At 42.4% G+C, this 57,671-nt stretch carries 46 protein-coding genes, 1 other RNA gene and 1 pseudogene (1 of these 48 running past the window's edge); 17 read left to right on the plus strand and 31 right to left on the minus strand.

Annotated elements, in window-relative coordinates; translation table 11 throughout:
* From dnaX to JMX82_RS04405, 5 genes are all read right to left on the minus strand, one after another.
* A partial coding sequence (dnaX, locus tag JMX82_RS04385) for a DNA polymerase III subunit gamma/tau (RefSeq protein ID WP_201539626.1) occupies positions 1-1,495 on the minus strand: 1,495 nt, incomplete at its 3' end.
* A 69-nt stretch (positions 1,496-1,564) separates the two neighbouring features.
* Complete coding sequence (locus JMX82_RS04390; protein WP_201539627.1) at positions 1,565-2,827, minus strand: hypothetical protein; 1,263 nt, start codon at positions 2,825-2,827, stop codon at positions 1,565-1,567.
* 114 nt (positions 2,828-2,941) lie between these two features.
* Positions 2,942-4,480 (minus strand): lysine--tRNA ligase, encoded by a 1,539-nt coding sequence (gene lysS / locus JMX82_RS04395; RefSeq protein ID WP_055125441.1) that lies wholly within the window; start codon positions 4,478-4,480, stop codon positions 2,942-2,944.
* A 201-nt stretch (positions 4,481-4,681) separates the two neighbouring features.
* Positions 4,682-5,773 (minus strand): peptide chain release factor 1, encoded by a 1,092-nt coding sequence (gene prfA / locus JMX82_RS04400; protein ID WP_055125440.1) that lies wholly within the window; start codon positions 5,771-5,773, stop codon positions 4,682-4,684.
* Positions 5,774-6,005: 232 nt separating this feature from the next.
* Positions 6,006-7,151 carry a beta-ketoacyl-ACP synthase III gene (locus JMX82_RS04405; RefSeq protein ID WP_060491083.1) on the minus strand — a complete coding sequence of 382 codons (1,146 nt, stop codon included), beginning with the start codon at positions 7,149-7,151 and terminating at the stop codon, positions 6,006-6,008.
* Positions 7,152-7,449: 298 nt separating this feature from the next.
* Between JMX82_RS04405 and pnuC the strand changes: the two genes are divergently transcribed.
* The 4 genes from pnuC (at position 7,450) to creD (ending at position 11,074) form a co-directional block, all read left to right on the plus strand.
* A complete protein-coding gene (gene pnuC, locus JMX82_RS04410; protein WP_201539628.1) occupies positions 7,450-8,211 on the plus strand; it encodes a nicotinamide riboside transporter PnuC in 762 nt (253 codons plus the stop codon).
* On the plus strand, positions 8,162-8,743 hold the full coding sequence (locus JMX82_RS04415; protein WP_201539629.1) for an AAA family ATPase: 582 nt from the start codon (positions 8,162-8,164) through the stop codon (positions 8,741-8,743). The genes pnuC and JMX82_RS04415 overlap by 50 nt, the downstream gene beginning before the upstream one ends.
* A 68-nt stretch (positions 8,744-8,811) precedes the next feature.
* Positions 8,812-9,336: a TIGR00645 family protein gene (locus JMX82_RS04420; RefSeq protein WP_045447433.1), complete on the plus strand. Its 525-nt coding sequence runs from the start codon at positions 8,812-8,814 to the stop codon at positions 9,334-9,336.
* A gap of 145 nt (positions 9,337-9,481) precedes the next feature.
* On the plus strand, positions 9,482-11,074 hold the full coding sequence (creD, locus tag JMX82_RS04425) for a cell envelope integrity protein CreD (RefSeq protein ID WP_201539630.1): 1,593 nt from the start codon (positions 9,482-9,484) through the stop codon (positions 11,072-11,074).
* A gap of 136 nt (positions 11,075-11,210) precedes the next feature.
* On the opposite strand, the gene JMX82_RS04430 is transcribed toward creD, so the two are convergent.
* Positions 11,211-11,894, minus strand: coding sequence for a DUF421 domain-containing protein (locus JMX82_RS04430; RefSeq protein ID WP_201539631.1), 684 nt, complete (start codon positions 11,892-11,894; stop codon positions 11,211-11,213).
* 329 nt (positions 11,895-12,223) lie between these two features.
* On the opposite strand from JMX82_RS04430, the gene JMX82_RS04435 reads away from it, so the two are divergent.
* Both JMX82_RS04435 and JMX82_RS04440 read left to right on the plus strand, forming a co-directional pair.
* The gene (locus JMX82_RS04435; protein WP_201539632.1) at positions 12,224-13,144 is read left to right on the plus strand and encodes a DMT family transporter; all 921 of its coding nucleotides are present in this window, start codon (positions 12,224-12,226) and stop codon (positions 13,142-13,144) included.
* Between the two features lie 177 nt (positions 13,145-13,321).
* Positions 13,322-13,693, plus strand: coding sequence for an MliC family protein (locus JMX82_RS04440; protein ID WP_201539633.1), 372 nt, complete (start codon positions 13,322-13,324; stop codon positions 13,691-13,693).
* A gap of 293 nt (positions 13,694-13,986) precedes the next feature.
* Here the strand turns inward: JMX82_RS04440 and JMX82_RS04445 are convergent, their stop codons facing one another.
* Positions 13,987-14,400 (minus strand): organic hydroperoxide resistance protein, encoded by a 414-nt coding sequence (locus JMX82_RS04445; RefSeq protein ID WP_201539634.1) that lies wholly within the window; start codon positions 14,398-14,400, stop codon positions 13,987-13,989.
* 185 nt (positions 14,401-14,585) lie between these two features.
* Here JMX82_RS04445 and JMX82_RS04450 point away from each other — a divergent pair, with 185 nt between their 5' ends.
* Positions 14,586-15,443: an AraC family transcriptional regulator gene (locus JMX82_RS04450; protein ID WP_201539635.1), complete on the plus strand. Its 858-nt coding sequence runs from the start codon at positions 14,586-14,588 to the stop codon at positions 15,441-15,443.
* 292 nt (positions 15,444-15,735) lie between these two features.
* Positions 15,736-16,065: a hypothetical protein gene (locus JMX82_RS04455; protein ID WP_201539636.1), complete on the plus strand. Its 330-nt coding sequence runs from the start codon at positions 15,736-15,738 to the stop codon at positions 16,063-16,065.
* Positions 16,066-16,277: 212 nt separating this feature from the next.
* On the opposite strand, the gene JMX82_RS04460 is transcribed toward JMX82_RS04455, so the two are convergent.
* From JMX82_RS04460 to JMX82_RS04490, 7 genes are all read right to left on the minus strand, one after another.
* A complete protein-coding gene (locus tag JMX82_RS04460) occupies positions 16,278-16,646 on the minus strand; it encodes a hypothetical protein (RefSeq protein WP_201539637.1) in 369 nt (122 codons plus the stop codon).
* Positions 16,647-16,820: 174 nt separating this feature from the next.
* A complete protein-coding gene (gene hrpA, locus JMX82_RS04465) occupies positions 16,821-20,969 on the minus strand; it encodes an ATP-dependent RNA helicase HrpA (RefSeq protein WP_201539743.1) in 4,149 nt (1,382 codons plus the stop codon).
* A gap of 252 nt (positions 20,970-21,221) precedes the next feature.
* The gene (locus JMX82_RS04470; protein WP_201539638.1) at positions 21,222-21,635 is read right to left on the minus strand and encodes a hypothetical protein; all 414 of its coding nucleotides are present in this window, start codon (positions 21,633-21,635) and stop codon (positions 21,222-21,224) included.
* A gap of 97 nt (positions 21,636-21,732) precedes the next feature.
* A complete protein-coding gene (locus tag JMX82_RS04475; protein WP_201539639.1) occupies positions 21,733-22,050 on the minus strand; it encodes a hypothetical protein in 318 nt (105 codons plus the stop codon).
* A 48-nt stretch (positions 22,051-22,098) separates the two neighbouring features.
* On the minus strand, positions 22,099-22,692 hold the full coding sequence (locus JMX82_RS04480) for a DUF1543 domain-containing protein (protein WP_201539640.1): 594 nt from the start codon (positions 22,690-22,692) through the stop codon (positions 22,099-22,101).
* Positions 22,693-22,783: 91 nt separating this feature from the next.
* Complete coding sequence (locus JMX82_RS04485) at positions 22,784-23,584, minus strand: metallophosphoesterase family protein (protein WP_201539641.1); 801 nt, start codon at positions 23,582-23,584, stop codon at positions 22,784-22,786.
* Between the two features lie 141 nt (positions 23,585-23,725).
* Positions 23,726-25,147 carry an SLC13 family permease gene (locus JMX82_RS04490; protein WP_201539642.1) on the minus strand — a complete coding sequence of 474 codons (1,422 nt, stop codon included), beginning with the start codon at positions 25,145-25,147 and terminating at the stop codon, positions 23,726-23,728.
* Positions 25,148-25,678: 531 nt separating this feature from the next.
* Here JMX82_RS04490 and JMX82_RS04495 point away from each other — a divergent pair.
* The gene (locus JMX82_RS04495) at positions 25,679-25,843 is read left to right on the plus strand and encodes a hypothetical protein (protein ID WP_201539643.1); all 165 of its coding nucleotides are present in this window, start codon (positions 25,679-25,681) and stop codon (positions 25,841-25,843) included.
* Positions 25,844-25,892: 49 nt separating this feature from the next.
* On the opposite strand, the gene JMX82_RS04500 is transcribed toward JMX82_RS04495, so the two are convergent.
* Together JMX82_RS04500 and JMX82_RS04505 are read right to left on the minus strand one after the other, a co-directional pair.
* Positions 25,893-26,588 carry a YoaK family protein gene (locus JMX82_RS04500; protein WP_087814274.1) on the minus strand — a complete coding sequence of 232 codons (696 nt, stop codon included), beginning with the start codon at positions 26,586-26,588 and terminating at the stop codon, positions 25,893-25,895.
* A gap of 110 nt (positions 26,589-26,698) precedes the next feature.
* Positions 26,699-27,505 carry an enoyl-ACP reductase gene (locus JMX82_RS04505; RefSeq protein ID WP_201539644.1) on the minus strand — a complete coding sequence of 269 codons (807 nt, stop codon included), beginning with the start codon at positions 27,503-27,505 and terminating at the stop codon, positions 26,699-26,701.
* Between the two features lie 353 nt (positions 27,506-27,858).
* On the opposite strand from JMX82_RS04505, the gene folE reads away from it, so the two are divergent.
* Positions 27,859-28,455 carry a GTP cyclohydrolase I FolE gene (gene folE / locus JMX82_RS04510; RefSeq protein WP_193008042.1) on the plus strand — a complete coding sequence of 199 codons (597 nt, stop codon included), beginning with the start codon at positions 27,859-27,861 and terminating at the stop codon, positions 28,453-28,455.
* A 130-nt stretch (positions 28,456-28,585) separates the two neighbouring features.
* Here folE and msrB read toward each other — a convergent pair whose 3' ends face one another.
* The 12 genes and pseudogenes from msrB to ffs all read right to left on the minus strand — a co-directional run bounded on the left by msrB (position 28,586) and on the right by ffs (position 44,740).
* On the minus strand, positions 28,586-29,791 hold the full coding sequence (gene msrB, locus JMX82_RS04515) for a peptide-methionine (R)-S-oxide reductase MsrB (RefSeq protein ID WP_201539645.1): 1,206 nt from the start codon (positions 29,789-29,791) through the stop codon (positions 28,586-28,588).
* A 249-nt stretch (positions 29,792-30,040) separates the two neighbouring features.
* Positions 30,041-31,345, minus strand: a complete 1,305-nt coding sequence (locus JMX82_RS04520) for an iron-containing alcohol dehydrogenase (RefSeq protein WP_201539646.1) — start codon at positions 31,343-31,345, stop codon at positions 30,041-30,043.
* Between the two features lie 222 nt (positions 31,346-31,567).
* Positions 31,568-33,250, minus strand: coding sequence for an ABC transporter ATP-binding protein (locus JMX82_RS04525; protein WP_227676351.1), 1,683 nt, complete (start codon positions 33,248-33,250; stop codon positions 31,568-31,570).
* A 7-nt stretch (positions 33,251-33,257) separates the two neighbouring features.
* The gene (locus JMX82_RS04530) at positions 33,258-34,289 is read right to left on the minus strand and encodes an ABC transporter permease (RefSeq protein WP_201539744.1); all 1,032 of its coding nucleotides are present in this window, start codon (positions 34,287-34,289) and stop codon (positions 33,258-33,260) included.
* Positions 34,290-34,339: 50 nt separating this feature from the next.
* Positions 34,340-35,407 (minus strand): microcin C ABC transporter permease YejB, encoded by a 1,068-nt coding sequence (locus tag JMX82_RS04535; protein ID WP_201539648.1) that lies wholly within the window; start codon positions 35,405-35,407, stop codon positions 34,340-34,342.
* 90 nt (positions 35,408-35,497) lie between these two features.
* The gene (gene gloB / locus JMX82_RS04540) at positions 35,498-36,277 is read right to left on the minus strand and encodes a hydroxyacylglutathione hydrolase (RefSeq protein WP_201539649.1); all 780 of its coding nucleotides are present in this window, start codon (positions 36,275-36,277) and stop codon (positions 35,498-35,500) included.
* A gap of 105 nt (positions 36,278-36,382) precedes the next feature.
* Positions 36,383-38,227 (minus strand): extracellular solute-binding protein, encoded by a 1,845-nt coding sequence (locus JMX82_RS04545; protein WP_201539650.1) that lies wholly within the window; start codon positions 38,225-38,227, stop codon positions 36,383-36,385.
* 240 nt (positions 38,228-38,467) lie between these two features.
* Positions 38,468-39,577, minus strand: coding sequence for a 3-phosphoserine/phosphohydroxythreonine transaminase (gene serC / locus JMX82_RS04550; RefSeq protein WP_201539651.1), 1,110 nt, complete (start codon positions 39,575-39,577; stop codon positions 38,468-38,470).
* A 107-nt stretch (positions 39,578-39,684) separates the two neighbouring features.
* The gene (locus tag JMX82_RS04555) at positions 39,685-40,569 is read right to left on the minus strand and encodes a hypothetical protein (protein WP_201539652.1); all 885 of its coding nucleotides are present in this window, start codon (positions 40,567-40,569) and stop codon (positions 39,685-39,687) included.
* Positions 40,570-40,714: 145 nt separating this feature from the next.
* Positions 40,715-43,792 (minus strand): annotated as a pseudogene (locus JMX82_RS14445) (M48 family metalloprotease).
* A gap of 58 nt (positions 43,793-43,850) precedes the next feature.
* Positions 43,851-44,447 carry a LemA family protein gene (locus JMX82_RS04565; protein WP_083475715.1) on the minus strand — a complete coding sequence of 199 codons (597 nt, stop codon included), beginning with the start codon at positions 44,445-44,447 and terminating at the stop codon, positions 43,851-43,853.
* 196 nt (positions 44,448-44,643) lie between these two features.
* An RNA gene (ffs, locus tag JMX82_RS04570) (signal recognition particle sRNA small type) lies at positions 44,644-44,740 on the minus strand.
* Between the two features lie 328 nt (positions 44,741-45,068).
* Between ffs and JMX82_RS04575 the strand changes: the two genes are divergently transcribed.
* Complete coding sequence (locus tag JMX82_RS04575; RefSeq protein ID WP_372862538.1) at positions 45,069-45,722, plus strand: SIMPL domain-containing protein; 654 nt, start codon at positions 45,069-45,071, stop codon at positions 45,720-45,722.
* Between the two features lie 160 nt (positions 45,723-45,882).
* On the opposite strand, the gene JMX82_RS04580 is transcribed toward JMX82_RS04575, so the two are convergent.
* Together JMX82_RS04580 and glnA are read right to left on the minus strand one after the other, a co-directional pair.
* Entirely contained in the window at positions 45,883-46,680 is a 798-nt protein-coding gene (locus JMX82_RS04580) for a DUF4124 domain-containing protein (protein ID WP_201539653.1), read from the minus strand.
* 193 nt (positions 46,681-46,873) lie between these two features.
* Positions 46,874-48,283, minus strand: a complete 1,410-nt coding sequence (gene glnA, locus JMX82_RS04585) for a type I glutamate--ammonia ligase (RefSeq protein WP_055124883.1) — start codon at positions 48,281-48,283, stop codon at positions 46,874-46,876.
* Positions 48,284-48,988: 705 nt separating this feature from the next.
* Here glnA and JMX82_RS04590 point away from each other — a divergent pair.
* From JMX82_RS04590 to JMX82_RS04610, 5 genes are all read left to right on the plus strand, one after another.
* Positions 48,989-49,612: an anthranilate synthase component II gene (locus JMX82_RS04590; protein WP_201539654.1), complete on the plus strand. Its 624-nt coding sequence runs from the start codon at positions 48,989-48,991 to the stop codon at positions 49,610-49,612.
* Positions 49,613-49,720: 108 nt separating this feature from the next.
* Positions 49,721-50,842 (plus strand): anthranilate phosphoribosyltransferase, encoded by a 1,122-nt coding sequence (trpD, locus tag JMX82_RS04595; protein ID WP_201539655.1) that lies wholly within the window; start codon positions 49,721-49,723, stop codon positions 50,840-50,842.
* A 70-nt stretch (positions 50,843-50,912) separates the two neighbouring features.
* Entirely contained in the window at positions 50,913-51,791 is an 879-nt protein-coding gene (gene trpC, locus JMX82_RS04600) for an indole-3-glycerol phosphate synthase TrpC (RefSeq protein ID WP_201539656.1), read from the plus strand.
* 92 nt (positions 51,792-51,883) lie between these two features.
* Positions 51,884-52,615: a Smr/MutS family protein gene (locus tag JMX82_RS04605; protein WP_055124887.1), complete on the plus strand. Its 732-nt coding sequence runs from the start codon at positions 51,884-51,886 to the stop codon at positions 52,613-52,615.
* Positions 52,616-52,771: 156 nt separating this feature from the next.
* On the plus strand, positions 52,772-53,404 hold the full coding sequence (locus tag JMX82_RS04610) for a DNA-3-methyladenine glycosylase family protein (RefSeq protein WP_201539657.1): 633 nt from the start codon (positions 52,772-52,774) through the stop codon (positions 53,402-53,404).
* 159 nt (positions 53,405-53,563) lie between these two features.
* On the opposite strand, the gene JMX82_RS04615 is transcribed toward JMX82_RS04610, so the two are convergent.
* Positions 53,564-55,537, minus strand: a complete 1,974-nt coding sequence (locus tag JMX82_RS04615; RefSeq protein WP_201539745.1) for a mechanosensitive ion channel domain-containing protein — start codon at positions 55,535-55,537, stop codon at positions 53,564-53,566.
* Positions 55,538-55,984: 447 nt separating this feature from the next.
* On the opposite strand from JMX82_RS04615, the gene JMX82_RS04620 reads away from it, so the two are divergent.
* Positions 55,985-57,671, plus strand: partial view of a TonB-dependent receptor domain-containing protein gene (locus JMX82_RS04620; RefSeq protein ID WP_201539658.1) — the 5' portion only. 218 nt of this gene lie beyond the right edge of the window; only the first 1,687 of its 1,905 coding nucleotides appear in the window; the start codon lies at positions 55,985-55,987; its stop codon lies off the right edge, out of view.

Below are 57,671 nucleotides of genomic sequence, written 5' to 3' on the forward strand. Positions count from 1 at the left end.
CAACGGGTTCAGGCTCAACAACGGGTTCAGGCTCAACAACGGGTTCAGGCTCAACAACGGGTTCAGGCTCAACAACGGGTTCAGGCTCAACAACGGGTTCAGGCTCAACAACGGGTTCAGGCTCAACAATGGGTTCAGGGCTAGTCACTAATACATCATGATTTTGCTCAGAATTTTTAGCCAAACTTGGCTCAAAATTGTTATAGGTTTCGACTTGCAAATCATCATTATCTCGTGCTTGATAATCAACGCCATAAGACTGTAATGGCGGTGCAGAAGCCGATTGGCTATTTGATGACTTATTCGATGACTGTGTAGAAGGTGTAGATGTCCCATCTTCTATAGCTGGTACTTCAGGTGCTACAGAGTCAGCATAAGTATGATTTAATATCTCATCGACTGGCAACGGACGAAATGCCAGCAGACGTAAAATACACATTTCCAGCGCTTGCATCGGTGTGCTCGCAAGCTTAACACCTTCACGTGCTTGCACGACAATCTCATAATACAGTTGCAGAACGTCTGGACTCATATGCTGCGCAAGCGTGTTAATATCTTGCGCCTGTGCCTCATTTACATTTAATGCCACTTCAGGCAACAGCTGAGTCAGCGCTAATTGATGCAGTAACTCAGTAAGACCATCAAACATACTCGTCGCATCAACCATTTGCGCACGCATTTGTTCTATATGAGCCGCGACAGCAGATTTGTCATGGTTATAGATATCAGTAATTAAACTGACCAGATCAGCCGCATCAATTAAGCCAAGCATGGCGTTTACAGTGACATCATCGAGCGCACCTTGACCAAAAGCAATGGCCTGATCGGTCAATGACAACGCATCACGTACCGAGCCTTTGGCGGCACTGGCCAATTGCCAGAGCGCAGGCTGCGTATAACCTACCTGCTCTTGGGTAAGAACATTTGCCAAATGCTCGCTGAGTAACGTTTGCGGTAGCGGACGTAGTACAAACTGCAAACAACGCGAAATAATGGTAATCGGCAATTTTTGCGGATCAGTCGTGGCAAGTAAGAATTTTACATGCTCAGGGGGTTCTTCCAAAGTTTTAAGAAGCGCATTAAAACTGTGTGTCGACAACATATGCACTTCATCAATCAGGTATACTTTATAACGTCCCTGACTTGGCGCATACGGCACATTATCCAGCAACTCACGTGTGTCTTCTACTTTGGTACGGGATGCCGCATCAATCTCGATAAGATCGATAAATCGCCCTTGATCGATTGCCACGCAGTTATCACACACACCGCAAGGCGTACTAGTGATACCTGTATCGCAGTTCAAACATTTAGATAAGATACGCGCAATCGTGGTCTTACCCACACCACGTGTGCCGGTAAAGAGATAAGCATGATGCAAACGGTTATAATCAATCGCATTAATCAGTGCTTGAGAAACATGCGTTTGCCCAATCAACTCGTGAAAGTTTTTGGGACGGTATTTGCGCGCTAAAACTTGATATTGCTGCGTCATAATAAATGCCAATGTGAATAATACAAATATAGATGGGGTGTCAAACCAGTAGGCTATATTAGGTTTAGATTATAACTGCGCTTGAAGTTGTGCCAAACGTTCATATAAGCGCTGAGTATTGGCGTCAATCACTGAGCCTTTTTGATAAAAGGCATCCAAATGCACCTCTGTATTGACGCTATCATCACAAGGTCTAAACTCTACGCCAATTAAAAACAAATCATCCATCACTGGATCCTGCATTTGAGCATTGAGCTCCAACAACAAGTCTTGTTGAGACGTGCGCACCTTGTCAGCACTTAGCGAACTATTATCATCTTGCGCATAGAAAACCATCAGATAATGGCGTCCAAACACCTGATAAGAGTGCTCATGACAAACATAACCATTCCAGCGAGAGTCTTGATCCATCGTTTTGTAAGCTAAGATTTTTTCAACCAAACAAGCGTAAGTATACATTGACTCATCGACCAAAATATCAACCGGCTCTTTTGGTAGTGGTTGACCTGCCTCATAATAATTTTTGATCAAACTATTAAACAGCTTGTACCACATTCGAGTATTTTTCTGAATCTCAGCCATGAGTGCTTTGGCAAAGACTGCCTGATCTGGTTCTGTAGCTTTGAGCAAGCGTTGCTCAATCTGATCGATCAACTGATTGTCAATCAATTGCTCTTGCACCCTAATCGCTCTTTGATGAAAGTCAGGCGACTGTAAAAACTGGGTAAGTAATGTCGATTCGTCTTGGAATGACTCAAACCCTGTCAGCTGGCTGCGATGAAAGTCTAAAAATGCGGACAAATCGCTTGGCGTAACCAATTGGCTAATGATATCAACAAAGTTTTGATAGCTAAATACCTGTAAAACACTCTGCTCATCATCCAGATCTAAAACACAGTCTTCAGCAAAAAACTGACTACCATATTCATAATCAACCGTATGCGAGGATGCTTGTGGTTTATCATCTTGATGCATGACAGACAGTGACGTCAAACCAATGAAATAAACATCCTTACCAGCTGTCGAGGTATTACTTTCTGCCATCGACTTATCGTTTTTTAGATAAAGCTGAGCGTGACGCTTAATTAGTTGGTTGACGACTTCTTTTCTCCACTCACGAACTTGAGCGCTGTCTACTTTTTGCCTACTCGCTCGCATCACTACATCATTGACGATCAAATAAATGATAGCGCTAGAAAACTCAAAAACAAAATCATAACCTTGAAACTGCTTAGGATTGGTTGTTTTATCTGCTGGTAACTCATACAAAGATAAGAAACTTTGTTGAATCATTTGTTGCCAAAGTGAGGGTGACGCGTGCTGAGTATCCATGATATCCCTATAAATGAGGTCTCATAAAGAATCTGGGACCATTCCATTGAAAGCAAAAGAGCTTTCTTATGTTCAGTTTAGTCCCAGCATGGATTTATGGCAAGTAAACTAGTTCTAGCTTTCTAATTTGCGACGCATATGCGGAAATAAAATCACATCACGAATACTGGCAGAATCGGTAAACAACATCACTAAACGGTCAATGCCGATACCTTCGCCTGCGGTTGGTGGTAAGCCATAAGACAGCGCTTCGATGTATTCTTCATCAAAATGCATCGCTTCATCATCGCCAGCGTCTTTTTCAGCGACTTGTCCACGGAAGCGTTCTGCCTGATCAGCAGGATCATTAAGCTCGCTAAAGCCGTTTGCCAGTTCACGACCACCGATGAATAGCTCAAAACGATCGGTGATTTCAGGATTGTCATCACTACGGCGTGCCAGTGGTGAAGTTTCAGCTGGATATTCAGTGATGAAAGTTGGCTGACGCAATTGGTGTTCAGCGGTTTCTTCAAAGATAATGGTCTGTAGTTTGCCCACACCAAACACCTCTTTCACTTGCTGCTTAAGCGTTGTCGAGGCGTACTCTGCCAGATATTCACGGTCATTGATACGTGCCATATCGAAATTTTCGGCATATTTTGCAATTGCATCAGACATAGACAAACGTATAAATGGCGCTTTTAGACTGATGGCTTCTTCTTGATAAGTAATCTCAGTCGTGCCCAAAATATCCATCGCCAATTCATTAAATAAGCGTTCGGTCAAATCCATCAAGTCATGATAATCAGCATAGGCTTGATAAAATTCAATCATGGTAAATTCAGGATTATGGCGAGTTGATACACCTTCGTTGCGAAAGCTACGGTTAATCTCGAACACTCTTTCAAAACCACCAACGACTAAGCGCTTCAAGTAAAGCTCAGGCGCGATACGCAGATATAAAGGCATATCTAGAGCGTTATGATGCGTCACAAACGGACGTGCCACCGCACCACCTGGGATAGGATGCATCATCGGCGTCTCAACTTCCATGAAACGCTCATTTAACATAAACTTGCGAATGCCGCTAATGACTTGACTGCGAATCATAAAGGTATCACGAGTCGTCTCATTGGTCATCAAATCAAGATGACGATTACGATAGCGAGCTTCGACATCAGCTAAACCATGGAACTTGTTTGGCATTGGACGTAGCGCTTTAGTCAATAACTGAAACTCTTCGATATGCACATATAAGTCGCCCTTGCCTGAGCGACCGATATAGCCTGATACGCCAACAATATCACCCAAATCTAATGATTTAATGGTCGCTAACGTCTCTGGATCCAACTCTTTGCGTGCAACATATAACTGAATGCGACCCGTCATGTCTTGAATAACAATAAAGGCACCACGGTTCAGCATGACGCGACCTGCCACGTTGACCTGTGTTTTTTCGCCATTCGCCGCTTTTTCTTCAATTTCTTGTTTTGAGACGCCGTCAAAAGCAGTTTGCAAATCTTGCGCATAATCAGTACGTTTAAATGTATTTGGATACGGCTGTTTGCCTGAAGCACTGATATCGTCTAGCTTGGCTTGCAGCTGAGCAATTAGCTCGTTAGCGTCTTCTACAACTGGGGTTTGGTCTTGATTCTGATTGTTGTGCTTTGACATAACACTCTCAATATTATTAGGTAATTAGATGGAATAAACGAAAACTGCAAAATTAAATCTATACTTATTATCATGGTCGATAGCCGTAAAAGAACAGCTATAAACAAACAGACACTGTCATCTAGACAGTGTCACGCTTTTAAGAATTAATGGATTCACGACTAGCTATTGAGCCTCTAGTCATTAATATCCTGATGGTTACTAATCACCACCGCCGATACTCGCCATCAAATCAGCCTGATGCTCACGCAACAGTGCATCAAGAATCTCATCCAAGTCGCCTTCCATAATGGCATCAAGCTTGTATAACGTCAGATTGATACGGTGATCGGTCATGCGACCTTGTGGGAAATTATAGGTGCGAATGCGTTCTGAGCGATCGCCACTACCGACCAAATCACGACGGATGGTGTCTGCGGCATCAACTTGAGCCTGTACTTTGACTTGCTGAATCTTTGAAATCAGCATTTTCATCGCTTGCGCACGGTTTTTGTGCTGGCTACGCTCTTGTTGACACTCTACCACGGTACCCGTTGGAATGTGGGTCAAACGTACGGCTGAATCAGTGGTGTTAACGTGCTGACCACCGGCACCGCTTGAACGGAATGTATCAAAGCGAATGTCGGCTGGATTTAGATCTACTGTATCATCAATCTCAACCTCAGGCATCACCGCCACGGTACAAGCTGAGGTATGCACGCGACCTTGGCTTTCGGTTTCAGGCACACGCTGCACACGGTGTACGCCTGATTCAAACTTTAAGCGCCCATACACGCTGTTTCCTGATACGCGAGTGATGATTTCTTTATAACCACCATGCTCGCCTTCACTTGCAGACAATACTTCCACTGTCCAGCCTTGTGTCTGCGCGTATTTTTGGTACATACGGAACAAGTCACCAGAGAAAATCGCGGCTTCATCACCACCTGTACCCGCTCGAATTTCCAAGAAAGCAGGCACTTTATCATTAGGATCTTTTGGTAGCATCATGACATTGAGCGCCTCTTCCATCTCTACGATGGTCTCGCGGGCGTTATCAATCTCTTCTTGCATCATCTCTTTCATGTCAGGATCTGATGCATCAGCCAGCATAGCCTCTGCATCAGCCTGATCCGTTTCTGCACGCACATAGTTCTGCCATAAAGTAGTGATATCCATCAAGTCGCTGTGCTCGACAGACAGTTCACGGAATTTATTATTATCGCTGATGATACTAGGATCTGATAATAAGGCGGTGACCTCTTCATAACGGTCTACCATCTGGTCTAAACGCAGGCGTAAGGATTCTTTCATAAAAGGACTTTTAATTGGATGAGAGGAATAAGACCGTGATTATAGCAAATTTTTCGGGGTAAATTAAAACCTCTAAGCATTCTTCCCGTTATATTCGCAAATAGCGCCTCATTCTTGAATAATATATTGCTTAAATAATGTGATTAAATGCTCATAATAAAAATAACAGACAAAAAAATAGCTAAGGTTGCTCTTAGCTATTTTTTATTAGTACCAGATTTTACTTTAAAAATTAAACCTTACGCACCAACACTGAACCGATAGAGTAACCCGCACCAAATGAGCAAATCACACCCAAATCACCTGATGCTAGCTCATCTTTATAGCGATGGAAAACAATCATCGGACTGGCTGAACTGGTGTTAGCAAATTCAGCAATGACACTTGGCACAATCGCTTTATCTGCTTCTTTACCAATCACAGTACGTAGAATTAAATCCAACATATTGGCGTTGGCTTGGTGCAGCCACATCATTTTAACGTCAGACGTTGCGATATCATTTTCTTGCAAATGCTCAGTGATGACTTCTGAAACCTTTGGACAGACTTCACGGAACACTTTTCGACCATTTTGTAAGAATAGCTTGTCAGTGACTGGCTCTTTGATGTCTGGATACATCTCAGTCTGTGCCGCTAAGAACTCTGAGCGATCCATAAAGCCGTATTCGTTTTTGATATTGGTCGAAAACTGGGTAAATAGCTTAGAGTTAAGAATCTCATAACCTTTTGGCGTGTCTAGCTCTTCGACGATAGATGCTGTTGCGACATCGCCAAAGATAAAGTGGCTGTCACGGTTACGCCAGTTTAGATGAGCTGAGGTAATCTCAACGTTGACCACAGCGATGCGCTTAGCCAGACCAGAAACGATAGAGCCATGTGCTTGCGATAGACCAAAAGTCGCGGCACTACAAGCAACGTTCATATCATAAGCAAAACCACCAATCATACCAATTGCATTTTGAATCTCGATAGCGACTGCAGGATAAGTACGCTGAAAGTTTGAACAGGCAAGAATGATACCATCTAGGTCATTCGCCTCAAGACCCGCATCTGCTAGCGCGTCTTTCAAAGCCGCAGTACCCATTTCTGCCATGATAGACAGCTCTTCACCTAAATGACGATAAGGAATCACTGGTGCCATGATTTCAGGATCTAAAATACCATCCTTTTCCATCACATAACGTGATTTAATACCAGATACTTTTTCGATAAAGGCCGCTGAAGAAGGCTCTAGGGCAGTCAAAGTTCCTGCTGCTATCTCGTCAGCATGCTTTGCATTATAATTCTCAACATACTTATTAAATGAATCTACTAGCTCTTCATTACTGATGCTATAAGGCGGAATATACAGGCCAGTGCCTGTGATACAAGTCGTCATGATAAGCTTCCTTGTCTACTACTATAGGGCTTGGGATAAGCATAAAAGTGGAAAAATAACAGTCGTTTGATTTCAGTGAATAACTGTAAACTTAAAATCAGAGCCTTTATTATGCCTGAATATAATTATTTTTCTAATACTTTGTTACAAATAATCTGTTTGTTGCGAAAAATAAGCAAAGTCCTGACTTCATTTTGGAGCAGCTACGTTATAATTGGCGCACTTTGCTAGCGACGCGTTCACAGTTCGAGCGCATAAAACTGCGAGACATAAAACCCGCTCATATTTGGGAATACTCATGGTAGAAATTTTTAACTGGTTATTTGGACAATACGCTGACTATCCCACTGTCTTTATTGCTCTTGAATTGATTGCCGTCATATTTGGGGTAGCAAGTGTCTTACTCGCCAGCAGAACCAATATTTTGGTATTTCCGATAGGTCTCGTCAGCACCGCTATATTTGTCTATCTATTGTGGAAATGGCAGTTATTTGGCGATATGTTTATCAATGCCTACTATACGGTAATGAGTCTATATGGCTGGATCAATTGGACACAGAGTAAGAAAAACACAGCCATAAAAAAACAGCAAGATTATATCAACCCTACTGGTCAGCAGCAAAATGAGTCGTTAGCAAGCATTAATGCCCAGAATGCTATTCAAGTAGAACATCTTAATAAAAAAGATTTGCCAATACTCGCCTTACTAGCCTCGGCAACTATTGCCTTTGTCGCGTTGGTGTATTATTTCAGACCAGTCATCAATAATAACTTTAGTTTTGATGGCGCGTTATTAGGTTTGCATTTATTTACGTGGGTCGATTACACCGATATGCTGACCACCGCGCTGTTTTTGATGGCGATGTGGCTGATGGCGCGGCGCAAAATTGAGCATTGGATACTCTGGATAATCGCCGATGCTATTTCAGTCCCGCTGTACTTTTATAAAGGTCTCACTTTTACTGCGCTACAATACGTAGTCTTCACTCTTATCGCAATTTGGGCTTACTATGAATGGCAACGACGTTACCGCTTGCAACCTAAAGCAGCATACGCCTAAATCGGTCATCAATGTCGCTATCCTAGGGGCAGAGAGCACTGGTAAGACCACGCTATGTCGCGACTTGGCAGCGCATTTTGGCTGCCCTTGGGTACCAGAATACATGCGCACCTATCTACAAGCAAAATGGGATAAGGAACACCTCACTTGCACTTGGGAGGATTTACTCCCCATTGCACAAGGTCAAATTGAGTTAGAAAATAAACTCGCCGCACAAGCCGCGCAAAATTCTGATAGCAGCTACTTGTTTTGTGATACCAGTCTGTTTGAGTTAATGGTTTATTCTAATTGGTATTATGGTGATTGCCCTAAAGCGCTCACCAATGCGGCGTTAACGCATCATTATGACTTGATTTTATTAACCGAAGTTGATATTCCGTGGGTCGCCGATGATTTGCGTGATAGCCCCCATCAACGTGATGAAATCAGTGCTTATTTTGAAAGTCAGCTGACCCGTCACCAAAAGCCATTTCATCGCATAGGTGGTGATAGAGATGAGCGGGTACAACAAGTGCTCGAATGGCTTTCTTAAACCCATCCTATACCACGTTATCAGTAAATGACCTACAACCTTACCTTTAAGAGCATTAAGAGATGTCCATGCTAAAAAACATTGAACGATACCTAGAAAAAACCATCTTTAACAGCCGCTGGATATTAGCGCCTTTTTATTTGGGGCTGGTCTTAGGGATTATTTTATTATTTATAAAGTTCATTCAAAAAACAGTCATGATGTTCAATACTGTATTTAGCGCTTCTGTATCAGATGTCATTGTTAATATATTAGTGTTAGTCGACCTCTCGTTAGTAGCCAGTTTATTATTAATCATCATATTTAGTGGCTATGAAATATTTGTCTCAAAAATTGACACTGGTGATCACGTTGATCGACCTAGTTGGATGGGCAAAGTAGATTTTTCTGGTTTAAAACTAAAAGTCATCGGTGCCATCGTCGCTATTTCTGCGATTGATCTATTAAAATCGTTTATGGATATTCCTAATGAATTGAGTGAGGGTGAAGCGGACAAACTCATGTGGAAAGTCATCATTCATATGACTTTTGTGTTGTCTGGCTTATTGTTTGCTATTATGGATAAAGTGGTTGGTGATACTAAAAAACACTGATATCAGAAATCACTAAGGCTTATTTTTCCACACACTCTCCATCGTTCTTACATATTTTCTCTTCACCTCTCCTCTATGCTCTTCTTTGAACCTACTGACTGTTATATGCACAGTTTTGGACTAAAGATTCATATGAGGAGCTTTCATGCAAAAAACACTATTGACTAAATTGTCCATCATCGCCGGGCTTTGTATTATTTTTGCCATCGGTCTCGGTATGATTGGCTCAGTCATCTACGAACGACAAAATTATGCCGCGTCGGTGGTTAAAGAAATTGCCCAGCAGCACGTCAATCCGCAAGAAATCATCACCCCATTTATTATCATCCCTACCACAATTACGCCTGAATGTCAGATTACAGCACCTGAAACAACCAGTAAATGTGCACCATCCTATTCAAAAAATGAAATTGTCTTTGCCAGTCAGACCCAAGCCATACAAGATCTTGAAGTCAGCACTGATACCTACAAACGTGGCATCTATCATGCGACCAGTTATGATGGTGCATTGACATTTGATCAACGCTATACATTTGATCAAGCCATCAGCAGCTTATATGACACTACGAGCAAAACTAGCGACGCACAAGGTTCTGTCAGTACACCCGCCAATAAGAATAACACCCAGCCCGAAAAAGCCATCATCCACTGGAACGCAGTAAAATTGATTATTCCAGTATCAGATCTGCGCGGCGTGGCGACGCTACCAACGGTAACCATTGATAAAAAACCGATAAAAGCGACCTACCCTCAGACAGCGCTGCTGAAAAACCTGACCTATGTAGAAGTAGCTATTCCGCAAGATATATTACAGCGTTCAGTAAAAAATATAACGAGCCAGCAGAATGGCAATAACACCCTTGCTACGAACGGTGCTAGCGAGTCATTGACCAGTACAGAAATCGTCATTGATTTACCGTTAGCTGGTATTAGCAATGTAAACACTGTGCCGACTGGACAAAACTTTAACTTAACGATGCGCAGTAATTGGCATGCGCCAAACTTTATTGGTAAGGCGCTCCCCAATGCTAAAAAACTTACCGCTAAAGGTTTTGAAGCCAGTTGGCAAAATCAGTATTTAACAATAGCCAACAATCAAGATTTGTCGCAGTGTGTCAGCAGCGCCAACAACCGATGTGTCGTCACCAGTCAAGCCACTCTTGATAACAATAGCCAGTCAATGGTTTCTGATGATGTGATTACAGCAATAGAAGGCGCTGCCACAGCAGAAGCTACCGCCATATCTGATAGCTATCGAAACGTGCGCCTGAACAGCTTTGGTGTGAGTTTTGCTGAGCCTAATGATGTGTATTTACAAACTGAACGAACGATGAAATATGCCTTATTATTAATCTTAGTATCATTCGGCACTTTCTTCTTATTTGAAGTAATTAAATCCAGTCGTATTCACCCTATTCAATATCTGTTGGTCGGTTGCGCGCTGTTTGTGTTTTATGTCTTACTATTACCACTTGCTGAGCAAATTGTCTTTTGGAAAGCGTATGCCATTGCTGCCAGCGCCTGTGTTGGACTCATTGGTTGGTATGCTTATTATGTACTGGGCGGCGTCAAGCGAGCGGCGATTTTCACTGTCACATTGGCAGGATTGTATGCGGCGTTTTTCGGTATATTAACCACCGAAGATATGAATTTATTGCTTGGTGCTGTCTTCTGTTTTGTGCTACTCGCTTGCGTGATGGTCATGACCCGTAAAATTGATTGGTATAAAATTGCCTAACTCAGATAGGGCATGTTAAAAGCGTTTAGCCTAGAGCTGTCTTGCGTTGGTATAATTGGCTATTATTAATATAGCCAACATAAGACCGCTTGATCTACTCATAGATAATTTAATATAGCTATCATCTAATTTATTATCATCTAATGATCTCGCTATTTAAGGCCTTCGCCCAGTCTCGACATCCATTCTCACAGCGTTCACAGAGCTGATTGGGGTCAGATATATGATCGACATAGCCGCAATGCATACATGCATAATATGTTTCTGACTCTATCTCTTCGACAGGTTGATACTGCTTAGGGAAAAGCGGCATACCGTAGCCAGTTTTTTCAGGCGGATATAACAATATACTAAAATTACCGTCTGTCTCTAGCAAGCCTGTACGCACTTGACCCAAATGCTCAACCCCTTGTTGGCGCATTTCAGTAAAAAACTCATCATGAGACATTTTACCCTTTTTAATCTTATCGAGTACTAGCATCCCGTCCTCTACAATATAGAGCGACGTCCCTTCTAACAGATCTTCAAAAGGTTGGAATTCCATCATGATCCACGTGCACAATCGATAAAGCAGGATAACGGCGCTCATGACCAGCACCGCTTGAATAATCGGTAAATCCTCGTTAAACATAGGGTCACCTGCGATAGAGCCCAATGATAAAATAATGGTCAACTCAAAGATTGACAGCTGACGCACGCCGCGTTTGCCCGTCAAACGCAAAAACGAGATAATCAGTACAAACATAACGCTGACACGCACCAATATCTCAAGCGCAAATGCCCAAGTGGTGTCATGAATAAAGATACTTGCCCAATCCATATTACTTTTTCCTATCTATTGTTTTTATTTGATTTATGACGATTAACTTAAGCAATCGTTCTGAGTATGCGCTTGATCCACATCACACCACTTTTGCAGTCAGCCTTTATTGTTAATTCAACTATCATCAGTCCAATTTAAAAAACACTTTCGCCTGCGAGTGCAATAAAATATGGTCTGTTGTGAGAAACCTCCCAATTGGCAACTAGCAACTAATTTTTGGCACTTCAGCCATTATTTTTGCTGGTAAAACAGTGTTAACAACATCCCTAAAAATTAGATTTGCCTATTTTATTCAAAAACCAGCTTCTTTATTGTAGGAATTATTTTTGAAAGCCACCTTGTACACCGTTATTGCATTAATCGCCTTTGCTGCAAACTCTCTCTTTTGCCGGATGGCGTTAGCAGACGGCTATATAGATGCTTGGAGCTTTACCATTCTGCGCCTGCTGAGCGCTGCTGTCTGCCTAGGTATTATTATGACCATTCATGCTTATCGGTTACGACAGCACGTGCGAAAGCCTGATAGTATTGCTCACGCTGCTATTTTAAACGATAAAGGCAGCTGGTTAAGTAGCGTGAGCTTAGTGATTTATGCGCTATGCTTTTCGATTGCTTATGTAGAGTTGGATACTGGTACAGGAGCGCTGATTCTATTTTCAGCGGTTCAGCTGACGATGATTGGTTGGGGCATCTATAAAAAAGAGCAATTGAGCGGCTTACAATGGCTGGCATTTATCGTAGCGGTAGCAGGGTTTGTCTATTTGATGCTACCGTCAGCAGCGGTGCCTTCGTTACTAGCGGCGGTGCTTATGGCAATCAGTGGTGCCGCTTGGGGCATATATAGCATACGCGGCAAATCATGCGTGTCACCGCTGCGAGCCACAGGTTTTAATTTCATTCGGAGTCTGATAGCAGTGCCCATACTGTTAGTGATAAGCATGACTTACCTAGACAATATAGGCTTGGAAAACATCAATTTAGGTGACATCACTAGTAAGGGAGTACTTTTGGCCTGTGCATCAGGAGCGATGGCATCTGGTATGGGCTACAGCATCTGGTATATGGCCATGCCTTTGTTAAAAAACACTCAAGCAGCAGTTGTACAACTGTGTGTCCCTATACTCGCTGCGATATTAGGCGTGGTGTTTTTATCTGAGCAATTGACCGTGCCATTCGTTATAGCAAGCTCAGTTATCTTGGGTGCAGTACTGGTATTTATTTTAAATAGAGAAAAAGCCCCTACGTGAAATATCCTCATTCGTTATTCAAAATTAATAGGCTAATAAAGACTAAAATGCTTAGTGATAAAAAAGACAGATAAGATTACTACCATAGCCCTCAAACACAACATGAAGTTACATTCTCTACGGTATCATGTTGCTTGAAGTAACAACCTACTTTTACCGATACTTTTGAGGCATATTATGAAAAAATTATTAGCCGTAGCACCTTTTGCTCTATTATTGTCTGCCTGCGCCACTAATGCACCAACCTCTACGACCCCAGAGACCAATACTCAGCCAGTAGTCCAATCATTCACTTGTGAAGACAACGGTCAACTCACTGCTGCCTACACTGCCAATGGTCAAACTGCTAACCTAAACATGACCTTGCCTAAAGTTGGCTTGACCAATGCAAAAATCACTATGGAGCAAGCGGTATCAGGTTCTGGCGCTCGTTATGTCAATAATGTTAACCCTAAAACCACTTACGATTGGCACACCAAAGCGGATTACGGCATCATGACCATCAAATCAGACAATGGTCAACAATACCAAGTGAACTGCCAACTATAATAACCCTATAAACAAGTAGGAATAATACGTGGTGGTTATTTGAATAAACTCCATGTTTTTATTCACATCTATTGAAAACGAAAGAGCCAGTAGTCAAACTACTGGCTCTTTTTTGTGCTTAACTTTTTATGCTTGATAATTTAATCTTAATGATCAACATTGAATCACTCAATAAAAAACTGCCTGAATACTTTATGTACCCAAGCAGTTGAAAGTCATGTCATTTTTATATTTGTTTATAGTTATTAGAGCAGCTGTTGAATCAGTTGTTAAGTATTAATTACTGCTGACCGTTAAACCACGGTCACATGCAAACGTGCATCGACATTACCGCGAGTAGCATTAGAGTATGGGCAAACTTGGTGAGCTGTTTCGACCAGTATCTGCGCTTGAGCCTCATCAATGCCCGACACTTCAACATACAAATCTATATCTAGGTTATAGCTACCATCGGCTTTCATACCAATACCCACTTGGGTCGAGGTTTTTGAGGCAGTGATTGGCAGTTTCATTTGCTGGGCGGTCAGATTTAAAGCACTATCAAAACAAGCCGCATAACCCATTGCAAAAAGCTGCTCTGGATTGACACCTTCCTTGTCTGTTTCTTGAAAAGAGACCAGATCAAAAGCTAGCGAACCATCGTCAAGACCTGTATGACCAGAACGACCACCGGTTGCTGTTGCGCGCGTTTTATAGAAAATTTTCATCATATATTCCTTATGGATTGGCATGTTATTGGTATTGGGCAATACGCTGCAAATCAATCTTACTGCGTTTTGATGCCATCATTATAAAAGTGAACACGCTAATCTGGTAGAGCATTACTCCATAATCCTTGCCTAATCCTATAAATATTTATATTATTAGGCAAATTATAAAGTAAGCATAAATCATGAAAACAAAAACGGTAGAGCAGCTACTTAGTATGTTACCCAAAAACCAAACCATCGAATCAGGCATTTCAGGCTTGTTTTTTTATTGTGCCGACAGACCAAGAAAGACGGTCAGCTATATCCAAGAACCTAGTATATGTATCGTCTTACAAGGCACGCGTGAAATTTACTTAGGTACAGATTGCCAGAAATTTGATGACAGCAGTCTGATGTTCTGCCCTGTCAATATTCCTATAAGCATGCATATCAAACACGCCACTGTAGAGAAGCCTGTCATCGTATTGTCTATGAAATTAAATTTAGCGCTCATTCGTGAGGTCATGGCACAAATACCACCTCAGAAAAATGCCGATTATGAGCATCAAGGTATAAAATGGCCATTAGAAGACACCATATTAACCGCATTCGAACGGCTGATAGACTTGCTTAATTATCCAAGTGACATAGAGTTTTTATCACCTTTAATCCAGCAAGAGATTTATTATCGGCTACTCTCAGCACAGCAAGGTCACAAGCTTCGGCAACTGGTGGTTAATGGCAGTCACACCCACCGTATTGCCCAAGCTACCGATTGGCTAAAAGCGCATTTAGAAGAGCCCGTCATCATAGAAGATTTGGCCAGTCGCTGCAGTATGAGTGTTTCGGGATTTCATCAACATTTTAAAGAAATCACTCAACTAAGCCCGCTTCAATATCAAAAAAGCCTACGATTGATGAAAGCTCGGCAGCTGATTCAACTCGGCGAGGCACAAGTATCGCAAATCGCCATGCAAGTAGGCTATGAAAGTCCCAGCCAATTTAGCCGTGAATATAAGCGGCTATTTGGAGTAAGCCCAAGCAGTGAGTTAAATATCTAGAATGAGGCTCCCACCATAATGCCCCTACTATAATGGTTTCTGACTAAGGCAATCTCTCTGCGTCTTGACAGCTTCATAAGCAACTGCGTACACAATGTAATTATCTGTTTAACAGATTCCTACACCCTCCCTCTTTCCAGCCAAACAAACGACGAAATATCTTACCCAAGAAAAAAACAGTTGACTTGGTCTATATATTCATATTATAACATATAATATATATTCATAATTTAGCAACTATTATAATAATTTTTCTACGTGTGATCGTCAGAATATTTCGGGAGGCACTAACATGATTCGTTTAAGCTATACTCTCAAATGCTGGGCATTGGGTGTCACTTATTTCTTGGTGTTTTATTTTATGGTGGTCATGAGCGACCCTAGTTTTAGCAAGTATATTTATATGCTGGCACTAAGCACCTTGCTATTCCCCGTAGCTAAGCGTGCAGTCGATGTCATGACGGATTTTTTTACACCAAACACGGTATTATTTAATGGATTATTGCCCTCATTATTGATCAACGTGGTGATTTGGATACTCACGCCATTTATTGTAGCACTGACCGTTATAGCATTCTTGCTTTATAGTATGGGTGTGCTGACAGAAAAGATCAGCCACTAATTTTACTCAGGTGCTAAATTTTAGAGCAAAGGTCATATGACGCCACCTTTGCTTTTTTGTTTCATAAAAGATTTATCCATTGCAGAAAAATAGTGACACTCAAAAAAAAGGCTGGGTTAGCAATTGCTAACCCAGCCTTTTTATCGATAGTGAGTGAGGGTTGGTTACTTAAAATCAGTAGGGTATCCATTCGATAACCTACGCTATCAAAGCTACGCGCAAATCTCACGAATAGTTATTTGATTTTGATATTTGCCTAGAGGCCCATATTGACCGATGGGGCTAATGTTACCAATGACGCAAGTTTCGAAATATTTGTAATAGCCTTTTTGATTGAGACTTTTTGAATCTTTAATTAATAATTGCTTTGGGTCTGACACATAGTAAATAATGTTATCAGAAACGAACTCATGAATCTCAAAGCTTCTTTTAAAACTGCCGTGTAACTGCACTTCTTTTTCTACGCTTGTTGGCGCAAATCCCTTCACATTTTTATTATTACTGGCTTGTGTTTCATCACAGCCCGTACTCATAAATATAGTTGATGCAAATGCTAGTATTATCAGTCTAAGTTTAGTCATTATTTTTTATCCTGCTCAAAAACCTACATCAATATATTAAGTAACGACCAAAAACTCTGGTATAAAAAATAATAGCTCTTTGATTTAATCAAATATTATCGACTAAATCAAAGAGCTATACAAGACAATTGTCATATGCTGTCAATTAGCAAATTTTAAAAATCTAACGCTATCCTAACTCATTTTATCCCACATCTTGCTTAGGCGCTTTGGTGACACTGCCATGCGGGTTTTCATCGGTTGCGCGAATAGCTGAATACGATACTCCTCGACCATCCATCGATACTCACTAATGGCTTTATCATTGGCACAATTTGCCAGCCGCTCCATATGCTCATCAAGGGCATAGACACCGTCGAGATCGGATTCGAGATTGTGCTCAAGCCGTTCGATACGAATTTCAAGCGCCTCTAGATAGCGCGGATACTGCTGCCATTGGCTATAATCCATGCGATAAACAAAATCAGCCAAGTGTAAGTCTTCTAATTGGTCTTCGATATCTTCGATAGACTCACCAAATACCTCTCGATCGAGCATGAGTAAGCTTTGGCGAATACGCTGCCAGCGAGTATAGACATTTTTAAGGATTTTTATAACGTTTTGCCCCGTCAATAGAAAGTTAACCGACACCACTTCCAAGGTTTTCTCGTACTCTTCTGGCGTAAAGGGTAATTCTTCAGCAAGCGCTACGGCAGTATCATCAGCGCTTTCAGGCAAATCAGCACTGTGGTCAAATAACACATAATGCTCTTCAAGCGACGCGTCCAATGCCGCGTCGATGACGATGGTTTTTAGCTTCTCCATATCACCAAGTGGTGCAAATGCCAATTTGAATATCTTATCAATTTGGCTGGTCAGCTGTTTTTTCTTCGCACCAAGCTTACCTTTTATCAGGGTCAAAACTCCGATACGGTGTGCCTGTAACGCTGCATTGACATCGGTATATTGATGGATAGATACCGCTTCACCTGACGCATCTGCAACCAAAGCAGCAAACTGCTTCATCACCACCCCTGCACTATGATGATTTTTGCTAAAGGCAAAATGCTCAGGAAATTCAGTATGCGTACCTTGCTGTTCATTCACCGCTTGGCGGGTCTCTTGAGCATGACGAATCTGTAACGTTTGCAGGTCGCGACCCTTTTCGATAATTCGGTTTTTGTCATCGACCACACAGATTTGTGGCTGTAAATAGCGATCAATGCTAAAGGGATTAAAGCTATCAGGCGTCACTGACATAACGCCGCGACGATTGAGCGCCTGGCAAAGCTGCTTAAGCAATCCTTGTCCACCAGCAGGTTGCAGTTCATCAAACAAGCTATCAGCTGTATCAGGAATCGGTACAATTTGACGGCGAATGTCTTTGGGTAGTGACTTAAGCAACTGCAATACTAGCTCATAACGCCAACCAGGCACACCCCACAATAGCTCAATCGCATCAAGCTGCGGTAGCGCGGCAAGTGGCACACGAATGGTCACGCCATCATCATCGCTGGACGGATCAAAGACATAACGTAGCGGTAGTTTTAGATCACCCAATTTCCACACTTCTGGGAAATCGCCTGTGGTCGGTGCTTGGCTATTGAGCACGTCATCATCGGTAAAGAATAGATATTTGGTATCGGTTTTTTCAACCTCGGCACGCCAATCTTCAAAGGCTTTGCGACTGGCAATATGCTCAGGTATTTTTTTATCATAAAACTGATACAGCGCTTCTTCATCAACCAACAAATCACGGCGACGTAACTTATCTTCAATGCGTTCAATATCAGCAACTTTATCCATATTATGCTGTAAAAATGGCGCTTGCCGACCCAAATTACCAGTCACCAAACCATCTCGGATAAAGATTTCTCGCGACTCAGCTAAGTTCACTTGCTCATAGTTGGTCAGCTGCTTACTGATAATAATCAGACCAAACAAGCTAATCTGCGCATAGGCTTTAACGCGCCCCGTCTTCTTCGACCAATGCGGCTCAAAGTAGTGATATTTTAATAAGTCGCCTGCCGCTGAGATAATCCATTCTGGTTCAATTTTGGCAACAGTGCGCATAAAGACTTGTGAGGTTTCGACCACTTCAAAGGCCATGACCCAAGGTGGTACTTGTTTAAATACCGTACTGGCTGGGAATATTTTGGCTTTTTGCTGGCGAGCCGCTAAGTATTCACCGCGATTTTCGGTTTTATGCGCAATCGTAGACAATAGACCTGTCAATAATGCGCGGTGTAAATTGGCATATTTAACCGCTTTGAGTTCTTCATCTTCAATCGCGGTAGGATCGCTGGTCATGTTTTCTAACGAAGCATTTTTATTAGCGCCTTTATCGGAAGCTTTTACCTCTTTAACATCCGTAAGCTTAAGGTCTGTGACCATTTGTACTAACTGACGATGGGTTTGATTCCACTCACGTACACGCGGGAAGCTCAGATAGTTTTTCTTGGTAAAATTCTTACGCTGATTGCCTGACAACTTATTGCCATCTTCATCTTTTTCGAACAGCGCTTTCCACAGGCTCAAATAGAACAAAAAGTCAGAATCATCTTGACGAAATTCCGCATGCTTTTGGTCGGCTTGCTGGCGTTTATTGGCAGGACGCTCGCGTGGATCTTGGACAGCAAGCGCAGCTACTACGATTAGCATTTCACGGATACAATCAAAATCACTGCCCGCAACCAACATACGTGCCAGTCTTGGATCGATTGGCATACGCGCCATTTTTTGCCCAGTGGGCGTCAGGCTTAAATGGTCGAGACCTTTTTTTGGTTTTGGCTTATTGGTTTGATGAGCAGCAGTTACTTCATTTTTAGAGGTAATCGCGCCTAACTCATCAAGCAATTTATGCCCATCAGTAACCAAGCGGCTATCGGGTGGCTCGATAAAGGCAAAATCATCAACACTACCTAAGCGCAGATTGGCCATCTGTAAAATAACGGATGCAAGATTGGTCCGTAAAATCTCAGGTTCGGTAAATTCTGGACGACCAGTAAAGTCCTCTTCACTATACAGACGAATACAAACCCCTGGTGCGACACGACCACAACGACCTTTACGCTGATTGGCAGCCGCTTGCGAGATCGCCTCAATCGGTAGACGCTGTACGCGTGAGCGATACGAATAACGAGAAATCCGCGCAAAACCCAAGTCAATCACATAGCGAATACCCGGTACGGTCAGCGCAGTCTCGGCAACGTTGGTCGCGATAACGATACGCCGACCACGACCTGAGGGCTGAAAGATGCGCTGCTGCTCTTCATAAGTCTGCCGTGCAAATAGTGGCAGCACTTCTGTATGCTTTGGCCCATGACGCTCAAGCACCTCTTGTAGCTCACGAATCTCAGCTTCTGTGGCGGCAAATATCAAGATGTCTGCTTGGTCAGCATGACCTTTATTCTGTGCATCGCCAAAGCATTCTTCGACGGCGGCAACGACCGCACGTGGCAGATTTTCTTCAAAGTCATCGTAGCTATCATCATCTGAGCTGTTCACTGGCTCATCAGTGAGGGGACGGTAACGAACTTCCACTGGAAAACTACGACCTTCGACATTAAAAATAGGCGCAGGTACGTTGCGTTTTAGCTTATTATCATAGCGGCTAAAGTATTCACTAAAGCGTTTGGTATCAAGTGTTGCTGAGGTAATAATCACTTTTAAATCAGGGCGCTTGGGCAGTAGCTTTTTCAGGTAACCCATAATAAAATCAATGTTTAAGCTACGTTCATGCGCCTCATCAATAATGATAGTATCGTATTTACTTAAGAATCTATCATGCCCCAATTCTGCCAGCAAGATACCATCGGTCATCAGCTTAACCACAGATTGCGCCGTACCCTGCTCATTAAAGCGAATCTTGAAGCTGACAGTATTACCGAGCTGCTCGCCCAATTCTTCAGCGATACGGTTTGCCACACTGCGCGCGGCCAATCGTCGAGGCTGGGTATGCCCTATCTGCCCAGTGATACCGCGACCTGCCAGCATTGCCAGCTTCGGCAATTGCGTCGTCTTACCAGAACCTGTCTCCCCTGCAACAATAATGACTTGGTGATCAATAATTGCCTGTACTAAATCTTCTGCACGTTGACTGACGGGCAAATCAAGATTCAGTTTTTCTGCCAGTTTTTCTGGAATACTATCCATACGTGCCTGCACCGCTTGCTGTGAGCGGGTCTTGATTTTTTCATACTGTGCACGTTTTTTAGTTAGCCCATCATCGGCTTTATCGTCAGAATTTTTTTTATTTTTAGCCACAGCAGCTCGAGCCAGCTCACGTTCTAGACGGCTTAAATAATAACTGTCTTTAGCGAGTACTGGTAAATCAGCAACCATGTCGGTCTGTGAAGACGCTTCATTACTGTTTGCCGTAATATTCAAATTATCGTCACTTGGGTTTGCTAATTTACTTAATTCATCGAATCTAGGCTCATTGGTGTTATTTCCAGTCGGCATATCTGAGGTTTTCTTAGAAGTATTCGGCATATTTACTTAGGCTATTTATTGTTTGGAAGTGGTTAGATTATGAGGGTAATTTGGGCGTGATTCAAGGCGGTTATAGTGTTTGCCTAGCAACTATGCAGGCTATTACCTATTTTCAAAACTCTCAGTCAAAATATTTCTAAGCTCATTAGTCATAGGCTTAAATTTAAAATGCTTTGGCTCCATCTGAGCAATCAAAGCATACTGATCATTTTCAATCGAGTTATTCTCACAAGAAAAATGATTCATTTCCTGACCAGTAATGGCATTAATAATATAAAAAGAGGTATCGCTATCTTCAAACTGTGTCAGCTCATAGTAGTTATTCGGATCCCGCATAACGAGATTAGTACCATTAGAAAGAGTCGTATAATAGGTATCCTCAGTCGCTTGCTGCGCCTCTAATCTTAAAGGATTGCCTTGGGTGGCTAAATAATACTTGAGCATATAACCAATATCGCTATTAATCACATCCAAACGTAAACGCTCACCCTCTTCTGTGATGCATTGATAGATCATAAAAGGTTCGTAAATTCGTGGTTTAGTAGTGACATTTTATAAAATTTCTCAAACCTGCCAGCCCTATTTTATTTTTGTGAATAAATTATTTGTCAGCTCAAACGCTACTTGTATAAATAATCTGTTGACGAATAGCAGCCCCCGTAAAGAAATTCTGCAACTTTTGCAATGGTAGCCTAGGAAAAGGCAGATGCAGCGAAAGTATTAACCTCTCAAACGCTACCATTTCATCAGCTAATGCTTGTGCGACATCAGGTTGAATCTGCGGATTTTCATATACATTATCAATCAACCAAGTGAGTTTTGGAAACTTAGCATTATCATGAATCTGATAAAGGGTCGGTAATAGCTCATCAGAGAGTTGGCAACGCAATTTGCGAATCATGCCATTTTTATAATACATATTTAAAGCCATATTAGGGTGTGTCCTTAATTAAATGATGAGACTAAAAATGAAATGAATTTAAAATAACTTCCTTAAATTCTTGATACTTAGATAACCAACATACTCTTTATCTTCATCAGCATTTGCAAGTTCGTGACTATTATGAATCGTAGGCTCAATTAAAATCTGTATGTTTGAGACAAGGTCGTTCACGTCGTATATATCATCGATATCTACCTGAAATTTATCATCAATGTGCGATGCGGCATTAAAAGGTGAGTCTTTATCTTTAAAAGTAAATTCTTTATAAAATGTACTTTGCTTTGCTTGTTTAATAGCATCTGTTTGATTGTTAGCAACGATAAGTAGCTTATGGTGAAACTCTTCAAAACTCCCCTGCTGATAGCCGCCTAAATTAATAAAGAACAGTTTTAAACCGTTATCATTCGCTGTTTGATTGTTTGACTCGATCAATTTAACAGTATGGTTTCCCACTTTGGTAATCGCTCTGTATGAATCAATATGCCATTTGTTTTTGACTTTAGGCCAGTGGTGATTGATATCGTCTACCAGCTCGCGCACCTGATTGGCCACACCGAAGAAAATATCGTGCTGCTCAATCAAACGACCTTTGGGGCGACCACCAAGCTGCACCATAAATAGTGTTGGCATCTTATGCAATCCTTATTAGGTATATAAAACTCATCGTTATTCTAATTAATATAATTAACTTGCTCTAAAAATACGTTGGCATCTTCTACATTTATAACACCCGCCCTGTTCTCAGTGCAAACGCCCAATCTTCGCGACCGTTCATTGAAGCCAATTTAGCCGCAGCTTCATAATCATAAGGCACTTTGATATGCTCAGTTTGCCAGTATTTACCCTGCTCAGTATCAACACATTTAATAAGCACGTAACTGGCATGGGGCGAATAGGTTTGCATCTTATGCAAAATAGGCAAATCATCTTTATAAGCAGGGTAACCCACGCTACCTGTATTGATGATTATCTGACCTGTCGATAGCGTGACTGTACGTGGGATATGAGTATGACCACATATGATCACTGAACTGCCAATACCGTTAAGCTGTGCCAAAATATCTAGATTATCACGTAAGGTCGGCTGACCCGTCTCGATATTTTCTAACAAATAGACCATGTCATCGGTTGGTGACCCATGGCACAGATAAATGTTCTCACTCAGATGACAATCAAATGGCAAATTCTGTAGCCAATTAACCGCTGCTTTAGGCAAGTCCTCTATGATAAAAGCCATGGTTGCGTTGTTGCCAATCTCCGCCGTTGTCGCTTCATAAATCTGTCTATCCTGATTACCTCGAATAGTAATGATATCGTTCTGCTGTGCCATTAAGAGCGCATAGGTATCTTTAGGGGCAATCGGTCCATATAAAATATCGCCCAGATTAACAATTTGATCAATATCGCGCTGTTTAATATCAGTCAGCACGGCTTCAAGCGCGAAGACATTACTATGAATGTCGGAAATAGCTGCGATAGTATTTAATTGCTTGTTATTAGAGTTGGAGTTAGAGTGCGCCATCTTATTTATTTTCCTAACAAATCACTATGTTATACATCGACTAACCGTAAAAAGGAACAGAAAAGAGAAACAAAAAAACCCAATGGCTCGTGATTATTGAGACATTGGGTTTCATAAATTATGATTAATGTGATTGCTAAACTATATTAAGAAGAAATAAGCCCACAATCCGACGACAAAGGTAGCAATGATATTAAGAATGACACCCGTACGAATCATTTCGCTCTGTTTAATCAATCCCGTACCAAAGACAATCGCATTTGGCGGTGTTGCAACTGGTAGCATAAAGGCACAAGATGCACCAATACCGATGACCAATACCAACACTTCGTGCGGCAAACCCATCTGCTCTGCAATGGCAGCAAATACGGGAACCAGCAGGGCGGCAGAGGCTGTATTAGAAGCAAACTCCGTCAAGAAAATAATAAATGCTGATACCGCAATCATCACCACGATAAGCGGTGCAGAAGACAACGCATTAGCGACCGTCTCCCCCAACACCAAAGAGGCGCCTGACACTTTCAGAATCGTCGACAGGGCAATACCACCGCCGAACAACATCAGTACACCCCAATCCGTATTATCAGACACTTGCTTCCACGATACCAAGCCTAAGCTGACCACAGCGGCAGCGGCTGATAAGGCAATAACTGCATCAGTATCCGTAATATCAAGCGCGGCACCGATCTTTTTGGAGAAAATCCAGCTCAATGCAGTGACAATAAAGACGATAATCGTCACCACACGCGGTTTATTCCATGCGATAGGTTCGTCTTCAACCAGTACAATTTTACGATTCAGGTTGGGCTTCAAAAACACATACATTGCACCTAACAATAGCGGCAATAATACCAGCATCATCGGCACACCAAACTTCATCCAGTCCACAAAGGCAATATTGAGCGCCTTCGCAGCGATGGCATTTGGCGGCGAACCAACGATCGTACCTAAACCACCAAGGCTTGCTGAATAAGCGATACCTAATAGTACAAATACAAAAGTACCTCGGTCTTTTTCACGGTCAACTTGCGTTAAAATACCCAGTGCTAATGGCAACATCATCGCCGCCGTCGCAGTATTTGATATCCACATTGACAAAAATGCGGTCACGCCAAATATCAAAAATACCGCTGTGCTTAATTTGCCACCTGACATCGATAAAATCTTCAGGGCAATTTTTTTATCCAATTGCTGCACATGCAAGGCCGCCGCCAAAGCAAAACCACCAAAAAACAAATAAATGGTCGGATTGGCAAAGCTTTGTAAGCCTATTTCGGCATCGAATTCTGGTATACCCACTAAGGCACCAACCACGACTACCAATAGTGCCGTAATCGTGACGTGCAACGCTTCCGTTAGCCACAATACGCCGATGAAGAACAATAAGGCAAGGCCCTTATTGGCATTAATATCGAATGGCAATACATTATAAATAATCATACTGATAACCGCCGCAATAGCGACCACTATCAACCCTTTACCAGTACCCTTTGGAAAGGTATCGGTAAATAAATACTCATTGCCATCATCAGGAAGATGGCTATCTAATTTTTGCTCTGACATAAAATGTCCTTATTTTCCCAAAGACAGTGTAAAAAGACGCTAAAATAAAAACGCATGTTAGCGATTGACGGTAGTTCAACCAGCAACCGCAAAAAATACGCCGTTATCATAACAGATATATAACAAAAAGCTGATGCAACAAAGCCTTTATAAAAAAGCCCCTATAAAATTTGCAATAAATAGGGTTATTTCACAGGTAAAGAATTACTTTCATGCGTTTTAGGAAATGTACCTTAAAACGGTACTTTATAGAGATGACATTTATCTCATGAGTTTTTTATTTTTGAACCGAACGCCAAGAATGAGTGAGAGCAACTTATAACCAAGTAATTGCTTTTCATTAAACAGCAAGCCTTGTTAGGTGAAGTTACACATCGTCACTAAACAAGCGTACACTTAGTATGTACAAGCGTATGGTGCTATCTCATACTAAATAAGTCAAAATAAATTTCTAATACCAGTAATAGCTTAACAACGATTTTTTATTAGTACTTATATCGGAAAATGAATAACAATAAATAGGAGCACTTTATGACAGATGCAAATAAAACAGATTCAACCACTAAAATGGCACCAAGAGATATCAATCAAGACGGTTTGGCTAAAAAAGATCAGCAGCGTACCGACGACTCTGCACTCGATATGATGCAAGGGTTACATGAACATGAAGACCATAAGGAAGAAGGTAAGAAATAAATCACAGCTTTATTATTACCTCAAAGCAAAAAATAAAAGGTACTGATCGTTATGATGAGTGCCTTTTATTTTTTGGCTCTCTTTTTTCTGGCAGGCGGTCTGAGACATAGTTATATATAAATGCTGCCGTCAAGACGATAGCAATGGGTACAAATAGCGCTTCATAGCCAACCTTGGCGAATAAAAATGCTCCAACGGCGCTGCCACCGCAAAAGCAATACCAAATAATGGCTTGAAACCCTAATGTCGGTTTGCTAATCGATCGACCCGCCAACCAGTTGCCAATCGCTGCGCCCATATCTGATGTCAAACCTGTCAAATGGGTGGTACGAATAACCGCGCCACTATAAGTCGCTACCATGGCATTCTGTAATCCGCATGCCATTGCCGCTGCCAACTGTCCTAAATAATCATGCTGCTGATACAACCAGTAGCTGACCATTAACAGTGCCGCCTCGATATATAGCGCACTACCATAGCGCCTACCTAACTTTAATGATGTCTGCCCAATCACATAACCACTCAGTATCGCGCCTGCCAAAAAAGACAATAGCAGCGCACCAATATACAAGATACTACGCACATCCAAGTAAGCAATAGCCGCTGCAAATAAGCTTACGTTGCCAGTGACATGAGAAACCGATAGATTGGTAAACCCCATTAACGCAGCAGTGTTAACACAGCCAGCACTGAATGCCAGTACTGCCCCGCCCCACAATATCCACTTTGGTAATTTGGTTATCATATTCGCCGCCTAATGGCTTATCACCAAAAAGCATCTATTATAACCAAAAAAGGCAACCTATTGGCTGCCTTCCTGATCTATAGAACCCTATAACCGACTATTGAAGTGGATTATTTCGGCTCATCAAGCATCATTAGTTGCTCACTGATAGCCACAGTATTAAAACCTGCGTCAACAAACATGATCTCGCCGGTAATACCAGATGCCCAAGGTGATAGCAAGAAAAGCGCCGCATTACCGACTTCGGTTTGTGTGATATTACGTTGTAGCGGTGCTATTTTTTCGCTGATATCGAGCATTTTACGGAATGATTTGATGCCACTGGCAGCAAGCGTGCGAATAGGACCTGCTGAGATCGCATTGACACGAATGCCTTCACCGCCCATAGAGGTAGCAAGATAGCGAACACTGGCTTCGAGGCTGGCCTTTGCCATACCCATGACGTTGTAGTTTGGCAATACCGAGATACTACCTTCATATGTCAATGTCAGCATCGAACCGTGACGCATGGCCAATAAAGCACGGGCTTCTTTGGCTAATGCCACAAAACTATAGCTTGAGATATCATGGGCAATTTGACTACCTTCACGGGTCGTTGCCTTAACAAAATCGCCATCAAGCTGATCCATCGGCGCAAAGCCAATCGCATGTACCACACCATCGATTCCATCACCCCAATGAGCAGTGACTTGCTCAAAGCAGGCAGCGATAGAGTCATCAGACGCCACATCACACTCAAGTACCAAATCTGCTTCGAATTTCTCCGCTGCCATATCGACACGCTTTTTGATCTTATCATTAGGATAAGTGAGAATTAATGAGGCACCTTCACGGTGCAGTGCCTCAGCGATAGCCCAAGCGATAGACAGTTTGCTCGCAATGCCTGTCACGACAAATCGTTGTCCTTGTAGTAGCATAATATTTCCTTTTGGGTCGATCAAAATTGTTTAATCATATTAAGTTATTTAGAGTGATTAGATACGGTGAATATCACAGCGTAAAAAGTACAAATTATAAAATAAGTCATTATACACGAATTAATTTAAGTAAACAGTCGTAAACTGTATTCCCTTATAATGTCGTCTAATATCGATTAAACGCCCAACTGCTCGCCACAGCAGTATGAAGTTAAGTAGATTTCAAGTATAATCACAGCCCTTCCCAGCTTGCACAATTTTTATAAAAATCCTTTACAACAGTTATTTGTAACTGTTCGTAATTAGGGATTTAGCGTTAAGCTACACCCACATTTTGGATGGCTGCCAAACTTATGAGTAACACCCCAACAATAGCATCAAATTACCAAGAAAGCGTTGAGTCTTATCGTCAACTGATTCTCTCAACTGGCGAGGACTTACAGCGTCCCGGTCTTGAAGAAACGCCGATGCGTGCCGCAAAAGCTTTTGCACATTTAACCCAAGGTTATCATCAAAGCTTGGATGAAGTTGTCAACGACGCCCTGTTTCCATCGAGCAATCGCGAGCTGGTATTGGTACAAAATATTGAATTTTATTCATTGTGCGAACATCATATGCTGCCTTTTCATGGTATCGCTCATGTAGGCTATTTACCCAATGGTCAAGTACTGGGCTTATCAAAATTTGCCCGTATCGTCGACATGTTCGCCCGCCGCTTGCAAGTTCAAGAAAATTTAAGCGAACAAGTGGCACAAACTATCATGGATGTCACTGGCTGTCGCGGCGTAGCAGTAGTGATGGATGCAGCACATATGTGTATGATGATGCGCGGCGTAAATAAGCAGCACTCCACCACACGTACAACATCGATGTTGGGTGAGTACGTACATGACAATCAAGCGCGCAATGAGTTTTTGAGTGCGATCCCTAGACGTCAGCCTGCATTCTAACGCTTCAAGTAATAATAGATAATAAAAAAAGGATACTTAAGTATCCTTTTTTAATGCGTACCTTTCAATATAGCTATCATTAATAAATAGCAATCAACCATTAATTGCAATATAACGAGGCATAACTAACCTAGCTTACGTCATCAATCCAATTGCCATAACCTTCTGCTTCCATCTGCGCCAGTGGAATAAAACGCATTGCCGCTGAATTCATACAGTAGCGCTTGCCTGTCGGTGCTGGACCATCGTCAAATACATGACCGACGTGTGAGTCTGCATAGCGACTACGAATCTCGGTACGGCTTCCGAATATCCCTCGGTCTTCCTTCTCAACGACCATATCCGTGCTCAATGGACGAGTAAAGCTTGGCCAGCCAGTGCCAGATTTGTATTGATCACGAGAGGAATATAGTGGCTCCCCCGATATCACATCGACATACAGCCCAGGCGCTTTATTATCCCAATATTCATTATCAAAAGCGCGTTCGGTGCCGTCTTTTTGAGTGACTTTATATTGAATGTCACTGAGTGACTGCTTTAGCTCATCCTGTGCAGGCTTCACAAAGGTATCAGGATTGAATCCTGTGCTAGCTTTAGTAGCTGACGCATTGTTTGATGATACTTGTACGCTATTAGCCGCCGTAGGCTTGAACTGGCTAAAATCCAGCTCATAGTCTTTGCCATAGACACTTTCGATAAATTGATAGCGACCAGAATTAAAGGTATAAGCCTTATAGCGGATTGGATTTTTCTTATAATAGTCTTGATGATACTCTTCCGCAGGATAAAACTTGCTAGCAGCAACAATTTCAATCACAACTGGTTTGCTATAGACACCAGAGTCTTGCAGTGATTGCCTAGCAGCTTCCGCTATCTGCTTTTCCTGTGCATTATTATAAAAAATAGCAGGACGATACTGAGTACCACGGTCTACAAACTGACCTTTATCATCGGTAGGATCCCCAATTCGCCATAACGCTTGAACGAGACCATTATAGGTGATTTTCGTCGGGTCATAATAGACTTGAGCCGCTTCAGTATGCCCTGTGCCGCCTGCTGATACAGTGCTATAAGTTGGATTGGTCGATTGACCGCCAGTATAGCCAGAGACCACTTCTACAACGCCAGGTATTTTTTCATAACCCGCTTCCACGCACCAAAAACAACCGCCAGCGACCGTAGCGACCGCTAAATTTGGATCCGTTGGCGCATAAGGATTATCGATGGCAGTATTTTTCACAGCGGGCGTATTTTCGGTGGCAGCACAGCCAACGAAAACCATACTGATGGCTGCTACAGCCATCGCAATAGCGCCCGTCTTTAATTTATGATTCATCGATACCTCCTAAAAGTAATATAATATAGCCATGATAACTCTTTGACCTCACTAAACTATACCTATATTGTTATAAAAATTTAACAGTAATTAGATATTATTTAATATAATTAAACAGTATAATCCTGAATTATACACAAATTCTTAATAAGATAAGTTTGCTACAAAGTATGATTATTAAAAAAAGAGCACATTACGGACAGTGTAGTGTGCTCTTTTATATTATATCAATATAGCTTAGTTACTCTTTTATTTTGCAGCAGAACGCTCATCACTGGCTTGCTGAATCTTGGTTAAAATAGCCTTGATTTCAGACGCTGATAGATACGTTGGTACGGCATAGGTATCACTGACTTCTTTTGCTGCTGCTTTGGCAATTTTATCAAAATCACTGCTTTGCATGCCTTTCACCGTTGGATCGATATTCAAGGCGGCAATCAGTTCGCGTACTTGCGCGATGAGGTGGTCGGCAATCTCAGCATCACTCTTGCCAGCTTGTCCTGATTTTACCATACCAGTCTTGCGAGCCAACTCTGCCAGTCTTTTTTTACTTCCTTGACGATTGACATCAAGCACATACGGCAACACGATGGCATTGGCACGACCGTGAGGAATACTATAATAAGCCCCTAGCTGATGAGCGATAGCATGAACATAACCGAGACCCGCTTTATTAAAGGCGATACCGCCGTAATGAGCGGCAATACCCATTGCTTCTCTGGCTTTAAGATTGCCGCCGTCTTTATAGACCAGCGGTAGGTTTTGCATCACAGATTTGACCGCAGAAGCCGCATAATAGTCGGTCTCGACGCTGGCATTGGCACTCATCCAAGCTTCAAGCGCGTGTGTTAAAACATCGATACCCGTATCCGCTGTGATATGAGCAGGCATGCCTTTCATAATAACAGGGTCAATAGCCGCTGCTAATGGCACCATTCTTGGGTCAATAGACAGCGCTTTTTGATGCGTTTTATCGTCTGATACTACTGCACCAAGGGTTGCTTCTGAACCTGTGCCAGCCGTGGTAGGAATACAATAAAGCGGCATAGAAGGCTTTCTGGCTTTAAGAATGCCGATAAGCTGTTGCGGCTTGCAGCCATTACCTTGTGACATCGCAATCATCTTAGCCGCATCAATGACCGAACCACCACCGATGGCAATAATCGAGTTGCACTTAGCATCGATAGATTTGCGCAGTCCTTCTTCGACGACTTTAAAAGTAGGGTCTGGGGTAATGCCATCATAAACGGTATAGCTGATATTTTTGCTATCTAGATAATCAGTCACTTTGGCTGGAATGCCAAGCTTATTAAGCACGGCATCAGTGACGATAAATACCTTGGTGCTGCCTTCGTTGATGGCCATATCACATAGCTCTTCACAAGAGCTCTCACCAACAAATAGCATTGGTCTTCTAATTGGAACAACATAAGCGAACGCTTTTAAGACTTTAGCGCGTGTTTTAGCAACGGCTAAATAACCAACTTGCTGCAATCCATTAGTATTTACTAACTTGTTATTTACTAATTTAGCAATACTATTTTGTTTTTTCATGAGTAAAAATCCTTTTTAATGAGGGTAATAATAGCGATGACAATCCTTTAAAGCAGCAATTCAAACTGCTCTTTAACTAAAAATTAAACAAATCTAAGCATCCAACTAAAGTGAACGTCTGTTTAACTTATTGTATCACTGCTATTTTTAGGATATCGCAATTAGTATGAACTGCCATGTTCTGCTTATTTGACTCTATCTGCTTAACTCTTTTTGGCTAAGCTAAATCATACTCGCCTGCAGCAATTGCTGCGCATAGGGATGCTGTGGGCTATTAAAAACATCTTCAGTACGTCCAGACTCAATACACATGCCATCTTTAAGCACCATAATTTGCTGACATAGGGCGCGCACCACTTTTAAGTCATGACTAATGAACACATAACTGATTTGCAATTTTTCCTGAATTTCACGTAGTAAATTAACGACGGTCACCTGCGTGGTACTATCAAGCGCGGACGTCGGCTCATCTAATATCAATAGACTCGGCTGCATAATAAGGGCACGCGCAAGTGCGACCCGTTGACGCTGACCGCCTGATAGCTCATGCGGATAACGATGCGAAAACTCAGCTGGCAGATGCACGGTAGCAAGGCTATCCTTCACTGCCTGCTGCCGTGCTGCCTTATCAACGCCTTGTACGAGCAATCCTTCTTCAATGATTTGCATCACCGTCATACGTGGATTAATACTGGCAAAGGGGTCTTGAAATACCATTTGAATTTGCGAGCGAAACTGACGTAGCTCACCCTTGGACAATACTGAAATATCTTGTCCATTGAACATTATTTCGCCACCCACACGCGCTTGATTGCTCAGTAATTGACTGAGTGCGAGTGCGATGGTGGTTTTTCCAGAGCCTGACTCACCTACAATGCCTAACGCCCACCCTTTCTGTAACGTCATATCGACATTTTTTACCGCATCAAACCAGCGCTTAGTACCACCAAACAGACTTTTTTCAATGGGAAACTGTACTTGTAAACTGCTGACTTGCAATACGGTTGGTGGATGACTTTGATCTTCATTAGAGAAGTTCAGTGCTTGGCCAAAGTCTTGTTTGATTAGCGAGCGGGTATATTCGGCTTTGGGCTGATTGAACACACTTATGGTTTGCCCCTGCTCAATCGTCTGACCTTGGCGCATGATGATGACGTCATCACTGTAGCGTCTAACCAAATTGAGATCATGGCTAATAAGCACCATCGCCATATCATGCTGACGCTTGAGAGCATTAAGCAACTCAAGGATTTCATGTTGCAGAGTCACATCAAGCGCGGTGGTCGGCTCATCAGCGATTAAAATATCAGGCTGCTGTGCCAATGCCATGGCAATCATGACGCGTTGACGTTGACCACCTGATAGCTCATGCGGATAGCGGTTCAGCTTATCAATCGGAGTGGTAATATTGACATCATTTAGTAAATCGATTGTTTGACTTTGCCATTGTTTCTTGGGCACACCAACTAGACGTAGTGATTCAGCAATTTGTTTGGCAACTGTATGTAGTGGATTGAGCGCTGTCATTGGTTCTTGAAACACCATGCCGATGCGCTGTCCGCGAATAGAGCGCAGCGCAGCGTTACTTGCCTTAGCACTAACACTAACATTGGTATTGGCTATCGGTAGCACAGTCAACCCTGCTGACCCTGCTAGCTTCACCTCACCGCTAACGGTCAAACTGTGTGGCAATAAGCCTAATAGCGCGAGACTTGCAATGGATTTGCCAGAGCCTGATTCACCTACGATAGCAAGGGTTTGTCCTTGCCGCAGCTCATAAGAGAGTTTATCGACTAAAACAACCTCTGCATCAGTAGTAATGCTGAGCTTCTCTACGGTCAACATTAGCTTTTGTTGTGTATTGCTACGGTTGCCGTTTAGGCTGTCAGTTTGCGTATCAATCATGGTCATCTTAAGAGCGCCTCGGATCAAACGCATCACGCAGCGCTTCGCCAACGAAGATGAGTAATGATAAGATAAAGGTCAAACTAAAAAACCCAGATAGTGCAAGCCATGGCGCATCGAGATTGTTTTTACCTTGTACCATCAGCTCGCCGAGCGACGGTGACCCAGGCGGCAAGCCATAACCCAAGAAATCTAGTGCCGTTAAAGCGATAATATTAGCTGTCAATATAAATGGCAGCTGTGACAAACTTGACGCTAGGGCATTGGGCAAGATATGCCTTAGCATGATTTGACTGTCTGAACCCCCAAGATTACGCGCCGCACGCACATAATCAAAGTTACGCGCGCGCAAAAACTCTGCCCGTACCAAACCAACCAGCCCCATCCAACCAAATAATAACATCATAGCAAATAGCATGAAGATACTAGGGCTGAATAAACTGACCAAAATAATAATCATAAACAGCTGCGGCATACCGCCCCATACTTCCATGAAGCGCTGTCCTGCTAAATCTACCCAACCACCGTAATAGCCTTGTATCGCACCGACGATTATGCCAATCACTGCCCCAGCAAGTGTTAATGCTAAACCAAACAATAATGACACGCGCATGCCATAAAGTATCCGTGCCAACACATCACGGCCTAAGTCATCAGTACCAAGCCAGTTCTGGCTATTGGGCGCTGCTGGATATGGAATACCCAGCTCAACGTTTGGTGTCTGATCGGCAAATGGAATCGGCGGCATAATGTAAAAACCCTGCTCATCAATCAGCGTCTGTACCGCAGGGTCTTTATAATTGGCTTCAGTCTCAAACACCCCACCAAAAGCCGTTTCAGGATAGGCTTTTAGGACAGGAAAGTAATAATCGCCTTGATACTGCACCAGTAGCGGCTTGTCATTGGCAATCACATTGGCTGCCATACAAATGACGAATATCAGCGCAAAAATGAATAATGATACGACGCCAAGACGATTTTGGCGAAAACGGTTTAGGCGTGCCTGCCAGATAGGATTTAGGCGACGTTTTTTTGGCATAGAGACAGGAGATGCAGATGAAGGCGTTGAAGGTAATGGATAACTTGACATTAGCGCCCCTCAAAATCAATACGGGGATCAATTAAGTGATAACTCAAATCACTGATTAACTGTAATAATAGCCCGACCAATGTAAAGATAAATAGCGTACCAAATATCACAGGATAATCGCGCTGCTGAATGGCTTCGAAACCTAACAGTCCCAAACCATCAAGCTTAAAGATAATCTCAATCAAAAAATTACCAGCAAAGAAAATACCAACGATAGCCGCTGGAATACCCGCGATAATAATCAGCATGGCATTACGGAAAACATGCCCGTATAACACTTGACGCTCACCCAAGCCTTTGGCACGGGCGGTGAGCACATATTGTTTACCGAGCTCTTCCAAAAAGCTAAACTTGGTCAAATAAGTCAAGCCAGCGAAACCACCAATCGTACTTGCCAGCAGTGGTAGCGCTAAATGCCAAAAGTAATCTTTGATTTTACCCAGCGCGCTTAATTGATCGAAGTTCTCAGAGGTCAAGCCTTGCAGTGGAAAGATATTCCAGTAGCTACCACCTGCAAAAAACACCAGTAATATAACGGCAAATACGAAAACAGGTATTGCATGCCCGATAGCAAGCAGCATAGCAGTAACTTTATCAATCCCCGAGCCATGATGCATGGCTTTATAGATACCTAATGGAATCGCTATCATATAAATCAGCAGCGTGCTCCAGAGTCCAAGCGAGATAGAAACGGGTAATTTCTCGATAATTAAATCTGTTACCGACTGTCCTTTAAAAAAAGACTCGCCAAAATCTAGCTGAGCGTAATTCTTTAACATGAGCCAAAAGCGCTCAGGTGCCGATTTATCAAAGCCGTATTGGGCATTAATCGCTGCAACCATTTCCTCAGATAAGCCACGCGTACCTTGATAGGTACTGTTATTTCCCGCACTACCCGCGCCAATATTACCGCCAAGCGCATTGTCTTTTGCCCCTTGCTCGATAAGCGCCAGTTGCTGCTCGACAGGACCACCAGGCGCTGCTTGTACAATCACAAAGTTTGCGAGCAATATTAAAAAAAGCGTCGGTAATATCAGTAGTAACCTTTTTAAGATATAACGACCCATAACGGTGGCTTCCTAAGATAATAAATATGACGACAGAAAGAATACGCAGCTAATAACTATCAAAACGTCAGTCGAAGCGCCCGTTATGGTTTAAAAGCTATTTTTAAGCTCACGTAACGCAGCAAATACAGCCAAAGATTTATCATCATCAATAGTTGCTTTAGACTTCACCCCTGCTATCACACTCGGCTCTTGCGTCCGTAAAAATACATTGATCGCACGTTCATGTTCTAGAGTGACTGGCAACGTCGGAATACCTTGGGTGGTTTTTTCTTCTGCTTGAATCAGTGCTTGCTGCATTGCTTCATTAGTAGGTTCAATAGATAGTCCAAAGCGCAGATTACTGGCAGTGTATTCATGCGCAGGATATAGCAGCGTGTCAGCTGGCAAACCATTTAAACGCTTAAAGCTGTTGTGTAATTGCTCAATCGTCCCCGTAAATACCCGTCCGCATCCAGCACTAAATAAAGTATCGCCACAAAAGCAATGTTTAAGCCCGTCAATATCCAAAATATAAGCCACGTGGCTAGCAGTATGACCAGACACATCCCATACTTGCGCAGCGCAGCCCCACGCACTGACGGTACTACCATCTTTGATGGTTTGATCTTCATCGACATTATGCTCAGTATGCGCAACCAGATGCGTCATCGGATAAGACTCTTGCAGTTCTGCGACACCGCCGATATGGTCATGATGATGATGAGTCGTCCAGATAGACGTCAGCTCTAATTTATTTTCTTCCAAATAACTCATGACAGGCTCAGCTTGACCAGGATCAATAACGATCGCCTGTTTATTATTTTCATTAATCAATGTCCAAATATAATTATCATTGAACGCTTTGATTGGGTGAATGCGAATAGTCATATTAAATCCTTACCAGTAGTTATCTTTATTGCTGATGTCTTTTATGGTTTTTTTTGAACCAAATAAAATTTTAAGATGCAGCGTTATTTCCTTTATTGTTCTAAATTATTGCTTCAAGTACTGATTAACACGTGCTTCTGCGTCTTTGTCCGTCCACCAGTAATCAATCCCAATGGCATTAGAGGGCAGTTTTTCAGTATGTCGGTACTGATTCCAGTAAGCAACATTGGTCGAAGACTTGCCATATAGCGGCACAACATAATGACCGACACGGAGCAATCGATCTAACACCTGAGTATATAAAACAATCTCATCACGATTTCTAGCATTGCCTAACTGATCTATCACTGTGTCAATCGCTGGGTTTTTGATACCAATGGTGTTTCTATTGCCTACTTCATCAGCAGCCGTACTGCCCCAAAACGCTGCCTGCTCTGCACCTGGCGACAGACTCTGAGCAAATACATCAGTTACCATATCATAGTCAAAACGGCGAACACGCTCATAATACTGCGGCCCATCAACTTGACGTAACGTCGTCTCAAACCCTAGCCGCTTTAAATTACGCAGATAAGGTAGAAGCACGCGCCCCATGGTTTCGCCCGTCATCAACATTTCAATCCGAGCAAGTTGTCCATTGGGCTGATATAGCTTCATATCCTCATAATAGAACCCAGCATCTAATAACAGCTGGCGCGCCTCTAACAAGCCTTGACGATTAAAACCACTACCGTCACTGGTTGGCAATTGCCACTCGGCTAATACCGCTTGGCGTTGCAGCGGCTCAAGCTTAGGTAGTAAAGGCGTAAGTACTTTCATTTCTTCAACAGAGGGCGTACCTGTTGCAGCAAGCTCAGAGCCATGAAAGAAACTTTGCAAGCGTTCATATTGCCCATGAAACAAGGTCTTATTCATCCACTCAAAGTCATAAGCCTTGCTCAGTGCTTGGCGGACGCGAATATCTTGAAAGATTGGTCGGCGCATATTCATGACCAATGCTTGCATCGGTACAGGATTCTGACTGGCTATCGTCTCTTTATTAATCATGCCTGCTTTGACAGCTGGGAAATTATAACCCGTTGCCCAGTTCGAGGCTTTATTTTCAGGGCGAAAACGATATTGACCGGACTTAAAACCTTCAAAGGCAATTTCATCACTTTGATAATAGACAAACTTAATCATATCAAAGTTATAACGACCACGATTGACCATCAAATCACGACCCCAGTAATTGGGGTCACGTACGTAGCTGACCGAGCGTCCTGCATCGACACGCCCTAGCTTATAAGGACCACTACCCATCAATGGCGTCAAAGTGATTTTTTCAAAATCAGTATCGATAGAGGACTTGGCAAAAATAGGAAACTGTCCAACGGTTAATAAAATCTCTTTATTGTCATCAGAAGCAAATATGAATTTTACTTGCTGCTTATCAATAATCTGAATGTCTTTAATATCACCCAAATAACTACGGATATACATCGGACCTTTACTTAACAGTGCATCATAAGTCGCTTTGACGTCACTACTGGTGACGGGCGTTCCATCCCAAAAACGGGCGGCAGGATTAAGATGATAGATAATCCAACTGCTATCATCAGGGTCATAAGTGACCTTACTCGCCAGCTGCGGATACATGGTAAAGGCTTCATTTAATGAGCCTGTCATCAAGGTATCATAGAGATAATCGGTGCCAACCATCGCCACACCGGTGGTCATCCATTTATTAGCCGCGTTAAAAGTACCACGAGCATCGAGCGATAACGTACCGCCTGTCGGTGCTTTTGGGTTGGCATAAGGCATAAAGGGCACACCGATATATTCAGTGGTACTATTATGACCTAGCGCAGTAGTGGTGATTGGAGCCGCGATACTGTCAGGTATCCAGCTCACTATTGCCCCTAATGTCGCCACTAATAAGGCGGTCTTTAGCATGGTATTTTTTATCATAATAAAGTTATAACAAACCCCTATGCTAAACCCGTTTAGGTAACGAAAAATCAACGAACAACTGCAGAACAGTAATGGCATAAAATTTTATCATATCAAACTTAAGTTTTTTAACCTAATAGTTTGCAATGTTAAGTGCCACCTCTCCTGCTTGACCAAGCATAATAGATTGTTAATTTGCCATAAAAAAAGACGCAGCTGATAAAAGTTGCGTCTTTTTATTTTAAAACTCATAAGTATTTAAGCGTGTTTCTTTTCAAACGCAATCATAAAGTCAACCAACTGCTGCACCCAATCTAATGACACTGCATTGTAAATACTGGCGCGCATACCGCCCACATCGCGGTGACCTTTTAGATTCATCAAGCCTGCCGCTTCCGACTCTTCTAAGAATACTTTATCAAGGCTGCTGTCGGCTAAGGTAAACGGCACGTTCATGATAGAGCGATATTTGTGGTCAACTGGATTGCTATAAAAGCTGCTATCATCAATCGTTTTATAGAGTAAATCGGCTTTTTGTTGGTTGATTTTGCCGATAGCAGCGACGCCGCCCTGCTCCTCTAACCAATCAAATACCAGCCCTGCCAAATACCAGGAGTAAGTCGCTGGTGTGTTTGACATTGATTCTTTTTCAGCTTGGTGCTCATAGTTCATCAGCAGTGGGCACCATTCACTCGCTTGACCCAATAGGTCTTCACGGATAATCACGATAATCAGACCTGCTGGCCCGATATTTTTTTGCGCACCCGCGTAAATCATGCCAAATTTAGAGACATCAATAGGCTGTGACAAAATGCAAGAAGACATATCGACAACAATCGGCGCATCGACTTGTGGCGGCTCAAATATTTGCAAACCATGAATGGTTTCGTTGGCACAGTAATGAAAATAGGCAGCATCTTCGCTCAGGTTCCATTCGCTTTGGGCTGGTACGTCAGTAAAGTTACTGTCTTTGCCGGTTGCAACTTCGTTAACTTCACCAAGACCCAGTTTGGCATAGCGCTGTGCTTCTTTGACCGCTTTACCAGACCATGCACCCGTCGTTAGATAGTCTGCGCGCCCACCATTTAGCAAGTTTAATGGAATCGCTGAAAACTGTAAGCTGGCACCGCCTTGTAAAAACAGCACTTTATAGTTATCTGGAATCTCCATCAATGAGCGCAATTTGGCTTCAGCTTTTTCGGTAATGGCGATGTATTCTTTACTACGGTGACTCACTTCCATGACCGACATGCCGCGTCCCTGCCAATCAAGCAACTCTTCTTGAGCACGTGACAATACGGCCGTCGGTATAGTAGCAGGTCCCGCTGAAAAATTGGGTACGCGGTTAGGAGCGGCTTTATTGGTCATAATCAATATCCTAAATATGATGAAGTCATCGTGGTTATTAAAGGTTGAATGTTGAAGGTGAATTTTATCGTTATTTTTTAATCTCTGTCATAGTAAGTGATAAGCCTTTAACTCTGACTCGATAACTGCTCCCAAAGCTGACGTTTGAGATTACTATCAGTAAGCATTTCATCCAACGTGGGTGCAGTCGTCAGGTTAGGATGTTCCAAACCTTCAGGAAGTGCGGTCAATGTCATTACCTGTATCTCTTCGCTACGGCCAATTTTAAAGAAGTATCCAGCAAGGCTGGCATTGGCAAGCTCAGCCGTATCCATACCTTCACAAATAGGGAATGAGGTCGTCTCACAACTGATGGATAAGGCTTGCGTGATATTTTTCCACAATTTTTGGCTGTCATGATTAAGGGCTTGGATATCCACCAAAATCACCCAATCGCCATAGCGACCACCTTGTAAATCAAAGGGTGCTACCTTTTTGAATCTTTCCTCTTGAAAGCCCTCTTCTTTAAAACTGCCATTTCCAAAGCTCGAAGCGTCATTTATATCAGCAATAGAAGTTTGCTGTACAACAGTATCTACAAAGGAGGTAACGGCTGGCTTAGATATATTAAGGGCATTAGGAGTAGTCGAGTCAAAACTATAAGTAACAGGGCTTTGCTGGTCAGAATAGCTTAGTGCTGTCTCATTCGCATTATCGTAATAATGATTAATAGAATCATCATCTACTACACTTGACATAGCATCAATATTTGAGGATTTAATATTTGGGGATTCGACGCTTGGCTGTTCAGTGCTCGTCGCAGAAGAACTGCTAGCATTAGCTAAAGTTGAGTTAGCTATAGTCTGCTCAGGCAGAGTAGGCGCAGAAATATCTACGATACTCAGGGTCTCAGAGCTCGGCTGCACCCACTGATTGATACCCATCATCGCTAAAATCTGGCGCTGCTGCATACGATGCTGCAATACAATCAGCGGGTCTTGGATATCACTCATGCTTATTTACTATCCTACTTATCTAAAATGGATTTACAGGCTTTTAATGGCAAAAACAATATTAAAGAACGATATTAAAAAAAGAATTAAAAATATAGTCCATTCAATTTAAAAAAGAATACTTAAATGCCGTCAATGACATTGCTCAAAAAATCTGCCGAACGCCTAGCCAATGATTGGCAAGCTCGGTCAAGCAATCATATTCATCTTGACTGACTATCGTATCGTGTAACATCACTGTATGCAATGTGCTCAGCCATTGCCGGTAAGTAGGATAAGCATAAGAATGGCGCAGACTATCATTGCCCGCCTTATCTACACTATCTGCATTTCCGTCTTGTCTATGAGCATTATAATCTATTTGATCGCCGCCCTGTTGCCTCTGTCTATAATTATCATTACCTTTGGCTTCTGATGCAGGCGACTGACTGGCAGGCGCTATAAAAATAGGCACCGCTTCTATCACTGCCAATAATTGGACACTATTTATATTTTGCACAGTCAATAGTAGCCATTGCAAATTTGCGTCACTAACAGCGGCTAAGTCAATATCAATTAAACGTGCGTGACGCCGCAAATCCACAAGATAGTGAGCAACACTGTCATTATTATAGCCGAGTACTGAAGTACGTGCTGAAATGTGTACTGAGCTATCTAGTGCTGATACGATTTGACCCTTGACATCTTTTGATAGGCGATAAGCCAATAAAACAAGCATTGTTTTCGCCGCAACATCGAGACCATCAAATACCTGTCCTGAAGGGTCAATCTGGTCATAAATATCATCTCTACCCGCTTGCAATGTTTGCTGCCATAACCATAATAGCTGAGGCTGAGCATGCACGTGTTTCTCGTTCAATACAGTAGACAATATAGGTAATAATTGCTGCAACTGTAGCGCTTGCCATAATGATAAAATCGGTGGCAACCGAGAGTCGATTTTTCCTGAGTGCGTTGATACTGGCTTATTTTTATCCATAGCACCATCTTCACTGGCTATGTTATCAGCCAAATGTTGACTTAAATCTGCCGTGAGGTAGTGTTCAAATAGCTCAATGATACCCTGTTGATAGCGCATCAGCATTGTACGACACTTTTTTTGCTGCACATAATGTTGATGATCTTGATTGCTATGACTCGCTTCATATCTTAAGCGTGATTCATTGATAGCAGTTTCTGACAGGTTATGCTGACTCAGTTGCTTTATTGCCAATGCAATTAATGCGTTGTCTAAACGCCTATCAAGATGTGCCACTGCCGCTAATAATTTATGATCTATCGTATGCGCTAAAAATTGGGGGTGGCTGCTAATATTAGCGCTAGCGTTATTATTGATTTCAGCAGCAGACGCTTTATCGTTAGCAATTCCAAGCCAGATATCACTCAAGTCATAACTCTCAGTCGTTGCTAATATACGACCTTGATGGCACAACATAACTGCTTCAATCAAAGCTTGCGCCCCGAGCGGGTGATAACTGTGATTGAGTATATACTGCGGCAGTGAAACTTTTTGTCTATCGTCGATACCAATCAATGTATCCGATGGCAAATCGCTATCAGGTTTTGCTTGCCATGGCTTGAGCAACTGATGAATACCGGTATTTTGCGCTTGAACTTGTAAACGTCCTGCAACAACGACATCTTTCTCGATAACAAACTCTGGCCCCTTATCTTCGTCCAACTCATTCTTTATTTCATTTGCAGGAAAAGCAGTAATTTTTTTGTCTATAACATCATTGCTGTTATTAGTAAGGCTTTTATTGTTATTTAACGCTGATTGAGTTTCAAATATTGATGATTGGCTATTTTTTTCTTATTTATTTTTGCTTAGGCTATTTACTTTTATGACGCCCCAATCCCCTAATCGCCGCTGCTCATATATCTCTTTTATTTTCTGTTGATTTATGCGCTTTTCTTTAGCTACTTTTACCGCAAAATCATGATAAGCGTTGGCATTAATGGCACTCATTCGCTCAGCCAAGCTCGGATGGGTGGCAAACCAAGAGACGTCACCCAAATCAGCACCACTACTGGCAAAGAAGAAGTGACTAAGACCATTGATATCGGCGATACTGGTTAAGCGCGAACCAAGTGAATCTTGATGAATGGCTTTCAGTGTTGCCATAATGGCAGGTGAGCGTGTGAGCTGCACGCTGGTCGCATCGGCAAGCAATTCACGCTGGCGATTAAAGCTGTGTTTAATCAGTTGCGCACTGGCCATACTCGAAAAACTCAATCCATGTATTAACAACGTCCAAATATTGCGCGGTGCTTGACTATCGAACTTATTATTATTTTGTAGCCATCGTGACTGGCTCTTAGCTGACGACTGCTGGCTTTGTGATTGACTTTGCCAATAGCTTACCCATTCACTATGGGTGGTAAAGCTTGCTGTTTGAGATTCAGTGCTACGCGCATGGCTATCGACGGCTCTTTGTGACAAGAGATTGCGTCGATTGACCGCATCATCAAAATAATTGTGATGGCTATTCTGATGACTGCGTTGATTACCAGCGCCAAAATTATTAATAGAATCACTCCAATCATAGAGTAATTGCAAGCCTGCCAGTACCACCATCAGTTGCAAATTAAACGTCGCATCACCATGCAAGATATGACCATATTCATGCCCTATCAGCCCATACAGCCCCTCATCGGACAGCTTATCAAGCGCGCCTTGAGTGACGACCAACACCATATCTTGACTATGACGACCAGCAACGAAGCCGTTAATACCTTGCTCATCAGGCAGTATATAGAGAATCGGCATACGTACACCCGAAGCAATGGCTAGCTGCTGGGCAATCTCATAATAACGACGGTAGACAGGCGGGAAATCTCGCTCATCACGCACGGCGATATGGTGGGCGCTGAAACGAACCTTTGGTATAGGCTCATGCTGATGGGCAACCCCTTGACTATGCTCCCACGCATCTTGGCTGTGGTCGATAAACAGCCGAACCCCGCCCACACGCTGAGCAATAGCGCGACCACCCGCTTCTAAACGTCTGTACTCTAAAAAACTACCGATCACAAAGCTACCGATTGTCCAGATAGCAACCAATATCAACACCCAATGATAAATGCCACCAGTAAATATCGTCAGCAGCAGCGCCATGATACCCAGCGCTACTGCCAGATGGGCAAAGACAATGAGAAAAAATAGCCCATAGAGCAATAGACTTCGCTGGGTACGGGTGCGTTGTTCACCAAAAAAATCCATCTATATGCCTGACTTAAAAATAGCTAAACGCATCTGAACATATGAATATAATTCAATATCAGCCCATATTGACGACAGGTGCTTGAGCGATCACCTTTCTGTCTTCAAAAACTAGCGGGCTTAACGGGCGAAAGCCAAAAGTCGTACTAATAAGATTGTTGGGAAATACCTCGCGGTCATTGTTGTAGAACATCACGCTGTCATTATAGTGCTGACGGGCGAAGCCAATGCGGTTCTCAGTATTGGTCAGCTCATCCATCAACTCTTTAATCATACTGTCCGCCTTTAGCTCAGGGTAAGCTTCCACAACCGCTGAAAACTGCCCTAACGCTTTAGACAGCATACTCTCAGCTTTGGCAAATAGCGCCATATGCTCAAGCGAGTCTGGCTGATGTGTATTGGAGTCTTGCAAGCTCTGGGCATGATTACGTGCACTAATCACACGGGTCAGCGTCTCTTCTTCATGCGTTAGATAGCGTTTAGCAGTTTCAACCAAATTTGGAATCAAATCATGACGGCGCTTCAGTTGCACATCTATTTGAGCAAAACCATTTTTCGCTTGGTTGCGAGCGCGTACCAATTTATTAAATATAGATACGCCAAACACAATCACTAGTAGCACGAAGGCAATGAACAACCAAACAAACATCTTCATAAGAAAACCCTAAAGTGTCCAGAATGTTAATAAAAGTTAATACATTGTATTTTAACCCATCTTAATCAACCAAAGGTCGGAATCGGACAAAAAAAGGTCGAAAAAAAGCCCTTTACAATGAAGGGCTTAATAGATCAAACGAGCATTTCTAATTAAACATTAAAATAGTTATCAAATTTTAGACAAAAAAAAGCGACTCCAAAAGCAAATCCTCGGCACACATTGTGACTATTACCGTTGCTACCTTCCGGTCCTGGCGGGGTTCATAGAACAATGTTGCGAGGCTACCAATGGAGCCACCAGTTGCAAATTATACAAGAATTTTTAAATATTACAACCCCTATCGTAAAACTCTTTCTATTACCTCCAAACGCCCTGTAACTTAGGTGACAAAATTCTCACAGCAAGCCTGTTAAATTTTGCTATTTTAGTTGAGGAAGCTGAGCATACTCGGTATCAACTAATAACTAAAATGGACAGCTTCTCATATAAAGGCGAGTCTTACCTATGGTATGGCTCACCTAAATACTATTGATATAACTCACTCAGGAGATCATTGTGAAAACCACTTTACTTAATAAAGCCGCTCTAACGACTGGTACTGCATTTCTACTCACAGCCATGATGGGTAGCGCACATGCAGAACCAACAGGCTACGATCAGCTTACTTTTCAGACAGAAGTAAAAGAAGAAATCCAGAATGATGAAGTACGAGCCAGCTTATATAAAAAAGCGCAGGCAACGGATTCTAAAACTCTAGCGACAACGCTCAACACCTCAATTAATAATGCCATGAAAATTGCTAAGCGCTATCCAACGGTCACCGTGAGCACCGGACAACAGCGCACCTACCCTCGCTATGATAAAAATGACAAAATCATTGGCTGGACAGGACAAGCAAACATCGATTTAAAAAGTACCGACTTTGCAGCCACCAGCCAACTCATCGCTGACCTACAAGAAACGTTGGTGATGGACAATCTGAACTTTGGTGTCTCAGATACCAAGAAGGATGCGCTTGAGCAAAAGCTGATGACCAATGCGTCTCGTGCCTTTCAGCAACAAGCTAAAAACCTAACACGCGCTTGGGATGCTCGTGGCTATCGTGTGGTTAATGTGAATTTAAATACAGGTAGCAACTACCCACGTCCGATGTATAGTGCTATGAGCATGAAAGCAGGCGCGGCAGACGAGTCAGTACCTAGCCAAAGTTTTGAATCTGGCAATAGTACTATCTCAGTGACTGCTAATGGTACGATTGAATTGACTAAATAAGCTGTAAATACATAGAATTAATAAATATCCTGATAAACATAAAGGCAAGCGCTGATTGCAGCGCTTGCCTTTATATTTATACAGAAGAAATTAACTTATAAAGTTACTCTACTTTGTATGGGTTCTTATACTTATCCATGATTGACACATTGCCTACAAGTTAATTTATCACCGGTTGCTCAAGCGTCATGGGTTTATCCACTATAGGCTTAGTAAATGATTGCATATTCGGTTGTTTGCCCTCTTGACGCATTTTTAACAGCACTTTTTGATACCAAGGTAGATTCTGATAAGCTAAAAGCTGTTGCGCGATTTTCTTATTATTTTGCAATGTTGTATTGTTTTGAATCACATACACCGTACGCTCTACTTGTTTGAGTGTTTGACCTTTCTCATTTTTTAACACGGCTTTTATCTTGTGCGATCCTGGTAAAACATCTACCGTTGCAATCGAGGCGCTAAGACCTTGCGCGACTTCATTACCATCCAAATAAATACTAACACTATCACCTGCTTGTAACTCCGGCTTCACTTGCACCTTGATATCAATACTTTGGGCTGGACGACGATATGCACGCTCTGCGCTTGGTTCAGCAATAGCAAGCTGGTAATTGACGGCTGGTTTGGCGACAGGGCTATTTTTAGCAGCCGTATTTTGCGTAGTAGTATTAACATTACTAGAAGGAGGTGGACTACTCGTGTTATCACTGTTATTTGAGCTGACGCGACTTTCTTTCGTCATGACACCCGTCTGGCTGATTTGTTTACCTGCCTGCTGCTCATAATTTTGCGGGCGATCGGTAAAGGTGACTTGACCAGTTTTTTCGTCAATAACTTTATAAATAGGCGCGGCATTTGCCAAAGGGGCATAGAGAGTTGCCATACTAACCATCGTAGCAGCAATCAGTGCCAACCCTAACTTACTGTTTGAAAAAACCGGTTTTGATAATGAAGTCATAGTCAGTCAACCTAATGAGTACCTAATATTATGAATATCTATTATGCGATACTTTGGGCGTTAAATCAGTAATAATTTCAAAGAGGACAGATCCGTTGATTTAGCAAATTATTATTGAGACGTAAAAAAAACCAGCTAAGAATAACTTAGCTGGTTTTTATGACTCAAAATAACTGAGTGTTTTAGCTATAAATTAGCAGCTGTAGTATAAGTCAAACTCAACTGGATGCACGGTTACATTGACACGTTGCACTTCTTCTTCTTTCAAGGCAATGAATGCCTCTAGCATGTCTTCAGTAAATACATCACCTTTTAATAAGAACTCGTGATCATCACGCAAGGCTTGTAGTGCAACTTCTAAGCTCTCCGCAACGGTTGGAATGAGTGCTTCTTCTTCTGGTGGTAAGTCATACAAGTTTTTGTCAGCCGCTTCACCTGGATGTATTTTATTTTGAATACCATCAAGACCTGCCATTAGTAACGCTGCAAACGTTAAGTATGGGTTGGCCGCTGGATCAGGGAAACGTGCTTCAACACGCACCGCTTTTGGGCTGCTAACATGTGGAATACGGATAGACGCTGAGCGGTTAGACGCTGAGTACGCAAGTTTGATAGGCGCTTCATAATGCGGTACTAGGCGCTTATAGCTATTAGTCGATGGGTTGGTAATCGCATTCAACGCACGCGCATGCTTGATAATACCACCGATGAAATACAGTGCAGATTCAGAAAGACCCGCATATTCATCACCTGAGAAAGTATTGACACCATCTTTGGAGATTGACATATGCACGTGCATGCCTGAACCGTTGTCACCAACGATTGGTTTTGGCATAAAGGTAGCCGTTTTACCAAACTGATGCGCAACATTATGCACAACGTATTTTAATTGCTGTACTTCATCGGCTTTTTTGACTAGCGTATTGAAAGCGACACCAATTTCTGACTGGCAAGGCGCAACTTCATGGTGATGCACTTCGACACAGCCTTCACCGATGATTTCTTCTAAACGCTCACACATAACAGAGCGCATGTCTTGCGAGCTATCGATTGGTGGTACTGGAAAGTAAGCGCCTTTAACACGTGGACGATGTCCCATGTTGCCCCACTCATAGTCATTATTAGTCGACCATGCCGCTTCTTCGGCTGTGATCTTGTGGCTAACGCCAGACATATCAATTGACCATTTCACATCATCAAATATAAAAAACTCAGGCTCAGGACCAAAATAAGCAGTATCGCCAATGCCTGTTGACTTCAAGTACTCTTCGGCGCGGCGCGCAATAGAACGTGGGTCACGATCATAACCTTGTAGCGTTGATGGCTCGATGATATCGCAAGTAACAACTACGGTAAGTGAATCAAAGAACGGGTCAAGAAAAGCCGTCTCTGGATCAGGACGCAAGATCATATCTGACGCTTCGATACCTTTCCAACCAGCGATAGATGAGCCATCAAACATCTTGCCATCTTCCATCACTTCTTCGTCAACGCTATGCGCTGGAAAGCTGATATGTTGCTCTTTACCACGCGTATCAGTGAAGCGAAAATCAACCCATTTAGCATTAGAGGATTGGATAAGATCTAGTAGTTTGTTCGACATAAATAGTCTCCGTTGTGTTGATTATGTTATTGCGATTTAAAATTATAGGTACAATCTATTGGTTAAAAATCTCTGGTTTGATAACAGTCAGTGCTGCTTTTAGCGCTAAATATCCTGTTTAATATTATGCTTATTCTCAGCACTGTCAATATTATTAGTCAAGATAGTCATCTGAGTTATGCGCTTAATAAGACCCGCCAGTGTTTTGGTTCGATATTATTCTAACAACATATCACTCATTATGCTGAACTCTTCAGGCACTCGTTAATAATAATTATTGAACCAATTTATCACCAAAGATAATCATAACAGTAATATTGCAAAGGCTATGCCAGTTTTTTATAATAAAAAAAATTTCGAAGACATAAGGATGGTTATTAGTAATAATTACAGTAACTTATAATACTTTTGAGAATATTCTAGCCGTAAATTTATCGTCAGTGGTGTCATACAAATTATTTATCCAGAGTCATTAATAACGCATGACTGCACTAAATTAGTGCATATTGAATATATAAATAAAAATTTTGTACTTTTTTAGTGCGTTTGAGATGTTAACAAATGTCATCCAACAAGCAAAATGTATTGTTATTCACCACTTATTTGGGTTGCTTGCACCCTACATTTGATAGACTGCAAAATAGTGGTAAGATAATGGCGTTATATACCCATCTTCATAAGTAGAACCCAATAAGTAGAACGCTAATGATTCTAATGATCGATAATTACGACAGCTTTACATACAATATTGTACAGTACTTCGGTGAATTACAGCAGGACATCACCGTCTGGCGTAACGATCAAACCACTATTGAAAATATTAGAACCCTTGCGCCAGATGCGATCGTCATTGGTCCCGGTCCCTGCGATCCTGATCAGGCTGGTATCTCTCTAGAAGCTATCAAGACTTTTCAAGGCGTGATACCGATACTAGGTATTTGCCTAGGACATCAGGCAATTGGACAGGCATTTGGTGGACAAGTGGTCAAGGCTAGCGAAGTCATGCACGGTCGCTTATCCGCCGTCTATCATACTAACCAAGGTGTCTTTGTAGGCTTGCCTAATCCCGTACAAGTCACGCGCTATCATTCGCTTGTCATTGATAAAACCAGCCTGCCCGATTGTCTTGAGCTGACTGCATGGACACAAAACAGTGATGGCAGTATTGAAGAAATCATGGGTATCCGTCATAAAACGTTTGCGATAGAAGGGGTACAATTCCATCCTGAGTCTATCTTAAGCGAAGCAGGCTATCAGCTGCTCAACAATTTTTTGCAAACGCATCATTTGTCATCACTAATCTCAGATGAACTACCACAAGTCGGCTAACAGTTTATTAAAGCATGTCCTAAAAAAGCCGTTAATAACAAAATTAAAATAAAACCTATTCTATTGATAATTTAAAATTAACGTATAAAAATATTAAGAGAGATCATAATGAGTACGACAAAAACAAATAAAAACCCTACCCCAACTAACATTGCTCAACTGTCTGATGAAGAGACACATACGCTGCTGACGACGGCTTTGGGGCGAATTTTTCAGCACATTGACTTAACCTTTGATGAGATGTATCAGGTGATGCTGATTATCATGCAAGGCAGATGTAGCGACGCCATGATGGGTGCTATTTTGACTGGTCTACGTATGAAAGGTGAGTCCATCGATGAGATTACTGCCTCTGCCAGTGCAATGCGTGCGTTAGCAGCCAATATCGAACCACGGGGCTGTGATTACTTAGTCGATATCGTCGGAACTGGCGGTGATGGTGCAAATTTATTTAATGTTTCTACTGCATCAGCATTGGTTGCCGCCGCCGCTGGTGCGCAAGTGGCCAAACATGGTAACCGCGGCGTCTCTACCAACTCTGGCAGCTCAGATTTGCTTGAGCAAGCAGGTATCAGTCTGGCGCTTACCCCTGAGCAATCTAAAGAATGTATCGAAAACCAAGGTATCGGCTTTTTGTTTGCGCCCAATCATCACAGTGCCATGCGTTATGCCAATCCAGTACGCCGCGAGCTCAAAGCGCGTACCATCTTTAATATTTTAGGGCCATTAACCAACCCTGCTGGCACACCCAATCTGGTAATCGGTGTCTTTACCGCTCAGCTGTGCGAGCCTATCGCTAAAGTCATGAAAAACTTAGGCGCACGTCATGTCATGGTTGTGGGCGCAAAAGACGGTTTGGATGAAATCAGTCTCGCTACCTCAACCACTGTCGCTGAATTAAAAGATGGTGAGATATCTGTTTATGAGATGATGCCAGAAGATGCAGGTATTGAGTCACAAACCCTTATCGGTCTCGATGTAGATTCTCCAGCGCAAAGTCTTGAGCTGATTCGCGCGGCTCTATCAGGAGAAAACTCTCAAAACCGTGCTGTACTTAAAGCACGTGATATGATTGCACTAAATGCAGGGGCGGCCATATATACCGCAGGACTTGCCAGCAACTATGCTAATGGTGTGAGCCGGGCACAAAAAGTCATTCAGAATGGTGATGCTCTACTCAAGCTTGAGTCTCTCGCCACATACACGCAGCAACTAGTGACTCCTGCTTAACGGCTAAGAACCATTACTGTGCACTCTAGCTATTTTGTCTATTTACATTTAACGATATTCGGATACCAGCATGACTCATACAGAAACCAAGACAGATGTTCCTTCCGTATTGCAACGCATTGTCGCCACTAAAGTGGAAGAAGTAAACGCCGCTTGCAAGGTATTATCTCTTGAAGACTTACAAGCACAAGTCGCGGCGGATAACAAACCACGTCGTGGCTTCGCGGCGGCGCTGCGAGCGGCTAGCACTAAAGAGCATGGTATTGGTATCATCGCTGAGATTAAAAAAGCCTCTCCTTCTAAGGGCGTTATCAATCACAACTTCGCGCCAGCCCTATTTGCCAAGCAATACGAGCAAGCGGGCGCCAGCTGTCTGTCTGTATTGACTGATCGCGATTATTTCCAAGGTGATGATAGCTATCTTATTCAAGCAGCTAATGCGGTAAGCCTACCGATACTGCGTAAAGATTTTATGATAGATGTGTACCAGATCTATCAATCTTATCTGATGGGCGCTGACTGTATTCTACTCATTATGGCCTGCCTTGACGATATCCAAGTACAAGAGCTGCATGCGCTAAGTATCGAATTGGGTATGGATGTATTGATAGAAGTCCATACTAAAGCTGAACTTGAACGTGCACTCCAGCTACCGCGCTCAGCGCATAATATTTACGGCATTAATAATCGTGACTTGAATACTTTCGATGTCGACTTGCAAACCACGCTGGATCTAAAAAATATTTTAATCGACGCACTGGCGGCTGATGTGGATAGCACGCTTGAACCGCTTATCATCACCGAAAGTGGCATTCATAATAGCGCTGATATTCGTTTGATGTTAGATAATGACATTCAGCACTTTTTAATCGGTGAACAGTTCATGAAGACTGACCATCCTGGACAAGCGTTACAATCCTTACTTGCGGGCGTCGCAGCAGACGGGTAAAGTGGCTTAAGTCTATTGAACAGTTTAAATCAATCAATCATTCAATCATTCATTCATTCATTCATTCATCAACCAACGATACGTTAACTTCTATGTCAAACTCTCTATTTTCAAAAGAAATGCAAGACCAGCTCAAAGAGCTAAAAGGCCAACTTAGCAAAGGTCGCGATACCAATTCGCCTGAAGATGAAAACCAAAAGCCTACTGAGCCTGTATCATTGCCCACGCAAAAGCAAGTAAACAAGACCGTCAAGCAAATGGCTAGCGAGCATATTGACGATGACAAAGTTCTGTTTATGCAAGCAATGCATGGCGTCAATCAGCTTGAAGACAAAAACGTACGCTCACCTGCCAATGCTAGCAAAGCGGGCAAGCCTGATGCGACCACCTTGTCTAAACGTGCTGCTGCGCAAGGTAGTGAAGCGAGTGATTTGGGAGCTGGCTTGTCAGATATGCAAGCACTACTCAACCCTGTCGCTGCTGAGGCCTATTTATCTTACAAACAGCCGACTTTGCAGAATAAAATCTTTGATCAGCTTAAAAAAGGCAAGCTACGTTGGTATGACGCCGTAGATATTCATGGTTGTACCATCGAAGAGGCGCGCGTGGCCATGACTCAACTCCTAAGCCAAGCAAAACAGAAAAACGAGACTATGGTAAAAATCGTTCATGGTAAAGGCAGTGAAGCCATTTTAAAAACGTGCGTTAATGGTTGGCTGCGTCAACTACCAGAAGTATTGGCATTTTGCTCTGCACCGCCAAAAGATGGTGGTAATGGTGCGGTATTGGTACTGCTCAAAAAATCTAAAGCTGATGGTGAATAGTTTTTAGTGTTAGAGTTAGTATGAAGAATCAAAAGGACTGCTTATTGGCAGTCCTTTTGTTATGCTCATAAAATCATTATTTAATCTTTATTGACTATAGCCACTATATTTAACATCTAGCGATAGCGATATTTGCATAAATCAGGATAAGCATTTATGAGCATACAGACCATTGAGAACACGCAACAGCTACATGAACATATCATGGCTTTAATTGTTATCGAGCCAAGATTTTTGTCTATCTATGAACAAGTCGGTATGCCCAGTCTACGGCATAATGTCGGTGGGTTTGAGCAGTTGATGCGAGCAATGGTTGGTCAACAGCTGTCTGTGGCAGCAGCAGCCAGTATTTGGCAAAGACTACTTGATGCCGCCTTGACGAATCCACAGGCAATTATCAAAGCAACAGATGAGGACTTAAGAGCGCAAGGATTATCTAAACAAAAAACCCGTTACATTCGCTCATTAGTCGATCATGATATAGACTTTGCTGCGTTAGAAATTTTGCCTGATGAAGAAGCAATAGAAGTGCTGACGGCCGTTATTGGTATTGGTCGCTGGACGGCTGAGATGTATTTATTATTCTCTCTGAAACGTGCAGACGTACTTGCGATCGATGATCTAGCGATTAAAGTAGCGGCGATGGCGTTATTAGGCTTAACGGAACGCCCAACGCCGGAACAGTTAAAGAATCTAACTCAAGATTGGTCACCACATCGCAGCGCTGCCAGTCTGTTGCTATGGTCATACTACGGCTTATTACGTAATCAAACCGCTGTCCCTTTATAAGGCCAAACACCAAAGTACGATTCACTATGTCAAACTCGCTTAGCTTAAGCTTAGTCTAGCACTCGTTTTCTTTGCTGCTCTAATTTTTGTGAATGGTATAAGATAAACGCTTGATACTTACCTCAAGTGCTTATCTTATACCGTTTTTAATCCATAATTTTATGGCTGATTCCATATAGAAAATCCAGATTTTCTTTTTGCGTACTTGAATTTGATTTTCTTTATCATACGGCTTTTATTTCTCAATGCCTTCAACGCATTGTCTTTTTTACTCTCTACAGATTTAGTCTTTTTCTGACTGCCTTTTTCATCTGTCTTGACGTTATCTTTACCTTTACTCAAGTCCACGGCATGCTTATCATCGTTGCTGTTATCCTTATTGTCGCTAGCATCATCATCAGCATGGTCATCATTTGACATATCTTTTGTCGTTTCCGCGACGTTACCTTCCTTATTCTTATCTTCAATTTCGTTTTCTATGTGATGCTCAAGCTCAGTTTGATTGACAATAAGCTGCTGCGTTGGCAAGGCATGCTCGACATCATATTTCGCCACTTGGTTCAATAAATCAACAAACAAAACGTTCTGTTTGTCATAGAACTCAGTCACGCCATTAGCATTAACATACGCCTGTAATTGAATGATATAGCAGTCTTGACGTAGCTCTAAAATATTGACCTGATTCCATTCTTGGTTGGTCAAATAATGCTCATCTATAAACTCATCCAAGTCCTTGACCATCTTAAAGACCACATCAATATCAGCAGTGCGTTTAATATATAACTGATGGAAGAAGCGAAACATATCGCGGGATGTAAAGTTTTCAATCTGCATCGATGAAAAATCACCGTTTGGTACAGTCACAACAGTGCGCGTCAAGGTGCGCACACGTGATGAGCGAATACCAATATCAATGACTGTGCCTTCATAAGTGCCAAACTTACAATAATCACCAATACGTACGGGCGAATCCGCCACGACCACGACACTACCAACAAGGTTTTCGATGGTTTTTTGAGCACCCAGTGCTAATGCCAAACCACCCACACCCAAGGCGGCAATACCCGTGGTCAAATCAAAACCCAAATTACCGAAGATAACAATCACGGCAAAGATCAGCAGCAACGCTTTGACCACTTTGCGTAGCAGCCCCAAGATAGAGACACGTTCAGTATAATTTTTCTTATAACTTAAATTTACCGCACGAGTGAATATGGCATCGATGACTCGTAACAGCAACCAAGTTAATGCAAGCCAAGATGCAATCTCGGTAAAACGATTGATCGGTTCACGTAGCGTCACCGACACGCCTGCATATACCATCACTTCTGACAGTATCAGTGCCATGATGACCACTGCCAGTGGCAATACGACCTTATCAGGTAATGGCAATGGTACGCCGCGCACACGAGGATAGACGATTCGTAATAGATGGTACAGCAGCCATACCATGATATAAGTAAACACAAAGCTGCCGACAGTCATCATTAATGCTGCGGCTAAATCCGCCACTTGATAACCAAACAGCTTTTTGCCTTCTAATGAATCAAAAGTATAGCGAGACACTAACGTTGGTTCGGTATTTTCTATGACCTCTGGTACTGAGCTGAGCGTATCCGTAGAAAACTGCCAGTACTGCTCTCCTTGCTTAGACACCACTCTTTCAAGTATCAGTGGCACACTTTTTTCGCCCACATTAATCGCACCGACGTTTTCTTGGCTTGGCGGTAGCTGATCAGTTAGGTTGCCCTCAGGCGTATTATTAATCTGCAAATCAGGCTGAAAACGCCCGCCTGCATCCAGCGCTTGCTTAAACTGACGAACGATTGTGGTTGGATTGTCAGACTTTGATAAGTTTAAATAATTACTCGCCAGCAGATAGTCATTTTCACCTAACGCACTGATGAAGCCCTGTACGGTATGGCGCGGAGTATCGCGTCCGAATGAATCTGGTATCGGCGTACTCGCCGACTCCTCACTGGTACTGCCACCCATCCCCAATGCGCTGGCTTCAGCAGCAAATGCATTATTGGGCAACAACGCACTCAACAGCATCACAAGCAAAAACAAAATTGCCATTAGTGGCATTTTGATGATTGAGTATGGTGAAGACAACTCGGGACTGGTAATCATAGGAATCAGGCGATACTTAGTAGACAAAACAAACCTCTTAGCATTATGAATGGTACAACGAAGAACAAATGAGTGCTTCCCTATAATAGCAATTATTTATAACAGCAGTGCTTTTGATTACACGTTTTTATGCTCATCTATGTGAATTATCTACTCTCGCCTTTGCTTATGACTTCTAATTTTTTATTACCTTTCACGACACTCCTTATCAATGCCTACTATGAATGAGAGTGATAATCGTTAAATGAGTAAATCGCAATTTATCATGAAAACTCCTCAGCTTACCGTGAATAAACATTAGGTTAAAGTGGTTTATAAAGCGGTCTGTTTTGTAGATAATAAACGCAGTTTTGCTTGTCCACTGTTTTTTGTAATTTTTAGCCATATTAACGTCAGTATGGTTACTTTTTCCCTGCATTTTTTAATATGATTATTTTGGAATTGACTATGTCTTTATCACGTTCATCTTCACGTACCTACCTTCGTTTGAGTATCTTAAGCGCACTAGGTTTACTTGCGGTTAACACAGCAATGGCAGTGACACCTGACGTTGCTACTATTAGCGATAGCGAGCTACCACAAGTTGAGCTTGATGAAATCATCGTAACAGCAACCCGTACCCCTACTAAAACCAGCAATGTGATTGCACAAACCCGTGTGGTTGACAGTGAAGAGCTACAACGTTATCAGGGTCAAAGCGCCCTTGAAGTCCTCAAACATCAGCCTGGTATCAGTCATTATACTAATGGCGGTCCTGGAACCACTTCAAACTTCTACATGCGTGGGTATGGTAGTAATCAAATCTTAGTCTTAATCGATGGTATACGCTATAGTTCAATTAGTGCTGGTGGCGCGACCCTTAGCCTGTTACCTGCTGATCAAATTGACCGTATCGAAATTCTATACGGTGCGTCAGGTTCTAGTCTTTACGGCTCAGATGCCATGGGCGGTGTGATTCAAGTATTTACGAAAGGCACGAACGTTGACAGAACCACTTTTTCAGTAACGGTTGGTGCAGGGTCACATGACGAATATCTGTATGGTGCCAGCGGCCAATTTGCGAATAAAGCCGGAACGACACTAAGTATCTCGGCAAGCCATAATGAAACCGATGGCTTTAATGCGACGTTACCAGGCTCTTATGGTTATAATAAAGATAAAGATGGTTTTGAAAGCGATAATGTCAGTCTTGCCTTAACCCAAAGTCTTAACGAGCAGCTACTTGTAGGTGCAAGCGCCTTGTATAGTAAGTCTACCACTGACTTTGATAACGGCGCTGCAGAAAACACCTACTCTGATCAAGAAAATGGTGCCGCACAAGCGTTTGTCGATTGGCGTTATATGCCAGGCTCTTCAGTAAAACTGCAATATGGCCATTCTATAGATAAGTCTGATAACCCAACTTACAGCAGTGTTTATGATACTAAACAAGACCAAATCAGCTTAGTCGGTCAGCACTTACTTCTTGTTGGTCAAGGTATATACGGCATAGAATATCTTAACCAAAGTATTGATACGACTGAATATGATGTTGATGATCGCGATGTAAGCAGTGCATTTTTGGGTTATGTATTGGCCAATAATCAATTTGATGCGCAAGCCAATTTACGTTTTGATGATGACTCACAATATGGTAATGAAACCACTTATAACTTAGGCGGTGCCTATCATATCAATCCCAATGCACGCGCTGGCATCAACTATGCTAAGGGTTTCCGTGCACCAACCTTCAATGATTTATACTATCCTGGCTCAGGCAATCCCAACTTAAAACCTGAAACTAGCGACAACTATGAAGCCTTTGTCGAATATGACACCACTTTACAATCGACTCGATTAACCGGCTATTATAATAAAGTTGATGACTTAATCGGTTATGTTGCTAACCCAACGCCTGAAAATGAATGGGCGGGCAGCAGTGAAAATGTTGATGAAGCTAAAATCAAAGGGTTATCGCTAACCTCAGATTGGACAATTGATAATTATCTGTTCGGTGGTAGCTATGACTATCAGCAAGCAAAAAATAACAGTGGCGGCACGAACGATGGCAACTTCCTATCTATTCGTCCCGAACATAAAGGTCTAGTGTATTTGGGCTATCGCTTACCAAGCGTAGATATCCGCGCTGAGTATC

This window comes from Psychrobacter sp. 1044 (genome assembly GCF_904846525.1).
GTDB lineage: Bacteria > Pseudomonadota > Gammaproteobacteria > Pseudomonadales > Moraxellaceae > Psychrobacter.

Coding starts and splice junctions, on each gene's coding strand:
- JMX82_RS04440 (WP_201539633.1), top strand. CDS start 13,322: ATGAAAAAATTATTAGCCGTAGCACCTTTTGCTCTATTATTGTCTGCC.
- lysS (WP_055125441.1), bottom strand. CDS start 4,480: ATGTCAAAGCACAACAATCAGAATCAAGACCAAACCCCAGTTGTAGAA.
- JMX82_RS04530 (WP_201539744.1), bottom strand. CDS start 34,289: ATGCCAAAAAAACGTCGCCTAAATCCTATCTGGCAGGCACGCCTAAAC.
- creD (WP_201539630.1), top strand. CDS start 9,482: ATGCAAAAAACACTATTGACTAAATTGTCCATCATCGCCGGGCTTTGT.
- pnuC (WP_201539628.1), top strand. CDS start 7,450: ATGGTAGAAATTTTTAACTGGTTATTTGGACAATACGCTGACTATCCC.
- JMX82_RS04610 (WP_201539657.1), top strand. CDS start 52,772: ATGAGCATACAGACCATTGAGAACACGCAACAGCTACATGAACATATC.
- JMX82_RS04415 (WP_201539629.1), top strand. CDS start 8,162: ATGAATGGCAACGACGTTACCGCTTGCAACCTAAAGCAGCATACGCCT.
- JMX82_RS04575 (WP_372862538.1), top strand. CDS start 45,069: ATGATGGGTAGCGCACATGCAGAACCAACAGGCTACGATCAGCTTACT.
- JMX82_RS04450 (WP_201539635.1), top strand. CDS start 14,586: ATGAAAACAAAAACGGTAGAGCAGCTACTTAGTATGTTACCCAAAAAC.
- trpD (WP_201539655.1), top strand. CDS start 49,721: ATGAGTACGACAAAAACAAATAAAAACCCTACCCCAACTAACATTGCT.
- JMX82_RS04445 (WP_201539634.1), bottom strand. CDS start 14,400: ATGAAAATTTTCTATAAAACGCGCGCAACAGCAACCGGTGGTCGTTCT.
- JMX82_RS04605 (WP_055124887.1), top strand. CDS start 51,884: ATGTCAAACTCTCTATTTTCAAAAGAAATGCAAGACCAGCTCAAAGAG.
- JMX82_RS04480 (WP_201539640.1), bottom strand. CDS start 22,692: ATGCCAACACTATTTATGGTGCAGCTTGGTGGTCGCCCCAAAGGTCGT.
- JMX82_RS04565 (WP_083475715.1), bottom strand. CDS start 44,447: ATGAAGATGTTTGTTTGGTTGTTCATTGCCTTCGTGCTACTAGTGATT.
- JMX82_RS04525 (WP_227676351.1), bottom strand. CDS start 33,250: ATGATTGATACGCAAACTGACAGCCTAAACGGCAACCGTAGCAATACA.
- hrpA (WP_201539743.1), bottom strand. CDS start 20,969: ATGGTTGCTGATTTACCAGTACTCGCTAAAGACAGTTATTATTTAAGC.
- JMX82_RS04460 (WP_201539637.1), bottom strand. CDS start 16,646: ATGACTAAACTTAGACTGATAATACTAGCATTTGCATCAACTATATTT.
- JMX82_RS04420 (WP_045447433.1), top strand. CDS start 8,812: ATGCTAAAAAACATTGAACGATACCTAGAAAAAACCATCTTTAACAGC.
- JMX82_RS04495 (WP_201539643.1), top strand. CDS start 25,679: ATGACAGATGCAAATAAAACAGATTCAACCACTAAAATGGCACCAAGA.
- folE (WP_193008042.1), top strand. CDS start 27,859: ATGAGTAACACCCCAACAATAGCATCAAATTACCAAGAAAGCGTTGAG.
- JMX82_RS04475 (WP_201539639.1), bottom strand. CDS start 22,050: ATGGCTTTAAATATGTATTATAAAAATGGCATGATTCGCAAATTGCGT.
- JMX82_RS04535 (WP_201539648.1), bottom strand. CDS start 35,407: ATGGGTCGTTATATCTTAAAAAGGTTACTACTGATATTACCGACGCTT.
- JMX82_RS04430 (WP_201539631.1), bottom strand. CDS start 11,894: ATGGATTGGGCAAGTATCTTTATTCATGACACCACTTGGGCATTTGCG.
- JMX82_RS04505 (WP_201539644.1), bottom strand. CDS start 27,505: ATGCTACTACAAGGACAACGATTTGTCGTGACAGGCATTGCGAGCAAA.
- JMX82_RS04520 (WP_201539646.1), bottom strand. CDS start 31,345: ATGAAAAAACAAAATAGTATTGCTAAATTAGTAAATAACAAGTTAGTA.
- JMX82_RS04545 (WP_201539650.1), bottom strand. CDS start 38,227: ATGATAAAAAATACCATGCTAAAGACCGCCTTATTAGTGGCGACATTA.
- serC (WP_201539651.1), bottom strand. CDS start 39,577: ATGACCAATAAAGCCGCTCCTAACCGCGTACCCAATTTTTCAGCGGGA.
- gloB (WP_201539649.1), bottom strand. CDS start 36,277: ATGACTATTCGCATTCACCCAATCAAAGCGTTCAATGATAATTATATT.
- JMX82_RS04555 (WP_201539652.1), bottom strand. CDS start 40,569: ATGAGTGATATCCAAGACCCGCTGATTGTATTGCAGCATCGTATGCAG.
- msrB (WP_201539645.1), bottom strand. CDS start 29,791: ATGAATCATAAATTAAAGACGGGCGCTATTGCGATGGCTGTAGCAGCC.
- JMX82_RS04405 (WP_060491083.1), bottom strand. CDS start 7,151: ATGACGACTTGTATCACAGGCACTGGCCTGTATATTCCGCCTTATAGC.
- glnA (WP_055124883.1), bottom strand. CDS start 48,283: ATGTCGAACAAACTACTAGATCTTATCCAATCCTCTAATGCTAAATGG.
- JMX82_RS04615 (WP_201539745.1), bottom strand. CDS start 55,537: ATGATTACCAGTCCCGAGTTGTCTTCACCATACTCAATCATCAAAATG.
- prfA (WP_055125440.1), bottom strand. CDS start 5,773: ATGAAAGAATCCTTACGCCTGCGTTTAGACCAGATGGTAGACCGTTAT.
- JMX82_RS04590 (WP_201539654.1), top strand. CDS start 48,989: ATGATTCTAATGATCGATAATTACGACAGCTTTACATACAATATTGTA.
- JMX82_RS04500 (WP_087814274.1), bottom strand. CDS start 26,588: ATGATAACCAAATTACCAAAGTGGATATTGTGGGGCGGGGCAGTACTG.
- JMX82_RS04470 (WP_201539638.1), bottom strand. CDS start 21,635: ATGATCTATCAATGCATCACAGAAGAGGGTGAGCGTTTACGTTTGGAT.
- JMX82_RS04580 (WP_201539653.1), bottom strand. CDS start 46,680: ATGACTTCATTATCAAAACCGGTTTTTTCAAACAGTAAGTTAGGGTTG.
- JMX82_RS04455 (WP_201539636.1), top strand. CDS start 15,736: ATGATTCGTTTAAGCTATACTCTCAAATGCTGGGCATTGGGTGTCACT.
- JMX82_RS04490 (WP_201539642.1), bottom strand. CDS start 25,147: ATGTCAGAGCAAAAATTAGATAGCCATCTTCCTGATGATGGCAATGAG.
- JMX82_RS04485 (WP_201539641.1), bottom strand. CDS start 23,584: ATGGCGCACTCTAACTCCAACTCTAATAACAAGCAATTAAATACTATC.
- trpC (WP_201539656.1), top strand. CDS start 50,913: ATGACTCATACAGAAACCAAGACAGATGTTCCTTCCGTATTGCAACGC.
- JMX82_RS04390 (WP_201539627.1), bottom strand. CDS start 2,827: ATGGATACTCAGCACGCGTCACCCTCACTTTGGCAACAAATGATTCAA.